55 protein-coding genes and 3 tRNA genes (2 of these 58 running past the window's edge) are annotated in these 55,597 nt (G+C 74.1%); 28 read left to right on the forward strand and 30 right to left on the reverse strand.

Annotated elements, in window-relative coordinates:
- The 3 genes from ACZ6PY_RS00850 to purD all read left to right on the forward strand — a co-directional run.
- A protein-coding gene (locus tag ACZ6PY_RS00850; protein ID WP_466068060.1) for an adenylosuccinate synthase crosses the window boundary here: on the forward strand, positions 1-283 show its 3' end. It extends 1,007 nt beyond the left edge of the window; only the last 283 of its 1,290 coding nucleotides appear in the window; its start codon lies off the left edge, out of view; its stop codon occupies positions 281-283.
- A 213-nt stretch (positions 284-496) separates the two neighbouring features.
- Positions 497-1,417 carry a type IV toxin-antitoxin system AbiEi family antitoxin domain-containing protein gene (locus tag ACZ6PY_RS00855; protein WP_466068061.1) on the forward strand — a complete coding sequence of 307 codons (921 nt, stop codon included), beginning with the start codon at positions 497-499 and terminating at the stop codon, positions 1,415-1,417.
- Between the two features lie 85 nt (positions 1,418-1,502).
- Entirely contained in the window at positions 1,503-2,750 is a 1,248-nt protein-coding gene (gene purD / locus ACZ6PY_RS00860; RefSeq protein WP_466068063.1) for a phosphoribosylamine--glycine ligase, read from the forward strand.
- Between the two features lie 26 nt (positions 2,751-2,776).
- On the opposite strand, the gene ACZ6PY_RS00865 is transcribed toward purD, so the two are convergent.
- The 4 genes from ACZ6PY_RS00865 to ACZ6PY_RS00880 form a co-directional block, all read right to left on the reverse strand.
- A complete protein-coding gene (locus tag ACZ6PY_RS00865) occupies positions 2,777-4,345 on the reverse strand; it encodes a N,N-dimethylformamidase beta subunit family domain-containing protein (protein ID WP_466068065.1) in 1,569 nt (522 codons plus the stop codon).
- A 97-nt stretch (positions 4,346-4,442) separates the two neighbouring features.
- Positions 4,443-6,008 (reverse strand): AMP-binding protein, encoded by a 1,566-nt coding sequence (locus ACZ6PY_RS00870; protein WP_466068067.1) that lies wholly within the window; start codon positions 6,006-6,008, stop codon positions 4,443-4,445.
- Between the two features lie 182 nt (positions 6,009-6,190).
- Positions 6,191-7,405 carry an acyl-CoA dehydrogenase family protein gene (locus ACZ6PY_RS00875; protein ID WP_466068069.1) on the reverse strand — a complete coding sequence of 405 codons (1,215 nt, stop codon included), beginning with the start codon at positions 7,403-7,405 and terminating at the stop codon, positions 6,191-6,193.
- Position 7,406: 1 nt separating this feature from the next.
- The gene (locus ACZ6PY_RS00880; protein WP_355634584.1) at positions 7,407-7,859 is read right to left on the reverse strand and encodes an SCP2 sterol-binding domain-containing protein; all 453 of its coding nucleotides are present in this window, start codon (positions 7,857-7,859) and stop codon (positions 7,407-7,409) included.
- 78 nt (positions 7,860-7,937) lie between these two features.
- Between ACZ6PY_RS00880 and ACZ6PY_RS00885 the strand changes: the two genes are divergently transcribed.
- Entirely contained in the window at positions 7,938-8,576 is a 639-nt protein-coding gene (locus ACZ6PY_RS00885) for a TetR/AcrR family transcriptional regulator (RefSeq protein ID WP_466068072.1), read from the forward strand.
- On the opposite strand, the gene ACZ6PY_RS00890 is transcribed toward ACZ6PY_RS00885, so the two are convergent.
- Positions 8,551-9,219 carry a DedA family protein gene (locus ACZ6PY_RS00890; RefSeq protein WP_466068074.1) on the reverse strand — a complete coding sequence of 223 codons (669 nt, stop codon included), beginning with the start codon at positions 9,217-9,219 and terminating at the stop codon, positions 8,551-8,553. The genes ACZ6PY_RS00885 and ACZ6PY_RS00890 overlap by 26 nt on opposite strands.
- A gap of 160 nt (positions 9,220-9,379) precedes the next feature.
- Between ACZ6PY_RS00890 and ACZ6PY_RS00895 the strand changes: the two genes are divergently transcribed.
- From ACZ6PY_RS00895 to ACZ6PY_RS00905, 3 genes are read left to right on the forward strand one after another with little or no spacing between them, the layout of a single operon-like run.
- Positions 9,380-10,534, forward strand: a complete 1,155-nt coding sequence (locus ACZ6PY_RS00895; RefSeq protein ID WP_466068076.1) for a sensor histidine kinase — start codon at positions 9,380-9,382, stop codon at positions 10,532-10,534.
- Positions 10,531-11,178: a response regulator gene (locus ACZ6PY_RS00900; protein WP_466068078.1), complete on the forward strand. Its 648-nt coding sequence runs from the start codon at positions 10,531-10,533 to the stop codon at positions 11,176-11,178. The genes ACZ6PY_RS00895 and ACZ6PY_RS00900 overlap by 4 nt, the downstream gene beginning before the upstream one ends.
- Positions 11,179-11,209: 31 nt before the next feature.
- Positions 11,210-12,427 (forward strand): hypothetical protein, encoded by a 1,218-nt coding sequence (locus tag ACZ6PY_RS00905; protein WP_466068079.1) that lies wholly within the window; start codon positions 11,210-11,212, stop codon positions 12,425-12,427.
- Between the two features lie 24 nt (positions 12,428-12,451).
- Here the strand turns inward: ACZ6PY_RS00905 and ACZ6PY_RS00910 are convergent, their stop codons facing one another.
- The 7 genes from ACZ6PY_RS00910 to ACZ6PY_RS00940 all read right to left on the reverse strand — a co-directional run bounded on the left by ACZ6PY_RS00910 (position 12,452) and on the right by ACZ6PY_RS00940 (position 19,659).
- The gene (locus tag ACZ6PY_RS00910; RefSeq protein WP_466068080.1) at positions 12,452-13,069 is read right to left on the reverse strand and encodes a DedA family protein; all 618 of its coding nucleotides are present in this window, start codon (positions 13,067-13,069) and stop codon (positions 12,452-12,454) included.
- A gap of 24 nt (positions 13,070-13,093) precedes the next feature.
- On the reverse strand, positions 13,094-14,344 hold the full coding sequence (locus ACZ6PY_RS00915) for an adenylosuccinate synthetase (RefSeq protein WP_466068081.1): 1,251 nt from the start codon (positions 14,342-14,344) through the stop codon (positions 13,094-13,096).
- On the reverse strand, positions 14,341-15,297 hold the full coding sequence (locus tag ACZ6PY_RS00920; protein WP_466068082.1) for a hypothetical protein: 957 nt from the start codon (positions 15,295-15,297) through the stop codon (positions 14,341-14,343). The genes ACZ6PY_RS00915 and ACZ6PY_RS00920 overlap by 4 nt, the downstream gene beginning before the upstream one ends.
- A gap of 10 nt (positions 15,298-15,307) precedes the next feature.
- A complete protein-coding gene (locus ACZ6PY_RS00925) occupies positions 15,308-16,282 on the reverse strand; it encodes a BUD32 family EKC/KEOPS complex subunit (RefSeq protein WP_466068083.1) in 975 nt (324 codons plus the stop codon).
- Positions 16,279-17,031, reverse strand: coding sequence for an NUDIX hydrolase (locus ACZ6PY_RS00930; RefSeq protein WP_466068085.1), 753 nt, complete (start codon positions 17,029-17,031; stop codon positions 16,279-16,281). The genes ACZ6PY_RS00925 and ACZ6PY_RS00930 overlap by 4 nt, the downstream gene beginning before the upstream one ends.
- 85 nt (positions 17,032-17,116) lie before the next feature.
- On the reverse strand, positions 17,117-17,971 hold the full coding sequence (locus ACZ6PY_RS00935) for a MaoC/PaaZ C-terminal domain-containing protein (RefSeq protein WP_466069351.1): 855 nt from the start codon (positions 17,969-17,971) through the stop codon (positions 17,117-17,119).
- Between the two features lie 329 nt (positions 17,972-18,300).
- Entirely contained in the window at positions 18,301-19,659 is a 1,359-nt protein-coding gene (locus ACZ6PY_RS00940) for a 3-oxoacyl-ACP reductase (protein WP_466068087.1), read from the reverse strand.
- A gap of 54 nt (positions 19,660-19,713) precedes the next feature.
- Between ACZ6PY_RS00940 and ACZ6PY_RS00945 the strand changes: the two genes are divergently transcribed.
- Positions 19,714-21,006: an acetyl-CoA C-acetyltransferase gene (locus ACZ6PY_RS00945; protein WP_466068089.1), complete on the forward strand. Its 1,293-nt coding sequence runs from the start codon at positions 19,714-19,716 to the stop codon at positions 21,004-21,006.
- A gap of 54 nt (positions 21,007-21,060) precedes the next feature.
- Here ACZ6PY_RS00945 and ACZ6PY_RS00950 read toward each other — a convergent pair whose 3' ends face one another.
- Positions 21,061-23,385 (reverse strand): PKD domain-containing protein, encoded by a 2,325-nt coding sequence (locus ACZ6PY_RS00950; RefSeq protein ID WP_466068090.1) that lies wholly within the window; start codon positions 23,383-23,385, stop codon positions 21,061-21,063.
- A 264-nt stretch (positions 23,386-23,649) separates the two neighbouring features.
- Here ACZ6PY_RS00950 and ACZ6PY_RS00955 point away from each other — a divergent pair, with 264 nt between their 5' ends.
- Genes ACZ6PY_RS00955 through purB form a run of 3 tightly spaced genes read left to right on the forward strand, consistent with a single transcriptional unit; the run spans position 23,650 to position 26,407 of the window.
- Positions 23,650-24,168, forward strand: coding sequence for a SigE family RNA polymerase sigma factor (locus tag ACZ6PY_RS00955; RefSeq protein ID WP_466068092.1), 519 nt, complete (start codon positions 23,650-23,652; stop codon positions 24,166-24,168).
- Entirely contained in the window at positions 24,165-24,926 is a 762-nt protein-coding gene (locus tag ACZ6PY_RS00960) for a hypothetical protein (protein WP_466068093.1), read from the forward strand. The genes ACZ6PY_RS00955 and ACZ6PY_RS00960 overlap by 4 nt, the downstream gene beginning before the upstream one ends.
- A gap of 59 nt (positions 24,927-24,985) precedes the next feature.
- Positions 24,986-26,407, forward strand: a complete 1,422-nt coding sequence (gene purB / locus ACZ6PY_RS00965) for an adenylosuccinate lyase (RefSeq protein WP_466068094.1) — start codon at positions 24,986-24,988, stop codon at positions 26,405-26,407.
- Between the two features lie 5 nt (positions 26,408-26,412).
- Here the strand turns inward: purB and ACZ6PY_RS00970 are convergent, their stop codons facing one another.
- Both ACZ6PY_RS00970 and ACZ6PY_RS00975 read right to left on the reverse strand, forming a co-directional pair.
- Complete coding sequence (locus ACZ6PY_RS00970; protein WP_466069353.1) at positions 26,413-26,934, reverse strand: YbjQ family protein; 522 nt, start codon at positions 26,932-26,934, stop codon at positions 26,413-26,415.
- 69 nt (positions 26,935-27,003) lie between these two features.
- A complete protein-coding gene (locus ACZ6PY_RS00975) occupies positions 27,004-27,687 on the reverse strand; it encodes a S1 family peptidase (protein ID WP_466068096.1) in 684 nt (227 codons plus the stop codon).
- A gap of 471 nt (positions 27,688-28,158) precedes the next feature.
- On the opposite strand from ACZ6PY_RS00975, the gene purS reads away from it, so the two are divergent.
- The 4 genes from purS (at position 28,159) to ACZ6PY_RS00995 (ending at position 32,716) form a co-directional block, all read left to right on the forward strand.
- On the forward strand, positions 28,159-28,422 hold the full coding sequence (gene purS / locus ACZ6PY_RS00980) for a phosphoribosylformylglycinamidine synthase subunit PurS (RefSeq protein WP_466068097.1): 264 nt from the start codon (positions 28,159-28,161) through the stop codon (positions 28,420-28,422).
- Entirely contained in the window at positions 28,419-29,102 is a 684-nt protein-coding gene (gene purQ / locus ACZ6PY_RS00985; protein ID WP_466068098.1) for a phosphoribosylformylglycinamidine synthase subunit PurQ, read from the forward strand. The genes purS and purQ overlap by 4 nt, the downstream gene beginning before the upstream one ends.
- A 127-nt stretch (positions 29,103-29,229) precedes the next feature.
- Positions 29,230-31,956 carry a phosphoribosylformylglycinamidine synthase subunit PurL gene (gene purL / locus ACZ6PY_RS00990; protein ID WP_466068099.1) on the forward strand — a complete coding sequence of 909 codons (2,727 nt, stop codon included), beginning with the start codon at positions 29,230-29,232 and terminating at the stop codon, positions 31,954-31,956.
- A 10-nt stretch (positions 31,957-31,966) separates the two neighbouring features.
- Positions 31,967-32,716: a 2-phosphosulfolactate phosphatase gene (locus ACZ6PY_RS00995; protein WP_466069355.1), complete on the forward strand. Its 750-nt coding sequence runs from the start codon at positions 31,967-31,969 to the stop codon at positions 32,714-32,716.
- Between the two features lie 237 nt (positions 32,717-32,953).
- Here ACZ6PY_RS00995 and ACZ6PY_RS01000 read toward each other — a convergent pair whose 3' ends face one another.
- A complete protein-coding gene (locus tag ACZ6PY_RS01000; protein ID WP_466068101.1) occupies positions 32,954-35,026 on the reverse strand; it encodes a carboxypeptidase regulatory-like domain-containing protein in 2,073 nt (690 codons plus the stop codon).
- A 159-nt stretch (positions 35,027-35,185) separates the two neighbouring features.
- Here ACZ6PY_RS01000 and ACZ6PY_RS01005 point away from each other — a divergent pair, with 159 nt between their 5' ends.
- The 5 genes from ACZ6PY_RS01005 (at position 35,186) to amcA (ending at position 39,936) form a co-directional block, all read left to right on the forward strand.
- Entirely contained in the window at positions 35,186-35,539 is a 354-nt protein-coding gene (locus ACZ6PY_RS01005; RefSeq protein WP_262283487.1) for a sterol carrier family protein, read from the forward strand.
- Between the two features lie 170 nt (positions 35,540-35,709).
- Positions 35,710-37,293, forward strand: a complete 1,584-nt coding sequence (gene purF / locus ACZ6PY_RS01010; RefSeq protein ID WP_466068103.1) for an amidophosphoribosyltransferase — start codon at positions 35,710-35,712, stop codon at positions 37,291-37,293.
- Between the two features lie 55 nt (positions 37,294-37,348).
- Positions 37,349-38,503: a phosphoribosylformylglycinamidine cyclo-ligase gene (gene purM, locus ACZ6PY_RS01015; RefSeq protein WP_262283485.1), complete on the forward strand. Its 1,155-nt coding sequence runs from the start codon at positions 37,349-37,351 to the stop codon at positions 38,501-38,503.
- A 124-nt stretch (positions 38,504-38,627) separates the two neighbouring features.
- Entirely contained in the window at positions 38,628-39,731 is a 1,104-nt protein-coding gene (amcB, locus tag ACZ6PY_RS01020) for a cyclophane-forming radical SAM peptide maturase AmcB (protein WP_466069356.1), read from the forward strand.
- Positions 39,700-39,936, forward strand: coding sequence for a multiple cyclophane-containing RiPP AmcA (gene amcA, locus ACZ6PY_RS01025; RefSeq protein ID WP_466068104.1), 237 nt, complete (start codon positions 39,700-39,702; stop codon positions 39,934-39,936). The genes amcB and amcA overlap by 32 nt, the downstream gene beginning before the upstream one ends.
- Positions 39,937-40,077: 141 nt before the next feature.
- On the opposite strand, the gene ACZ6PY_RS01030 is transcribed toward amcA, so the two are convergent.
- Entirely contained in the window at positions 40,078-40,296 is a 219-nt protein-coding gene (locus ACZ6PY_RS01030) for a DUF3073 domain-containing protein (RefSeq protein ID WP_091315761.1), read from the reverse strand.
- A gap of 303 nt (positions 40,297-40,599) precedes the next feature.
- Positions 40,600-41,682, reverse strand: coding sequence for a Glu/Leu/Phe/Val family dehydrogenase (locus ACZ6PY_RS01035; RefSeq protein ID WP_262283484.1), 1,083 nt, complete (start codon positions 41,680-41,682; stop codon positions 40,600-40,602).
- Positions 41,683-41,856: 174 nt separating this feature from the next.
- Here ACZ6PY_RS01035 and ACZ6PY_RS01040 point away from each other — a divergent pair, with 174 nt between their 5' ends.
- Together ACZ6PY_RS01040 and ACZ6PY_RS01045 are read left to right on the forward strand one after the other, a co-directional pair.
- The gene (locus ACZ6PY_RS01040; RefSeq protein ID WP_466068106.1) at positions 41,857-42,696 is read left to right on the forward strand and encodes a DUF8083 family protein; all 840 of its coding nucleotides are present in this window, start codon (positions 41,857-41,859) and stop codon (positions 42,694-42,696) included.
- Positions 42,697-42,951: 255 nt separating this feature from the next.
- Entirely contained in the window at positions 42,952-43,161 is a 210-nt protein-coding gene (locus tag ACZ6PY_RS01045) for a BldC family transcriptional regulator (RefSeq protein WP_007073996.1), read from the forward strand.
- A 91-nt stretch (positions 43,162-43,252) separates the two neighbouring features.
- On the opposite strand, the gene ACZ6PY_RS01050 is transcribed toward ACZ6PY_RS01045, so the two are convergent.
- On the reverse strand, positions 43,253-43,630 hold the full coding sequence (locus ACZ6PY_RS01050) for a PPOX class F420-dependent oxidoreductase (RefSeq protein ID WP_466068108.1): 378 nt from the start codon (positions 43,628-43,630) through the stop codon (positions 43,253-43,255).
- Positions 43,631-43,743: 113 nt separating this feature from the next.
- On the opposite strand from ACZ6PY_RS01050, the gene ACZ6PY_RS01055 reads away from it, so the two are divergent.
- Positions 43,744-44,520: a class I SAM-dependent methyltransferase gene (locus ACZ6PY_RS01055; protein ID WP_466068109.1), complete on the forward strand. Its 777-nt coding sequence runs from the start codon at positions 43,744-43,746 to the stop codon at positions 44,518-44,520.
- Positions 44,521-44,559: 39 nt separating this feature from the next.
- On the opposite strand, the gene ACZ6PY_RS01060 is transcribed toward ACZ6PY_RS01055, so the two are convergent.
- Positions 44,560-44,847 (reverse strand): hypothetical protein, encoded by a 288-nt coding sequence (locus ACZ6PY_RS01060; RefSeq protein WP_091041421.1) that lies wholly within the window; start codon positions 44,845-44,847, stop codon positions 44,560-44,562.
- A gap of 167 nt (positions 44,848-45,014) precedes the next feature.
- Here ACZ6PY_RS01060 and ACZ6PY_RS01065 point away from each other — a divergent pair, with 167 nt between their 5' ends.
- Both ACZ6PY_RS01065 and ACZ6PY_RS01070 read left to right on the forward strand, forming a co-directional pair.
- Positions 45,015-45,872: a 3-hydroxyacyl-CoA dehydrogenase family protein gene (locus ACZ6PY_RS01065; RefSeq protein ID WP_466068111.1), complete on the forward strand. Its 858-nt coding sequence runs from the start codon at positions 45,015-45,017 to the stop codon at positions 45,870-45,872.
- A gap of 108 nt (positions 45,873-45,980) precedes the next feature.
- Complete coding sequence (locus ACZ6PY_RS01070) at positions 45,981-46,724, forward strand: enoyl-CoA hydratase/isomerase family protein (protein ID WP_466068113.1); 744 nt, start codon at positions 45,981-45,983, stop codon at positions 46,722-46,724.
- A 55-nt stretch (positions 46,725-46,779) separates the two neighbouring features.
- Here the strand turns inward: ACZ6PY_RS01070 and ACZ6PY_RS01075 are convergent, their stop codons facing one another.
- Positions 46,780-48,129, reverse strand: coding sequence for an ABC transporter substrate-binding protein (locus ACZ6PY_RS01075; RefSeq protein WP_466068115.1), 1,350 nt, complete (start codon positions 48,127-48,129; stop codon positions 46,780-46,782).
- Between the two features lie 166 nt (positions 48,130-48,295).
- Here ACZ6PY_RS01075 and ACZ6PY_RS01080 point away from each other — a divergent pair, with 166 nt between their 5' ends.
- Positions 48,296-48,685 (forward strand): hypothetical protein, encoded by a 390-nt coding sequence (locus tag ACZ6PY_RS01080; protein ID WP_313723638.1) that lies wholly within the window; start codon positions 48,296-48,298, stop codon positions 48,683-48,685.
- Between the two features lie 38 nt (positions 48,686-48,723).
- Positions 48,724-49,431 carry a DUF2786 domain-containing protein gene (locus ACZ6PY_RS01085; protein ID WP_466068117.1) on the forward strand — a complete coding sequence of 236 codons (708 nt, stop codon included), beginning with the start codon at positions 48,724-48,726 and terminating at the stop codon, positions 49,429-49,431.
- Positions 49,432-49,440: 9 nt separating this feature from the next.
- Here the strand turns inward: ACZ6PY_RS01085 and ACZ6PY_RS01090 are convergent, their stop codons facing one another.
- Positions 49,441-49,956 carry an SRPBCC family protein gene (locus ACZ6PY_RS01090; RefSeq protein WP_466068119.1) on the reverse strand — a complete coding sequence of 172 codons (516 nt, stop codon included), beginning with the start codon at positions 49,954-49,956 and terminating at the stop codon, positions 49,441-49,443.
- A 207-nt stretch (positions 49,957-50,163) separates the two neighbouring features.
- On the opposite strand from ACZ6PY_RS01090, the gene ACZ6PY_RS01095 reads away from it, so the two are divergent.
- Complete coding sequence (locus ACZ6PY_RS01095; RefSeq protein ID WP_466068121.1) at positions 50,164-51,456, forward strand: hypothetical protein; 1,293 nt, start codon at positions 50,164-50,166, stop codon at positions 51,454-51,456.
- Positions 51,457-51,466: 10 nt separating this feature from the next.
- On the opposite strand, the gene ACZ6PY_RS01100 is transcribed toward ACZ6PY_RS01095, so the two are convergent.
- The 8 genes from ACZ6PY_RS01100 to crtI form a co-directional block, all read right to left on the reverse strand.
- Positions 51,467-52,282: a hypothetical protein gene (locus tag ACZ6PY_RS01100; protein ID WP_466068122.1), complete on the reverse strand. Its 816-nt coding sequence runs from the start codon at positions 52,280-52,282 to the stop codon at positions 51,467-51,469.
- 174 nt (positions 52,283-52,456) lie between these two features.
- Positions 52,457-52,530, reverse strand: a tRNA-Phe gene (locus ACZ6PY_RS01105).
- Between the two features lie 74 nt (positions 52,531-52,604).
- Positions 52,605-52,678, reverse strand: a tRNA-Asp gene (locus ACZ6PY_RS01110).
- 33 nt (positions 52,679-52,711) lie between these two features.
- Positions 52,712-52,784, reverse strand: a tRNA-Glu gene (locus ACZ6PY_RS01115).
- A 155-nt stretch (positions 52,785-52,939) separates the two neighbouring features.
- Positions 52,940-53,734 carry a polysaccharide deacetylase family protein gene (locus tag ACZ6PY_RS01120; protein WP_466068123.1) on the reverse strand — a complete coding sequence of 265 codons (795 nt, stop codon included), beginning with the start codon at positions 53,732-53,734 and terminating at the stop codon, positions 52,940-52,942.
- A gap of 78 nt (positions 53,735-53,812) precedes the next feature.
- Positions 53,813-54,760 (reverse strand): MerR family transcriptional regulator, encoded by a 948-nt coding sequence (locus tag ACZ6PY_RS01125; protein WP_466068125.1) that lies wholly within the window; start codon positions 54,758-54,760, stop codon positions 53,813-53,815.
- A complete protein-coding gene (gene idi, locus ACZ6PY_RS01130) occupies positions 54,750-55,355 on the reverse strand; it encodes an isopentenyl-diphosphate Delta-isomerase (protein ID WP_466068127.1) in 606 nt (201 codons plus the stop codon). The genes ACZ6PY_RS01125 and idi overlap by 11 nt, the downstream gene beginning before the upstream one ends.
- Positions 55,352-55,597: the final stretch of a phytoene desaturase family protein gene (gene crtI / locus ACZ6PY_RS01135; RefSeq protein ID WP_466068128.1), read on the reverse strand. 1,236 nt of this gene lie beyond the right edge of the window; only the last 246 of its 1,482 coding nucleotides appear in the window; its start codon lies off the right edge, out of view; its stop codon occupies positions 55,352-55,354. Before crtI ends, idi begins: the two co-directional genes overlap by 4 nt.

Consider the following 55,597-nt stretch of genomic DNA (forward strand, 5'->3'; position numbering starts at 1 on the left):
CGGCATGCCCAAGGTGCCGATCTGCGTCGGCTACGAGATCAACGGCAAGCGCTTCGACGACATGCCGATGACGCAGACCGAGTTCCACCACGCCACCCCGGTCTACGAAGAGCTCGACGGCTGGTGGGAAGACATCACCAAGGCACGCACCGAGGAGGAACTCCCGGAGAACGCGCGCCGCTACATCGCCCGAATCGAAGAACTGTGCGGCACAAAGGTGAGCATCGTAGGCGTAGGCCCAGGCCGCGAAGAAAACGTACTCCGCCACCCCCTCCTCCCGTAACCACCCACCCAGGCCCACCCGCGCCGCCGGCCCCACCCCGCGCCGGCCCCGGTGATCATGAAGTTAGCGGCAGTTTTGTAGATCCAGATCGCCGCTAACCTCATGATCAACTCGCCGGGATGGGTGGTTTTCCACAGCAGGTCTGTGGGTTGTCCACAGGGGTCTCGGGGTTTCTGCGGGGCGGGGAGCCTTTGGGGTGTGGATCGTCGGCAGGTGATCGGGGGCGTTGCCGCCCGGCAGGGTGGCGTCGTGACCCGGCAGCAGGCGTTGGGGGCCGGGTTCAGCCGGCATGAGATCGACAACCTCGTGGCGTTCGGTCGGTGGCGGCGACTGTCCCGCGCGGCCTACCTGATCGATCCCGCCGCGACGGGTGGCGGTCAGCGGCTGAGCCGGATCCGGGCGGCGGTGCTCTCGCTGGGGCCGCACGCCCACGCCGTGCTCGCGACGGCGGCCGAGTTGCACGGGATCGGCGGATTCTCGCGCACGGGCGCGATTCATGTGGCCCTGCCCGGCCGCGCGGCCAGACCGGCCCGCGTCAAGGAGCCGGCCGTCGTGCTGCACCAACTCGAACACGCCGCCGAGGCGCTGACCGTGCTCGGCGGTGTCCCGGTGACCACCGCGGTCCGGACCGTCGCGGAGCTGATCCTGCGAGAGCGCCGTTATCCGGCAGTGGCGTTGCTCGACTCGGCGCTGAACCGTGGGGTGATCAGCGAGGGCGAGATGCTCTCCCTCCCGGCGCTGATCAGAGGGCGGCGAGGCGCCGTGGCCGCCCGGGGCTACGTCGCGGAGGCGGACGGTCGGGCGCAGTCCCCGCTCGAGACGCGTACCCGGCTGCGCTGCGTCGACGGCGGAGTCCGTCCGGATGCTCTCCAGATCGAGGTACGGGACTCCGACGGTTATCTGCTCGGCATCGGCGACCTGGGCTGGCGGGCCGGGCGGGTCATCGCCGAGGCAGACGGGAGAACCCCGCATGCGGCCCCGGATGCCCTCTTCAACGACCGCCGCCGCCAGAACCGCCTGACGAACGCCGGCTGGACGATCCTCCGCTTCACCTGGCCCGACACCCTGACCCCCGACTACATCCCGTCGGTCGTCCGGCGCGCCCTCACCACCCGAACCCTGCGTCGATCATGAGGTTGGCGGCGATCTCGATCTCATTTCCTGCCGCCAACCTCATGATCGACGGGGTGGGGTGGGGTGGTCAGTAGGATGCGGGGTCGTGCGGGTTCTTCTTGTGGGTGGTGGAGGGCGGGAGCATGCGCTCGCGCTCGGACTGGCCGGCGATGCCTCTGTCTCGGCGCTGGTCGCGGCTCCCGGTAATCCGGGGATCGCGGGCGTTGCGGAGCTGCGGGACGTGAACGCTGCCGATCCGGCGTCGGTGGCGGCGCTCGCCGTCGAGGTGGCGGCGGATCTGGTGGTGATCGGGCCGGAGGCGCCGCTGGTGGCCGGGGTTGCCGACGCGGTGCGGGCCAAGGGCATCGCGGCATTCGGTCCGTCCGCCGAGGCGGCCCGGCTGGAGGGCTCGAAGACCTTCGCCAAGGATGTGATGACCGCGGCCGGCGTGCCGACCGCCCGGGCGTACACGTGCGCCGACGCGGAGAGCGTCGGCCGGGCGCTCGACGAGTTCGGCGCCCCGTACGTGGTGAAGAACGACGGGCTGGCCGCCGGCAAGGGCGTCGTGGTGACCGATGACCGCGCCGCCGCCGAGCGGCACGCCGAGGAGTGCGGCCGGGTGGTGATCGAGGAGTACCTGGCCGGTCCGGAGGTCTCCCTTTTCGTGGTCACCGACGGCGAGGCCGCCGTGCCGCTGCTGCCCGCCCAGGATTTCAAGCGTGTCGGCGACGGCGACACCGGGCCGAACACGGGCGGCATGGGCGCGTACGCGCCGCTGCCCTGGGCCCCGCCCGGCCTGGTCGACGAGGTGATGCGCGACGTCGTGCACCCGACGCTGGCCGAGCTGCGCCGCCGGGGCACCCCGTTCGCCGGCCTGCTCTACGTGGGCCTGGCGATCACCGCCGCCGGCCCGCGCGTGATCGAGTTCAACGCCCGCTTCGGCGACCCGGAGACCCAGGTGGTGCTCGCCCTGCTGGAGACGCCCCTGGCCGGTCTGCTGCACGCCGCCGCCTCCGGCACGCTGGCCGCGCACCCGCCGCTGCGCTGGCGCGACGGCGCGGCGGTCACCGTCGTGGTGGCGGCCGAGGGCTATCCGGCGGCGCCGCGTACCGGCGATGTGATCACCGGCGCGGACCGCGCCGGGGTCATCCACGCCGGCACCCGCCGTGACCCCGACGGGAGCCTGCGCTCCGCCGGGGGCCGGGTCCTCTGCGGTACGGCCACCGGCCCGACCCTGGCCGCCGCACGGGACGCCGCCTACGAGCTGGTACGCGGCATCGAGCTGGCCGGCTCGCACCACCGCTCCGACATCGCCGCGGCCGCGGTGGAGGGCCGGATCGACCTTCCCGCCTGATCGGGGCCGGGCCGCTGGCCCGGTCGTCAGCGGTTCGTCGCGCCGGGCGCGACCGCCGGCTGGCCCGCCGTCTCCATGCCGGTTCCGCCCGGGGACGCCGGGCGGACGGGCGTGCGGCCGACCATCCGGTCGAGCACGTTGGCGGTGGCCCGTTCGATCCGCTCGTCGCGGTGCCCGCGCCGGTTCAGCGCCATCGTCCAGCCGAGCGTGCCGGTGGCGAAGACCACCGCGCCGTGGGGTGTCTCGTAGACGTGGGTGCTCTGCGTCCGCCGCCCGCCCTGCCGGGCCGGGTACGGCGATCCGCTGAGCAGGGTTTCGCCGAGCCCGAAGGGTCGGGCGGCGGCGGAGTTGACGCCGTCCGCCTCGCCCTGGACGACGCCGGGGATCCGGTCGCCGTCGGCCACGCCGGTGCCGGCCCACACCCAGTGCCCGGCGGACCGGACCACCAGCGGCTGCGGGGCGGCGACGATGCCGTTGTACTGGACGCCGAGCAGGGCCTGCTCGGGGATGTCGAGGTCACGCCAGGTCACGGTCGGCCCGGCGGCGTCCTCGCCGGGGTCGGGGGTGGTCTTGGCGCAGGCGACGATCCGCTCCGGGCGGCCGTCGGCCGAGGGGCGCACCCGGATGTGCCAGTAGACGCTGTTGGCGCCGAGGAAGGCGAGGCTGGTGCCGCCGGCCAGCCCGGCCTCGGCGGCCCGGCGCATCTCCGCCGACCAGTACTCGTCGTGCCCGCAGAACACCAGCCCGCGGTGCCGGGACGGGTCGAGCCGCCCCGAGTGCAGGTCGAAGCTGGTCGCGTAGCTGACGTCGTAGCCCTTGCGCTCCAGCCACTGGACGGCGTCCTGGTCCCGGCTGAACTGGGTCGGCTGGCCCGCGTCGGCGTACGGGCGGTCGAAGGAGACCTCCCGCGCGCGCAGGGCCGGGGTGCGCCGCCCGCCTGCCGAGTAGCCGTTGTAGAGGCTCTTGCCGGCCCGCCGGTCCAGCGGCCACTGGTTGTACGCCTGCCAGGTGGTCACCGGCAGCACGACGCACAGCGCGGCGGCCCGCCGGTCGTCGCGCACCACGAACGGGGTGCACGCGCGCCAGCCGTCGGCGGAGGTGAAGACCGCCTGGTAGAGGCCGGAGGTCCAGTCCTCGGGGATGCGCAGCGTCCAGGACACCGGCCAGCGGCAGGCGATCGCCCCGGTGGCCGGGTCGGCGGGCGGCACCGGCTGCGGCGTGCCGTCGAGTTCCGGGCTGGTCAGCATGGTCCGGGCGCCGGCGCCGGCGTACCAGCCGAGCCGGTGGACGGTGATCCGGAAGGGGCGGGCCGGGTTGACCGCGACGTGGAAGTCGACGGACTCGCCGGGGGCGAGGCTGGTGGTCGAGGCGTACCCCTGGATCTGCCGTTGCCGGTCGTCGGCGGACCGGATGTCGCCCCGCGGCCACCAGGGCTCGCCCGCCGCGCGGTTCTCCACCTGGACGGGTGGGGTCTGTCGGCGGGTGGGCGGGCCGGTGCGGCGCTGGCTCAGCACGGGCTCGCCGGCGCCGAGCGCGCTGGCGGAGACGCCACCGAGGAGGAGGCCGAGGGCCCAGCGCCGACGGAGTCGCACCATGCGCAGCTCCCGGAGGGGATGAGAGTCGCTGCCGGGGCAGCCGGCGCACGGAAAGTACCACCGGCGGGGTGGCCCCGTCTGTCCCCTGTCGGACCGCTCAGGCGTAGTAGCGGCGGAGTTCGCGGCCGAGCACCTTGCCGGTGGCGTTGCGCGGCAGGTACCTCACGAACACCACGTCCCTCGGCACGGAGAAGCGGGCCAGGTAGTGCCGGACGTACTCGCGGACCGCCTCGGGGTCGAGCGCCTCACCCGGGTGCAGGGCCAGGAAGGCGGCCAGCCGCTGGCCGTACTCCGGGTCCGGGACGCCGATCACGGCGACCTCGCGGACCTGCGGCAGCCGGGCGATCAGATCCTCCACCTCGGACGGGAAGACGTTCTCCCCACCGGAGACGATCATGTCGTCGGCCCGGCCGTCGACGAAGAGGAGCCCTTCCGGGTTCATCCGGCCCAGGTCGCCGGTGTCCAGCAGGCCGTCGCGGCGCTCCCGGCCGTCCCCCGAGGTGTAGCCCTCGAAGAGCATCTCGTTGCCCACGAAGATCCGGCCGACCTGTCCGTCCCGGACCGGTTCGCCGGCGTCGTCCACGATCTCCACGCGGGTGCCGTGCGGCGGGCGGCCCGCCGTGGTGGGGGCCGCGCGCAGTTCGGCCGGGCCGGCGATGGAGGCCCAGGAGACCTCGGTCGAGCCGTAGAGGTTGTGGAGGACGTCGCCGAAGCGGTCCATGAAGGCGGTGGCCAGGCCGCCCGGAAGGGCGGACCCGCTGACCGCCACCACCTTGAGCGGTGGCCGGCGCTCGGGGGGCGGCGCCTCCATGAGCCGTTGCAGCATCACCGGTACGGCGAAGAGCGCGTCGCAGGGCTGCCCGGCCAGGGCGGCGAGCGTGGCAACCGGGTCGAACCGCCGGTGCAGCACGATCGTGGCGCGGAGCGCGAACGACACCTGGAGGGCGGCGTACCCCCAGGTGTGGAAGATCGGCGCGGCGATCAGCACGGTGTCGTGCACGTGCAGCGGGATCCGGTCGATGATGGACACCAGCGGGCCGAAGCCGTGCGGTGTCGGCCGGCGGGCGCCCTTGGGCGCGCCCGTGGTGCCGGAGGTGAGCACGATCGTGCGGCCGTCCCGGTCCGGCGGTTTGAGCTGGTCTCCGGGCAGCGCGCCGGCGATCAGCTCCTCCTGGCGGCGCTCGTCGACCCGGTGCAGGTCGGCGGGAAGGCCGAGGACCCGCTCGGCGAACTCGGCGTCGTGCACCAGCACGCGCAGGCCCTGCTCCTCGGCCACGGTGGCCAGCTGTGCCGCGGAGAGGCCGGTGTTGACCAGTACGGCGTCGGCGCCGAGCAGCATGGCGGCGACGATCGCCTCGATGAGGCCGTGGTGGTTGCGGCAGAGCACGCCCACCCGGTCGCCGGACTGCACGCCGAGCCCGGCCCGCAGCGACCGGGCCAGCCGTTCCGACCGGTCCAGCAGCTCCTGGTACGTCAGCGAGGCGCCGTGCTCGTCGACGACGGCGGTCCGCCCGGGGTCGCGCGCGGCGGCCTGGCGCAGCTCACCGGCCAGGCTCCAGCCCCACCGGCGCAGGGCGTTGAGTTGGGAGGCCACCCGGATGGGGCGGCCCGGGTTGAGCAGTCCGCGTCGGGTCAGCGTGGCGACGATGAACGGCAGGTCCAAGTCGCAACCCTCCTTCGCGTTCGTGTTCTTCCGATCATGCACGCGCCGCGGCGCGGCGCCCAGCTCACGTGATCAGTTGCCCAGCCGACGGGATCCGGAACGTGGACCGGCGGCCCGACCCGCGACGGCGGTACGCCCGGCACGGCGGTGCCGTCGCGGGTCGGGTCGGGGTCCGCCGGGGATCAGCGGATCTGCATGCCGGAGATGGCCCGGGAGATGACCAGCCGCTGGATCTCGGAGGTGCCCTCGAAGATGGTGTAGATCTTGGCGTCCCGGTACCACCGCTCGACCGGGTGGTCGCGCAGGAAGCCGGCGCCGCCGAGGAGCTGGACCGCCCGGTCGGTGACGGACACGGCCACCTCGCCGGCCTTGAGCTTGGACATCGAGCCCTCGCCCGCCGTGAACGGCCGGTTGTTGCGGCCCATCCAGGAGGCCCGCCAGACCAGCAACCGGGCCGCGTCGATCTCCATCTTCATGTCGGCGAGCGCGAACGCGACCGCCTGGTTCTCGATGATCGGCCGTCCGAACTGGACCCGTTCCTTGGCGTAGTCGAGGGCGTACTCGTACGCGGCGCGGGCCACGCCGAGCGCCTGCGCGCCGACGGTCGGGCGGGACAGTTCGAACGTGCGCATCGCCGCCTGGCCGGAGGCCCGCTGGCCGGTGCGGGCGCGGGCCAGCCGCTCGTCGAGCGCCTCCTTGCCGCCGAGCAGGCAGCGCCCCGGGACCCGGACGTCGTCGAGGAAGACGTCGGCGGTGTGCGAGGCGCGCAGCCCGAGCTTGCGCAGCTTGCGGGTGGCGGTGAGCCCGGGCGTGCCGGGCGGCACGACGAACGCGGCCTGCCCCCGCGAGCCCAGGTCGGGCTCGATCGAGGCGGTGACCACGTGCACGCCGGCGATGCCGCCGTTGGTGGCGTACGCCTTCTGCCCGTTCAGCACCCACTCGTCGGTGGCCTCGTCGTAGACCGCGCGGGAGCGCATCGACCCGACGTCGGAGCCGGCCTCCGGCTCGGTGGTGCAGAACGCGGCGACCGCCGGCTGGTCGACGTCGCCGAAGCACTGCGGCACCCACTCGACGAGCTGGTCGGGGGTGCCGGCGCCGTAGATGGCGGCGACGGCCAGCGAGGTGCCGAAGATGCTCAGGCCGATGCCGGCGTCACCCCAGAACAGCTCCTCGCTGGCGATCGGCAGGGAGAGCCCGGTGGGGTCGGCCCAGCAGGTGGCGAGGAACTCGAAGCCGTACAGGCCGACCTTCGCCGCCTCCTGGATGATCGGCCAGGGCGTCTCCTCCCGGGCGTCCCACTCGGCCGCGGCCGGGCGCACGACCTCGGCGGCGAAGCCGTGCACCCAGTCGCGAAGGTCCCGCTGTTCCTCGTTCAGGTCGAGCGAGAACTCGGCCATGTCAGGCCTTGGGGATGTCGAACAGGTTGGCGATGTTGGCGGCGAGGCCCAGGTCGCCCTTGGCCTTCAGCTTGCCGGTCATGAACATCATGACCGGGTTGCCGCCACCGGAGACGATCTTCAGGAACTCGACCGGGCCCATGGTGAGGCTGAGCTTCGGGTCCCGGGTCGGGGTCTCCGAGACGGTGCAGGTGCCGTTCTCGATGACGATCTCGTAGGTGTCGGTGCCACCGTCGGGGCGGCCGGTGATGTTCCAGTGGATGACCGCGTTGGTGGAGCCGGCCCGGTCGGCCCGGAACAGCGTCGGCATCCGGTTGAAGACCTCGCTGAGGATCTTGCCGCGCAGGTCGCCGGACATGATCTCGGCGAGCTTGTCGTCGGGGGTGGACTTGACCAGCTGCGCGAACTCCTTCGGGCCGACGTTCGCGAAGTTGGCCGGGTCGAAGTCACTCATAGGGGGATGCACCTCTCGGGCGAGCCGACTTTGGTTACTCAGGCGTAACCCTACGCACGAGTAGGTATGCTCGCAAGAGTGTCCAGCACACCGACCTTCAAGCGCCTCCCCCGCGCCGTGCGCGAGCAGCAGATGCTCGACGCGGCGGTCAAGGTCTTCTCCCGCCGGGGCTTCCACGCGGCCAGCATGGACGAGATCGCCGACGACGCCGGCATCTCCAAGCCGATGGTCTACGCGTACCTGGGCACGAAGGAGGAGCTCTTCGTCGCCTGCCTGCACCGGGAGGGCACCCGGATGATGGAGGCCATCGCCGGGGCGGCCGCCCCCGACCTCCCCGCCGACGAGCGGCTCTGGCGCGGGCTGCGCGCCTTCTTCGGCTTCGTCGGCGCGCACCGGGACGGGTGGGCGGTGCTCTACCGGCAGGCCCGCGGCGAGCAGCCGTTCGCCGCCGAGCTGGCCACCATGCGCGGCCGGCTGGTCGAGGTGGTCGCCGGCATGCTCGACCACGCGCTGCGCGCCCAGGGCCGCGAGGTCGGCGCCACCGACCTCGAGGTCGTCGCGTACGCCCTGGTGGGCGCGACCGAGTCGTTGGCCGACTGGCTGGCCGACCACCCGGAGGCGGACCCGGAGAAGACCGCCACCCGGATGATGAACGTGGCCTGGCTCGGCGCCGACCAGCTGCTGCGCGGCGTCACCTGGCACCCGCCGGCCGGCTGACCCGGGCCCGCACCCGCCGGCCGCGCGCCCAGCGCACCGTCTCCACGACGGCGGTCAGGGTCAGCGCCAGCCCCAGTCCGAGCAGCAGCCCGCGGACCGGGTCCCGCTCGAAGGCGAGCCCACCCAGGTAGCCGACCAGCGCCGAGTAGATCGCCCAGGACACGGCGGCCAGCGCGTCGAAGAGCAGGAACCGCCGCCGGGGAAACCGGACCACCCCCATGGTCAGGGTGACCGCCGTCCGTCCACCCGGGACGTAGCGGGCCACGACGAGGATCAGCCCGCCGCGGGCCGCGATGCCCCGCCGGGCCCGCTCCAGCGCGGCCCGCCGCCGGCTGCCACGACCGCTCCGGCCCGCCACCTCGGGGGCGGGGACGGCCGCCGGGAGCCGGGCCAGCAGCCGGCCGCCGCCGTGGCGGCCGATCGCGTACGACACGTGGTCGCCGACGAGCGCGCCGAGCGCGGCCACCACGACCACCAGCGGCAGGTCGGGCTGGCCGGTCGCGGCGAACACCCCGGCCGTGATCACGGCGGTCTCGCTCGGCACCACCGGGAAGAAGCCGTCGACCACCGCGACGGCGAACAGCGCCAGGTAGACCCAGGGCGAGGACATGGTCTGGTGGAGCAGGTCGAGCACGGAATCCATGGCCCCGATGCTGGTCGCGCCGGCCCTTCCGGCCATCTGCCGTCGGTCGCCCGGCGACTGTCACTTTCGTCGCGTCGTACCCCGACGGGCCGTCGGGGTCGGCCCCCAACCCTCCCGGAGGTACGCCCCGTCGCGCGCCCGCCCGGCCTAGGCTCGCCGGGTGACCACCCTCGCCGCCCTGCTGCGGCGGGCCGAGCGGCACACGCCGCTCCTGCTCGCCGTGCTGGTGGCCGCCGGCACCTGGGCGTCGGCCACCGGCGCCCTGGGCGTCCGCTCGCCGCTGCCCCGCCTGCTGGTGCTGGTCGTGGCGCTGGCCTCGGGCGCCGCCGCCGTCGCGCCACGCCGCTGGCCGCTGGTCGCCGCGGCGGCGGTCGGCTGGCTCGTCCTGGCCGCCTCGCCGGCCGCCGTCCTGGCCTCCTGGCGGGCGGGGGTGGCGCTGCGCGGCCGGCGTCTCGCCGCGTACCTGCTCGGTGCGGGAGTGGTCGCCCTGCTCGGGGTGGCCGTCGGCGTCGCGGTCGGCGGTGAGCGCCGGCTCACCACCGCCACCGGCGCCAACGCCGTGGCGCTCTTCGCCTGGGTGGTGGTCTTCCCGCTGGTCGCCGGCCTGTGGATCGGCGCCCGGCGGGACACGCTGGCCGCCCTGCGGGACCGCGCCGAACGCCTGGAACGCGAGCAGGAGGCGCGCGCCGACCGGGTGCGCGCCGAGGAGCGGGCCCGGATCGCCCGCGAGATGCACGACGTGGTGGCGCACCGGGTCTCGCTCATGGTGGTGCACGCCGGGGCGCTGGAGGTGACCGCCGCCGAGCCGGCCACCGTCGAGGCGGCCGCCCTGATCCGCGCCACCGGCCGCGCGGCCCTCACCGACCTGCGCGAGGTGCTGGGCGTGCTGCGCCGGCGGGCCGGCGACGGCACGCCGCTCCCCGCCACCGGCCTGGACGCGGTCGACGAGCTGGTCCGGGAGTCGCGGGCGGCCGGCCTGCGGGTGGACCGGCGGGACGAGGGCACGCCCGGGCCGGTGCCCGGCGGGGTGGCCCGGACCGTGCACCGGGTCGTCCAGGAAGGGCTGACCAACGTCCGCAAGCACGCCCCGGCCGCGGCGGTCACCGTCCGCCTGCGGCACCTGCCCGACGGGATCGAGGCCGCCGTCCGCAACGGGCCGTCCGCCCGGCCCGGCACCCCCCTGCCCGGCGCGGGGCTCGGCCTGGTGGGGCTCCGCGAGCGGGTCGAACTGGCCGGCGGGCGGCTGTCGGCCGGCCCGACCGACGACGGCGGTTTCCTGCTGCGGGCGCTGGTGCCGATGGAGGACCCCACATGATCCGCACCGTGATCGCCGACGACGAGCAGTTGGTCCGGGCCGGCCTGCGGCTGATCTTGGAGGCCGCACCCGACATCGCGGTGGTGGGCGAGGCGGCCGACGGGGCCGAGGCGCTGGCCGCCGCCGTACGGCTGCGGCCCGACGTGGTGCTGCTGGACGTGCGGATGCCCGGCACCGACGGGCTGACCGCCGCGCCGCTGATCGTCGCCGCGGGCCCGAAGGTCGTCATGCTCACCACCTTCGACCAGGACGAGTACGTGCACGGCGCGCTGCGCGCCGGCGCGGTCGGTTTCCTGCTCAAGGACACCCCGCCCCGGGAACTCGCCGCCGCCGTGCGGACCGTCGCGGCCGGCAACGCCATGCTCGCCCCGACGGTGACCCGGCGGTTGATCAGCTCGTTCGCGGAGCGCGGCCCGGCCCGGCGGGAGGCCGCCCGGCAGCGGCTGGCCCGCCTCACCGACCGGGAGGCGGCGATCGTCCGGGAGGTGGCCCGCGGCGATGCGAACGCCGACGTGGCCCGCCGGCTCGGCACGAGCGAGGCCACGGTGAAGACCCACGTCAGCCGCGCGCTGGCCAAGCTCGACGTGGCCAACCGCGTCCAGCTCGCCATCCTGGTCCACGACGCCGACCTGCTGGACGAGTGAAACTGTCGGTGTGCACCATCATGATCGCGCCGTGCTGAACGGAATCGACGAGATCGACTGGTCGCGGCTGAGCCACGCGTACGGCCCGGCGGACGACGTGCCGGGGCAGCTGCGCGCTCTCGCCTCGGCCGACCCTGGCGAGCGGGCACGCGCCCGGTACGAGCTCTACGGCAACATTTTCCACCAGGGCAGCCGCTACGAGGCGACCGCGTACGCGGTGCCCTTCCTGCTGGAACTGCTCGCCGACCCGCGCACCGGGGAGCCGGCCGAGCTGCTGGAACTCCTTGTCGCGATCGCGATCGGCTACGACGAGAGCTGGCTCCCCGACGGCCTGCCCCTGGCCGACTGGCGCGGCCGGGCGGCGGGTGGGGAGGCGCTGTTGGCGGCGGGGCCCCGGCCCGGTGACGACGCCTACGACGAGGACGAGGGCGACTACGCCTACCTCGAGTCGCTCACCGAGGCCGACCAGGAGCGGCTGTACGCGTACGTCGAGCTGGCCGCCTACGACGCGGTGCGCGCGGGCGTACCCCTCTTCCGTGCGCTGCTCACCCGCCCGGAGCCGGCGCTGCGCGCCTGCGCGGCGTACGCGCTCGCCTGGTTCCCCGAGGAGGCGGCGGGCAGCGTCCCGGCGCTGGCGGCGGTCGTGGCGGCCGACCCGGACACCGAACTCCCTCCGGTGGTCGGCACCGCGCTCGCGGCGACCGGCCTGCTCGGCGTGGCGCCCGATGCCGCGCTGCTCACCGATCCGCGGCCGACGGTCCGCTGGGGTGCGGCGGTGGGCCGCGCACGGGTGCTCGGCGCGGCGGCGGACCAGACGGCCGTCGACGAGCTGATGGCCTGGGCCGCGGGTGCGCCCGAGGGGCCGACGGGTGTGCCCTTCCTCGACGGGGACCTCGCCGGTTACGCCGGCCTGGCACTGCGCCAGATCGGTCCCCGGCACGCGGACCAGGGTTTCGACGTCCTGGTGGCCCGGATTCCGGCCGTTTCCGGTATCCCGGCGCTGCCGGTGGTCGAGCAGGCGCTGCGGCTGGCGTTCCCGGACGGTCCGCTGCCCGCCGGCACGCCGGCGGCGGCGCTGACCGACCGGCAGCGGAGGCTCGCGGAGGCCCTCGCCGCCTCGCCCGGCACCTGGCTGATCGGGGGGCACCCGTTCGCCAACTTCGGTCTCCTGGTCGGCGGCTACGGCATGGCGCACGACGCCGGGAGTCTCGCCGCATACCTGGGCGAGGGCACCAGCGCGGCGCGCTGATCCGCCGGAACGCCAGGCGCCGGGTCAGTGGCGGGCGGCGGCCCGGGCGCGGGCGCGGCGGCGGGCCCAGCGGGCGGCCTCGAACAGGCCGGTGACGGCCACCGAGATGCCGACCCCGGCGAGCAGGCCCTGGGCCGGGTTGTGCGCGAAGGCCAGCCCGCCGAAGTAGCCGAGCAGGCCGCAGTAGGTGCCCCAGGTGCCGCAGGCCAGCGCGTCGTACATGAGGAAGGAGCGGAACGGGTAGCGGACCGCGCCCATGGTCAGGGTGACCGCGGTCCGGCCGCCCGGGACGTACCGGGAGGTGGTCAGGATGACGCCGCCGCGCCGGTCGACCGCCCGGCGGGCCCACTCGGAGGTCGCCCGACGCCGGCTGTCGACGGGCAGCCGGGCCAGCCGGCGCGCACCCCCGCCGCGACCGATGGCGTAGGAGATGTTGTCGCCGAGCAGTGCGCCGACGGCGGCGGCCACGATGACGCCGACCACGTTCGGCTCCCCGCCGGCCGCGAAGACCCCGGCGGTGATCGCCACGGTCTCGCCCGGCACCGCCGGGAAGAACGCGTCGACCGCGGTGACCACGATGATCACCAGGTACGCCCACGGCGAGGTCACCGTCTGGTGCAGCAGGTCGAGCACGTCCCCCATGCACCCATGCTCGGTGGTGGGGTGTCAGCGGGGTGCGGAAACGGCTCCGGCGAGGGCGGGCAGCTTGTCCTCGGCGGTCGGCCCGTGCGAGGTGAGCAGCACCGGCGCGCCCAGCTCGGCCGCCACCGCCGCCGGCCAGTCGACGGGCGCCTCGTCGAGCACCGGGCGGGCCCGGAGCAGCCGGGCCGTGAGCGCGGCCTGGCGGTCCAGGTCGCCGGCCGGGCCCGGGACGAGCCGGTCGGCGGTGTCGTAGCGGCGGCAGATCCGCAGGCCCGGACCGGCCAGGTCGAGGTGGGTGAGGGCCAGCCCGTCGACCCCGCCCGCCACCTCCTGCGCGTAGCGGTGGGCGACCGCGTCGAAGTGGCCGAACCGGAACCGGCCCTGCCACGGGTTGGTCGGGTTGCGGGGGTCGGTGAACGGCAGCGCCGGGTCCTCGGTGACCAGCGGCCCGGGGCCGTGCCGGGTGGTGGTCACCCGCAGCACGCCGAGCCGCTGCGCGCTCCCGGCCAGCCCGGCCTCGGCGAGCAGTGCCTCCGCGTTGGCGAAGGTGGTGGTGCTCCACGTGGTGTACGGGTGGAAGCCGTGCCACTCGTCCAGCAGCACGCCCTGCGCCCCCTCGAAGACGCAGGTCCCCGCCCGGAGGGCCCCGGACAGCCACGTCCGGTCGACGATCGCCACCCGGCCGGCGAATCCGGCGTACCCGGGCAGGCAGTCCTCGACGGGCGGGGCGTCGAGCGGGCCGAGTTCGGCGGTGAGCCGGTCTCGCAGCGCCGTGAGCCGCCGGCGCAGCACCCCCGGACGGCGGCAGTCCGCCACCCGGGGCGCCTCGTCGGGGTGGGCGAGGCCGCACGCGACCGCCTCGCCCACCCCCAGCCCGCAGGAGCCGTGCCGGTCGGCTCCCCGGGCGATCTCCCGCGCCCGGTTGGCGGCCCGGTGGTACGGGGTGGCCAGCAGCGCCTCCCCGTCCACGGTCAGCCGGTCGAGCGCGTCGGGCACCCCGACCGCGGTGAGGTGGTCGGCCTCGGCGGCCAGCGCCAGCGGGTCCACCACCACGTGCCGCGACAGGTGCGTCCCGACGCCGGGGCGGAACGTCCCGGAGCCGAACTGCGCGAACGTGTGGTGCCGCCCGTCGCGCAGCACGACGTTGTGTGCCGCCTGCGCGCCCCCGTTGAACCGGACGACCGTGTGCACCGGCCGGCTCGCGCAGAGCCAGTCGACGACGGTGCCCTTGCCGGCGTCGCCGTAGCCGAGGTCGACCACCATCACGTGCCTCACAGCCGGGTGACCCCGCTGCCGTCGGTCGGGGCGAACGGCAGCGTGGCCACCGTGCGCCGGTCGCCGCCGAGGCGGGCGAGCGCCCGGGAGACGGTCGCGCCTGCCGTCGACCCGGCCCGGTCCAGGTCGCGCAGCCCGGTGTCCAGGTCGACGGCCTGCTCGCCGAGGCCGACGGTGAGTGCGATGGTCTCGCAGACCGCGTCGAGGTCGTCCAGCTCGACGGCGTGCTGCCCGAGCAGGTCGCGCCAGAAGTCGAGCACCCTGCGGCTGCCCGCGTACGCGCTGCCGGCGGGCAGCAGGTAGTAGGTGTCCCAGTGCCGGGTCACCTCGTCGACGATCTGCCGCAGCGGCACGTCCTCGCGCAGGTCGTCGCCGATCAGCCGGGCCACCTGCCGCCGGTCGACCCGGGGGTACGCCAGCTCGTCGCCGATGATGAACAGGTAGCCGCGCCGCCCCCGCTTCGCCCAGCTGTCGGTGACCGTGTGCCGGGCCATGAAGTACAGCGCCAGCTCGTACGACTCGGTCATCTGGCCGCCACCGCCGCCCTCCAGCACGATCCGGCCGAGGTCGTCGTCCATCCGGTTGTCGGACTCGAACTGGCCGATCTGCAACGGCACCCGGTCGCAGGTGGCGTCGCCGATGGCGCCGAACAGGATCTGCGGGTCGGGGGCGTACCCCTGGCGGAGCAGCAGGCCGAGCAGCTGCGGCAGCTTGCTTTGGAGCACGCGGGGCACGTGCCCCATCGAGCCGGTCACGTCGAAGAGCACCGCGATGGGCGTCGACCGCGGGTGCTCGGCCGAGTCGCGGCTCTCCCGGACCGCGCCGCGCGGGTCGAGCGCGGGGTGCACCGTGCGGGCCCCGCTGTCGCTGTAGGAGAAGGCGCTCGCGCCGGTGGCCCGCCGGTAGCGGTCGGCGGCGTCGTACACGTCGGTGGACCAGATTCCGCTGCCCATGGCAGCCTCCCTAGGGATTGAGGGTGAAGGGGCGGAAGGTGCGGGGGCCGAAGAGGCACTCCAGCACCTCGTCGAGTTCGCCGAGCAGCCGCCAGGCGTCGTCGGGGCGCGCGGCGAGCTTCGGGCGTCGGCAGCCGGCCGCGAAGGCGCGCAGGTCGCGCGGGGCCCCGTCGGCCATCAGCCAGGTCATGCAGTGGGCGGCCATGGCCAGGTCGGTGCCCGGGCCGGCGGGCCGCCGCGCGGTCACCTCGGCCGGGTACCACTCCTCGTGGCCGGGGGCCAGCGCCGGGACGGTCGCGCCGGGCTCGGCGGAGAAGCACCAGTCGACCAGGACCAGGCCGTGCGCGTCCGGCTCGATCAGCACGTGCCGGGGGAGCACCGCGCCGTGCACCACCCCGGCCCGGTGGGCCAGGCCGAGGGCGACCAGCAGCCGCCGCCACATCCAGGCCGCGTCGCGGGGGTCCACCCCGTCCGGGTACGCCCGGCGCACCTCGTCGAGGCTGTGCAGCCCCGGTGCCGCGGCCACCACGTTGACCAGCCGTTCCGCGCCGGTCACCGGGTCCCGGACGGGCAGGTGCTCGACGAGCCGGGGTACGTAGGGCAGGTGCCTCGGGTCGCCCCGCTCGGCGATCCGCCGCAGGGCGCGCGCCTCGCGGGCCATCAGGTCGTTGTCGGCCGGGTCGCGGGGCAGCTTGAGCAGCCGGTCCCGCCCGACGTCGTAGAGGTCGGCCAGATCCCCGGCGTACGCGATCCGGCGCAGCGCGTAGTCACCGAGTCGGGCGCCGCGGTCGCCCCGCCAGCGGGCGGTCACCGTCATCAGCGCTTCGGTGGCGGCGGCGCGTACCCCCGGGTCGAGCGCGCCGAGCCGGTCGGGGTGCAGGGCCGTGACCAGCTCGCGGTAGCGGCGGGCCGGCGCGTCGGTGCCGAACAGGTCGGCGTCGCCGCGCGCGGCGGTGACCAGCCGGATGGCCTCCTCGGTCCTCACCGCACCGTCTCCTCCCGGGCGGGGCGCAGGAGCGCCGGGTGGAGGAGCCGGGCGTCGCCGGCCCGGTAGAGCTTGGCCCGGGGCCCGCCGCGCGCGCCGCCGCGTTCGGTGCTGGCGCCGGTGCTCTCCACGAAGCCGGGCACGGACAGCACCTTGCGGTGGAAGTTCCCGGCGTGCAGCGGGTGCCCCCAGACCGTCTCGTAGACGGCCCGCAGCTCGGTGATGGTGAACTCGGGTTCGAGGAAGCGGGTGGCCAGTGGCGTGTACTCCAGCTTGGACCGGGCCCGCTCCAGCCCGTCGTCGATGATCCGGCCGTGGTCGAAGGCGAGCTGCCGGCTCGTCAGGGCGGTCACCGGCAGCCAGACGGCGTCGTCGGCGTCGGTGTCGGCGACCGGGTCGGGCAGGTCGGGGGCGAAGGCCAGGTGGGCGACCGAGACCACCCGCATCCGGGGGTCCCGGTCGGGCCCACCGTAGGTGGCGAGCTGCTCCAGGTGGACGCGGCGCAGGCGCTCGCCGCCGAGCCCGGTCTCCTCGGCCAGCTCGCGCCGGGCGCCGGTGGCCAGGTCCTCGTCGGGGCGGACGAAGCCGCCGGGCAGCGCCCAGTGACCCGCGTAGGGCGGGGCGGCGCGGCGGATCAGCAGCACGTGCAGCGCGCCCTCGCGGATGGTCAGCGCCACCACGTCGACGGTGACGGCGACCGCCGGGTAGTCCCGGGGCTCGTACGCGGCCAGGAAGTCCTGCTCGTTCACGGCGTCCCGTCTCTCTCATCTTGAGAACAACTCAATCTGAGAACAACTTAGCGCACGAAAGAGGGGACCTCAAGCCCCTCTCTCCTCAGCGGACGGTGCCCACCAGATGCGGCCGGCCCCGCCGCGCGTCGTGCAGCGCGAAGTCCCAGGTTCCGCCCGTGGCCGTGGCGCTGAAGGCCACCGTGGACGGCAGTGCCACCGGCAGCTTGAACGCCACCTCCACCGTGTAGGACTCCGGCAGCCGGCTCTCCAGCGCGGCCAGGCAGCGCGCCTTGCTCCACATGCCGTGCGCGATGGGGCGCGGGAAGCCGAACAACCGCGCGCCCAGCCGGGACGTGTGGATCGGGTTGTGGTCGCCGGAGACCCGCGCGTAGTCGGTGCCCACCCGGGGGGTCACCCGCCAGTGCGCCGAGGCGGCCGGCGGGGTCGGGGGGTCACCCCGGTCGGGCCGCGGGCCGCCGCCGGGGGTTCGCTGCTTCCCGAGGTACGTCGAGACGCCCCGCCAGACCTCCTCCCCGTCGACCGAGCCGACCAGCACCACGTCGAGCTGCCGGCCCCGATCGTGCGGGCGCAGGTTCTCGGCGTACGTGCGGAAGTCCACCGTCTCGCCGACCTCGACCGGCCGGTGCACGGTGATCCGGTTCGCCACGTGCACCACCCCGGTCAGCGGGATGGGGAACTCCGGCGCGGTCATCAGCCGCAGCGACAACGGGAAGCCCAGCACGTGCAGGTACGTCGCCGGCAGCCGGTCGGCCAGCCGGAACCCGCAGACCCGGTCGTAGTCCGCCAGGTGGGCCGGGTCGACCGGCACACCGGAGACAGCCAGCTGCACGGCGGGCACGTCCGGCCGGCGCCGGCCACCCATGCCGGGCAGCGCCCCGAGCAGGGCCCGCCGGTAGAGCGCCCCCGGTGCCGGCAGCCGCGGCAGGTCGAGGCGCAGGCGGCCGTCCGGCCCGGTGCGCTCCGGAGCGACAAGGGTGGCCGCGCCGCCCGACGTGACCGCCGCGGCCGCGCCGGACAGGTCGCGGGTGCGGTCGTCGGCCAGCGCGGACAGGTCCTGGGTGCGGTCGTCGGCCAGTGCGGACAGGTCCTGGGTGCGGTCCTGGGCGAGTGCGGACAGGTCCTGGGTCGCCTCGACCGGCGGCTCCGGGGCGTCCCGGGCGGCGAGCGCCGCGCGGGCCGAGGTGAGGTCCTGGGTAGGCCCCTCGATCAGCTCGTGCACCGACAGCTCCTCGGCCGGCTCCTCCGGCCGCTGCTTCCGCCGCGCCATCACGCCCCCAGCAGGCTCTGGCCGCAGACCCGGACCACGTTGCCGCTGACCGCGCCGCTCGCCGGCCAGGACAGCCAGCCGATCGTCTCGGCCACGTCCACCGGCAGGCCGCCCTGGGCCATGCTGTTCATCCGCCGGCCCGCCTCACGGATCATCAGCGGGATCCGGGCGGTCAGCCGGGTCTCGATGAAGCCGGGTGCGACCGCGTTGAGGCTGATGCCCCGCTCGCGCAGCACCGGGGAGAGGGAGTCGACCAGGCCGATCACCCCGGCCTTGCTTGTCGCGTAGTTGGTCTGGCCCCGGTTGCCCGCGATGCCGGCGATCGAGGAGACCGAGACGATCCGGCCGCCGGCCGGGATCAGGGCCCGCTCCAGCAGCACGTCGTTGATCCGCTCCTGGCTGGAGAGGTTCACGTCGATCACCGAGTCCCAGCGGTCGGCGTCCATCCGGCCGAGCGTCTTGTCCCGGGTGATGCCGGCGTTGTGCACCACCACGTCGACCCGGCCGTGCCGGCTCGCCAGGTGCTCGGCCAGCCGGGTCGGTGCGTCCGGGGCGGTCAGGTCGAGCTGCACGGCGCTGCCGCCGATCTCGTTGGCCACCGCGGCCAGCTCGTCACCCGCGGCCGGGATGTCCAGCGCCACCACCGAGGCGCCGTCCCGCGCGAGCACCCGGGCCAGCGCCGCGCCGATGCCCCGGGCCGCCCCGGTGACCAGGACCACCTGGCCGTCCAGCGGCCGGTCCCAGTCGGCCGGCGCGGCGGCGGTCCCGGCGCCGACCCGGATCACCTGCCCGGAGACGTACGCGGACCGGCCGCTGAGCAGGAAGCGCAGGGTGGACTCCAGGCTGACCGGGGTGCCGGCGTCGCCGTCCTTCGTGACGTACACGAGCTGGGCCGTCACGCCCCGGCCGAACTCCTTGCCGATGCTGCGGGTCAGCCCCTCCAGCGCGCGCTGGGCGGTCGCCTCCCGGGGCGAGCCGCACTCGGCCGGCGGGGTGCCCAGCACGATCACCCGGCCGCTGGGCAGCAGCGCCCGGGCCTGCGGGTGGAAGAAGTCGTAGAGCTGGCGCAGGCCGGTGGAGTCGGTGATGCCGCTGGCGTCGTACACCAGGGCCGCGAAGCGGGCGGTGGCGTCGGTGGCGGCGGCCGGGTCGACCAGCTCGACCCCGGCGGCGGTCAGCACCTTGCCCACCGGTTCGGCGAGCCGGCCACCGGTCGACGAGCCGAGCAGGACCGGCCCGGGGACGAGCGGGTCGCCCGGCGTGTGCCGGCGCAGGCGAGGCGGGTCGGGCAGCCCGAGGCGCTTGACCAGCGCGCGGCCGGCCCCCGATTGGACGAAGCTCGCGTACCTGTCGGTCATAGGCGTAGCCTACTGGCGAGTAGGGTTCGGGCAACAGCTTCGAGGAGGCCGATCGTGCAGAGTGTCCGGCGGGTCGCGGTGATCGGCGGCAACCGCATCCCCTTCGCCCGCTCCAACTCGCGCTACGCGCACGCGTCCAACGCGGACATGCTCGGCGCGGCGCTGGACGGGCTGGTCGCCCGGTTCGGGCTGGCCGGGCAGCGGGTCGGCGAGGTGGTGGCGGGCGCCGTGCTCAAGCACTCCCGGGACTTCAACCTCACCCGCGAGGTGGTGCTCGGCTCCCGGCTCGACCCGCACACCCCGGCGTACGACATCCAGCAGGCCTGCGGCACCGGGCTGGAGGCCGCCATCCTGGTCGCCAACAAGATCGCCCTCGGGCAGATCGACGTCGGCATCGCCGGCGGCGTCGACACCACCTCCGACGCTCCCCTCGCGGTCAACGAGGACCTCCGCCGGACCCTGATCCAGCTCAACTCCGCCCGGACCCTCGGCGAGCGGCTCAAGCTCGCGGCCAAGCTCCGCCCGCTCCAGCCGTTCAAGCCGGAGATCCCGCGCAACGCCGAGCCGCGCACCGGGCTGTCGATGGGCGACCACGCCGCGAAGACGGCGCTGCGCTGGAACATCGACCGGCAGGCCCAGGACGAGTTGGCGCTCCGCTCGCACCAGCGGCTCGCCGCCGCGTACGAGAAGGGGTTCTTCGACGACCTGATGACCCCCTACCTGGGGCTCACCCGCGACCAGAACCTCCGCGCGGACACCAGCCTGGAGAAGCTCGGCTCGCTCAAGCCGGTCTTCGGCGCCACGGGGCCGGACGCCGAGGCGGCCACCATGACCGCAGGCAACTCCTCGCCGCTCACCGACGGGGCGTCCACTGTGCTGCTGGCGTCCGAGGAGTGGGCGCGGGAGCACCACCTGCCGGTGCTGGCCTGGTTCTCCTGGTCCGAGACGGCGGCCGTGGACTTCGTGCACGGCGACGAGGGCCTGCTGATGGCCCCCGCGTACGCGGTGCCCCGGATGCTGGCCCGGGCCGGGCTGACGCTTCAGGACTTCGACTACTACGAGATCCACGAGGCGTTCGCCTCGCAGGTGCTGGCCACCCTGGCCGCCTGGGAGTCGCCCGAGTTCTGCAAGGAGCGGCTCGGCCTGGACGCGCCGCTCGGCGCGATCGACCGGGACCGGCTCAACGTCAACGGCTCCTCGCTGGCCGCCGGGCACCCGTTCGCGGCCACCGGCGGCCGGATCGTGGCGACCCTGGCCAAGCTCCTCGACCAGAAGGGCAGCGGGCGTGGCCTGATCTCCATCTGCGCGGCCGGCGGGCAGGGCGTGACCGCGATCCTGGAGCGCTGACTGCGACGCCCGCCCGGGTGGGAACCCGGGCGGGCGTCGATTGTCGTGCGGTGTTCAGCCGCCCAGGGTGAACTTCTCCCACGGGCCGATCGCGGTGCGGTTGGCGATCAGCGGCTTGGCACCAGCGCTGTCGGCGGTGACGTAACGGCTGTTGACCGCCGCCTTGAGGCTCACCGTGCCGTCGGCGTTGCGGACCAGGGTGAACGTCTCCCACGCGCCGGCGCTGGTCCGGTTGGCGATCAGCGGCTTGGTGCCGGTGCCGTCGGCGCTGACGATCAGCCGGTTGGCCCAGGCCAGGAGCCCCACCTTGCCGCCGCCGAGGTCGAGCACGTCGAACCGCTGCGCGGTGCCGGCGCTGGTGGCGCTGGCGATGAGCGGCTTGACGCTGCCGCTGTCGGCGGTGACGAAGCGGCCGTTGGCCCCCGCCTTCAGGGTGCGTCCCGCGTTTGCGACGTCAACCCGGTAGAACTTCTGCTCGGTGCCGATGGTCTTGCCGTTGGCGATCAGCGGCGTGGTCGCGTTCGCCGTCGCGGTCACGTACCTGCCGGCGGCGACGGACCGCAGGCTGACCGTTCCGTCCGCGTTGCGGACCAGGGTGAACCGCTCGGTGTCGCCGACCACCACCGTCTGGTAGGTCAGCGCCGTCAGCCCGGCCGTGTCCGCGGTGAGGTAGCGGCGGGCCGAACGCAGGAACAGGGCCACCTTGCCGTCGCCGGCATCGACCAGGTCGAGCTGGGCGGCCGGGCCGAGGTCCGACCGCCCCGCGCCGAGCGACGGCCACGGCACGGTGGCCATCGGGGCGACGTACCGGAGGGCGGACGTGGCGAGGAGGCCGACGGTGCCGGTGCGGGGCAGAACGCTCACCGGGTACGTGGTGTCGTCCTTGCGGCCGTCCGTGCCGGTGGCCCGGACGGAGACGCTGTACGTGTTCCGGGTGGCGTACCGGTGGGTGGCCACCGGCGTGTCCTGGGTGACGACGGTGCCGTCGCCGAAGTCGAACCGGTAGGTGGCGATCGGCGCGACCCCCGGCACGGTGGCCGAGGCGTCGACGGTGACCGAGCCCGTGTCGAGATCCGGCGTGAGAGCGAACCGGGTGTCCGGGCCGCGGACCGTCTCGACCGCTCCCCGGTCGGCGTAGGGCTGGGGTCCGGCCCCGGTGTTCGGCACCGCCGGATCGTCCACCCGGGCGGTGCCGTTGCGGTCGGTCGCCGGGAAGCCCGGGGCGGCCGAGTTGGCCGAGTCGTAGCCGCCCGTCGGGCCGGGGGTGTCCAGGTCGTGGGCGGCCTGGCCGGAGGCGGCGCGGAACGCCGCCAGGCCCATCGGGGTGCCGTTCCAGGCGTAGATCGCCGACGAACCGGGCCAGTAGAGGTCGGCGAGGTTGTAGTCGACCACCGTGTCGGCGGTGGCGTCGCCCTCGACCGCGATCTGCGTGCCGGGTCCCGGGGGCGACGGGCAGCTGTGGTTGGGGCTCCTGACGAGCCGGTTGTTCTGCACCGAGACGCCGGTGGAGCCGGCTTCGACGCGGACGCCGCCGAGGCAGCGGTCCTGGATCGTGTTGTTGGTGATCGCCGTGCCGGTGGCGCCGGCGTTGTGGACGCCGTACCCGAGGCCTTCGCTGATCAGGTTGTTCGCCACCGTTGTTCCGCGCGCGCTCGGCGCGACACTGACGGCGGCTCCGGTGAAGCGATCGACGGAGCCGCCGACGATCGTGTTGTCGGCGCCCTCGACCCGGATTCCGACGCTCTGCTGGACGGGGTCGTTCGGATTGCCGATGACGCCGATCGACGACAGGCGTACGCCGGACGTGGCGTCGTCCAGCAACACGCCCGTGGTCAGCGACGTGCCGGAGACGAAGAAGTTGCTCAGGACCGAGTCGGTGACACCGGTGAGGCGCACGGCGGTCCCGGTGACACCCATCGTCAGGGAGTAGCCGCCGCCCTCGACCGTGACGCGGGCGGCGTTGCGGATGTCGAGTGCGGGGCCGTCGGCCGCGCCGGGGACCTGGATCCGTTCGATCCTGATGTCGTGCTGGCCGTCGATGGTGAACCCGCCCGCCGGGCCGATCAGCTGCGAGCTGGAGGGACTGCCCCGGAAGACGATGGGTGCTTCCGGCGTGCCGGACCGGGTGACGGTGACGTGTTCCCGGTAGACGCCTCCGCCGATCTCGACGGTCTGCCCGGGCGAGGCCACCGACGCGGCGGCGCCGATCGAGCAGAACGGCTGGTCGTAGGTGCCGGATCCGGTGTCGGAGCAGGTGGTGACCGTCGGCCGGACGTAGAGGGTGGTGCCGTCCGCGGCCTGTGCGGGGCCGGCGGGGGTCAGGAGTGAGCCAGTGGTCAGCGCGGCTGCGGCGAGCCCGGCGAGAAGGGGTTTGCGCATGTCGATCCTCGGTTCGAGGAGGAAGGGGGGACCCGGGACGGGTCAGGCGATGATCTTCGTCGGTCGGACCGGCGTCCGCTGCCCCGGCTGGCATAAGGGGCGGCGGTCTTCGAGGCCGACGACATCACCCGATCCGGAGGGTGGACGGACAAAGCGCACGTACCGCCCCGGCAGCCTTGCCTCCCAGCCGTCTCGCGCCCTGAGCAACCCGACGGCGGGAGGCTTACGTCCCATGGGCATGAGGCGAGCAACAGGTTCCGCGGCGTGAACCGGCGTGACGAGGACGAGTTCCGCGAGTTCGTGTCCGCCCGGCTGGACCCGCTGCGGCGGACGGCGTACCTGCTCTGCCGGGACTGGCACCTGGCCGACGATCTGGTGTCGATCACCGTCGGCCGGGTCTACCGACACTGGCGGCGGGTCCGGGCGGCGGGCAACGCCGACGCGTACGTCCGTGGGGTGCTGACCCATGCCTGGCTGGACGAGCGGCGGCGGCCATGGCGGCGGGAACGGAGCAGCGACGAGCTGCCCGATCAGCCGGACCCGGGTGCCGGGGAGTCGCCGTTGGCGGACCGGGAGCTGCTGTGGGACCTGCTCGGGCGGCTCGCGCCACGGCGCCGTGCGGTGGTGGTGCTGCGGTTCTACTGCGACCTGTCCGTCGAACAGACCGCGGAGATCCTCGGCGTCAGCACCGGAACGGTGAAGAGCCAGGCTGCCCGGGCGCTGGAGCACCTGCGCCTGCTCGCCGGAAACGAGATGGCCACGGAGTACGGGAGGCGGACATGACATACCGGCAGATCCTCGACGAGGCGGTCGGCACGCCACCGCCCCCGTCCGTCGACCTCGACCGGATCATCGGGCGGGAGACGCGACGGGCCGGGCGCCGCCGGGCGGGGGCGTACGGGCTGGCCGCCGTGGCCGTACTCGCGGTCGCGACCGGCGCATCCGCGCTGGTCACCGAGGGCGTGCCGAGCACCGGCCGGGTGATCGCGTCCCCCGGGGCGAGCGCTGACGGGCAGACGGCCGAGGCGCGGCTCCGGAGTGGGATGCTGGCCGCGCTCGACCGGGCCGCGCCCGACCTGCGCTGGCTGCCCGGCGCCGAGCGGGAGACCGACATGGCCAGGTGGTCGGGGCCGGCCGTGCCCGAGCCGAGCTGGCCGGTCAACCAGTTCTCGCACCTGTCCGCGTCCGGCTGGATCGGCGTCGGGGTGGCGGTCCGGGGTGACGTCCGGGCCCGCCTGTCCATCGAGATCAGCAGGCCGAAGGCCGGCCAGCCGGCGGAGCGCGCGGACTGCCGGGGGCCCGAGCGGGCCTGCGAGACGTCGACGGGGCCGAACGGCGAGCGGATCAGGGTCATGGAGCTGGAAGGCCGCTACAGCCCGCCTGGCCAGCCGACCATCCGCCCGGGGCAGCGGACAGTCGAGGTCTTCCGGCCGGACGGGACGCAGGTGTCCGTCGAGGCCTTCAGCCGCTCGGCGGAGTTTCTGCTCACCGCGGCCGAGATGACCGCCATCGCGCTGGACCCGGCCCTCACCCTGCCCTGATCCGCCGGCCGGCTCAGGGCGAGCGGAGCGCTGGCCGGGGCGTACGGGAGAATGGGCCCGTGACGATCCCGAACGTGCTCGCCAACCGCTACGCCTCGCCCGAGCTGGTCGCCCTGTGGTCGCCCGAGGAGAAGGTACGCATGGAGCGGCGGCTCTGGCTCGCCGTGCTCAAGGCCCAGCGGGACCTCGGCGTGCCGGTGCCGGACGGGGTGGTCGAGGCGTACGAGCGGGTGGTCGACGACGTGGACCTGGCCTCGATCGCGGAGCGGGAACGGGTCACCCGGCACGACGTGAAGGCCCGGATCGAGGAGTTCAGCGCTCTCGCCGGCCACGAACACGTGCACAAGGGGATGACCTCCCGGGACCTCACCGAGAACGTCGAGCAGCTCCAGGTCCGGGCCTCGCTGGAGCTGGTCCGGGACCGGGTGGTCGCCACCCTGGTCCGGCTGGGCTGGCACGCCTACGAGTACTCGGGCCTCGTGATGACCGGCCGGTCGCACAACGTCGCCGCGCAGGCAACCACGCTGGGCAAGCGCTTCGCGTCGGCCGCCGAGGAGCTGCTGATCGCGTACGAGCGGCTGACGGACCTGATCGAGCGCTACCCGCTGCGCGGCATCAAGGGGCCGGTGGGCACCGCCGCCGACCAGCTCGACCTCTTCGACGGTGACGCCGGCAAGGTGGCCGAGCTGGAGCGCCGGGTCGCCGAGCACCTGGGCTTCGCGCGGGTGCTGGACAGCGTCGGCCAGGTCTACCCGCGTTCGCTGGACTTCGACGTGCTCTCCGCGCTGGCCCAGGTCGCCGCCGCGCCGTCGTCGCTGGCCACCACGATCCGGCTCATGGTGGGCCAGGAGCTGGTCACCGAGGGCTTCAAGCCGGGCCAGGTGGGCTCCAGCGCCATGCCGCACAAGATGAACACCCGCTCGTCGGAGCGGGTGAACGGCTTCGCGGTGATCATCCGGGGTTACCTGTCGATGGTCGGCGAGCTGGCCGGAGACCAGTGGAACGAGGGGGACGTCTCCTGCTCGGTGGTCCGCCGGGTGGCCCTGCCGGACGCCTTCTTCGCCGCGGACGGGCTGTTCCAGACGTTCCTCACGGTGCTCGACGAGTTCGGGCCGTACCCGGCGGTGATCAACCGGGAGCTGGAGCGGTTCCTGCCGTTCCTGGCGACCACGAAGATCCTGGTCGCGGCGGTCCGCCGGGGGGTCGGCCGGGAGGTCGCGCACGAGGTGATCAAGGAACACGCGGTCGCCGTGGCGCTGGCCATGCGGGAGAAGGGCGCCGCCGAGAACGACCTGTTCGACCGGCTCGCGGCCGACAGGCGGCTGGGCCTGAGCCGGGCCGAGATCGACGCCCTGGTCGCCGACCGCAACGCCTTCGTCGGCGCCGCCGGCGCCCAGGTCGACCGGGTGACCGCCCGGATCGCCACGATCGTGGAAGCGCACCCCGAAGCCGCCGCCTACTCCCCGCCCCCCATTCTCTGAGCGGGTCAGGACCCGGGGGTGGGGGTCTCGCCGGCGGTCCGGAGGTTGGGGGCGCTGGCGGGTTCCGCGATGCCACCGGGCGCGGAGGCGATCTCCGGCTCGTGGGCGGTCTCGGCCGCGATCATCGGTTGGTCCGGCGGCATGACGTCGGGCGTCTTGGGTACGACGATCACCGCCGTCCCGTACGCGCAGATCTCCATCCACATCTCGCCGCAGTCCCGGCTGTCGAAGCGCATGCCGATCACCGCGTTCGCGCCGAGCCGCATGGCCTCCTCGCCGAGCCGGGCCACCGAGTCGGTACGCCAGCGGGTGAGGTTGTCGGGCGCCATCGGGTCGTAGGCACCACCGCGCAGGTTCTTGACCCCCTCGCGGTACGGGTTGCGGGTCCGCGCCATCGAGGAGACCACCTCGCCGAGGATCTGGCGGATCTCGTAGCCGGGCAGTTGATCCGTCGTCACGACCAGCACGGTTCCGATGCTGTCAGCCGCCGGGCGGCCCGTTCGTGAGCCGTGTTCACCTGATCGGATGCTGCAAAACGGCGCGGCGCGGACGGCCGGGGTGCCACCGACCCATCCGCGCCGCACCGGCGCTAACCGTCAGACACCGGCCGTCGAGGTGATCCAGGCCCGGTTGTACGCGACACTGCCGTAGTTCTGGATGCTGGAGCCGTCGGCGGTGGAGGCCACGCCGACCTGCCGGCCGTTGTAGAACTGGGGGCCGCCCGAGTCGCCCCGCCAGGCGTTGCCGTTGATCCGGGTGCTGCGGATCGCCTGGCCGCCGTAGGCGTCGGTGGCGTTGGTGCTGGTCACCTGCACGCTGGCGGTCTTGAGCTGGGGAGACGCGCCGCAGCCGCTGTAGCAGGTCATGCCCCAGCCGTAGATCGAGTTGGTCGAGCCGACCGGCGGGTTGCTGCTGGCCAGCGTCACGGTGGAGGTGCTGACCGCGCTGGACAGGCGGAGCAGGGCCAGGTCGTTGCGGGTGTAGGAGGCGCTCACCGTGCGGGTGACCCCGCCGGAGGCGTAGTAGACGCTGCCGACCCGCACCGACATCGTGCCGCTGACGCAGTGCCGGGCGGTGAGCACCCACTGGGACGCGATCACGCTGCCGGAGCAGGTGAACGAGCCGTTGCTGAACACGGCGGCGGCCCACGGGGCGGACGAGACGGTGCTGCCACCGATGATCGGCTGCGGGCCGGCCGGCGCGGCGGCGGCGCCGGAGGCGGTGGCGAGCACCCCGGCGAGGGTGGTGGTCAGCACGGCGAGCAGGGGACGGAGACGCATTTCGGGGGACTCCTTCTGCGGAGGGGCTGCCCGGGGTCGCCGGGCAGGTGGCGACCACCGGGCGGGGTGAACCCGGCGGTCGGAGCCGATTAACTCATCGACGTCTGACGATGCATGCTAAGGGCGGGCCGATGTCCGTCACAAGAGTTAAATCGAAAACCGGCGATGTTACGGCGGGTCGGGGCCGATCCGCCCTGCCGCCTGTCGGAAACCGGTCGGACCGGCGGGCATCCACGGGGAAAATGCCTGGTGAGAGCCGTGGCGCCCGATGTCGTCCACGACGGCCGGCAACGAATTCATATCGACGCCGCAACGAACGCGTATCGGCCCTCCGTCCGGGCGGCCGGTTACGCCGATCACTGCCTGAGCGGGCACCGGCCGGTGCGGGCGGGACGGTATCTGCCAGGTAGGCTGGCTGCGCTCGCCCGTAGTGGGCCGGCACCCAACTGCGTACACAGTCAGGAGTGCCCCGTGCCTCGCGTCGTCGTCGACGTCATGCTCAAGCCCGAGATCCTCGATCCTCAGGGCCAGGCCGTCGCAAACGCGCTGCCCCGGCTCGGCGTCAGCGACGTCGCCTCGGTCCGGATCGGCAGGCGGATCGAGATCGAGTTCAGCGGTGAACCGGACCTGGACCGGGCCCGGGAGATCGCCGACAAGCTGCTCGCCAACCCCGTCATCGAGGACTTCACCGTCCGCCTGGCCGAGGCCGACGAGACCGCGGACGCCCGCTCGTGAGCGCGCGGGTCGGTGTGGTGACGTTCCCCGGCTCGCTCGACGACGGCGACGCGGCCCGGGCCGTCCGGATCGCCGGCGCCGAACCGGTCCGGCTCTGGCACGGCGACCCGGACCTGCACGGCGTCGACGCCGTGGTCCTGCCCGGTGGCTTCTCCTACGGTGACTACCTGCGCTGCGGCGCGATCGCCCGGTTCGCCCCGGTGATGGGCTCGATCGTCGACGCCGCCCGCGGCGGCCTGCCGGTGCTCGGCATCTGCAACGGCTTCCAGATCCTCTGCGAGGCCCACCTGCTGCCCGGCGCGCTCACCCGCAACCAGCACCTGCACTTCCGCAACCGGGACCAGGTCCTCCGGATCGAGGCCACCGGCACCGCCTGGACCAACGCGTTCCAGCCCGGCCAGGAGGTGCTCATCCCGGTCAAGAACGGCGAGGGCTGCTACGTCGCCGACCCGGCGACGCTGGACCGGCTGGAGGCCGAGGGCCGGGTGGTCGCCCGCTACGTCGGCGGCAACCCCAACGGATCGCAGCGGGACATCGCCGCGATCACCAACGAGGCCGGCAACGTGGTCGGCATCATGCCGCATCCCGAGCACGCGGTGGAGGCGCTCACCGGCCCCTCCCTGGACGGCCTGGGCTTCTTCACCTCGGTGCTCAAGCACCTGGTCGGGGCCCCGGCGTGAGCGTGCGGAGTGAGCCGGGTCTGCGAGCCCCGCAGTCGCGAACGAAGGTTGGCTCGGAGACCGTGCGCGGCGGGAACATCGGTCGGCTCACCCGCCGCCACGGCGGCGAGCGCAGCGAGGAGAGGTCATGACCACCCATCCGGACCCGGCCCTGCGCGAGACGCCGGGCGTGGTGCCGCAGGCCGGCCCGGCCGACGACTGGGCCCTGGGCGTGGACACCGTGCCCCGCGCCACCGGCACCCCCGAGGAGCTCCAGCCGTACGCCGAGCTGGGTCTGCGCGATGACGAGTACGACCGCATCCGGCACATCCTCGGCCGCCGGCCCACCCAGTCCGAGCTGGCCATGTACTCGATCATGTGGAGCGAGCACTGCTCCTACAAGTCGAGCAAGGTGCACCTGCGCCAGTTCGGTGAGAAGGCCCCGCCGAGCGACCGGCTGCTGGCCGGCATCGGCGAGAACGCCGGCGTGGTCCAGGTCTCCGACGAGCTGGCGGTGACCTTCAAGGTCGAGTCGCACAACCACCCGAGCTTCGTCGAGCCGTACCAGGGCGCGGCGACCGGCGTCGGCGGCATCGTCCGGGACATCCTCGCCATGGGCGCGCGCCCGGTCGCCGTCATGGACCCGCTGCGCTTCGGCGCGGCGGACCACCCGGACACCGCCCGGGTGCTTCCCGGCGTGGTGGCCGGCGTCGGCGGCTACGGCAACTGCCTGGGCCTGCCCAACATCGGCGGTGAACTCGTCTTCGACCCCAGCTACCAGGGCAACCCGCTGCTCAACGCGCTCTGCCTCGGCGTGCTGCCGGTGTCCCGGCTGCAGAACAAGGCCGCAGCCGGGCCGGGCAACGTGGTGGTGCTGATGGGCGCCAAGACCGGCCGCGACGGCATCGGCGGCGTGTCGGTGCTGGCCAGCGCCACCTTCGACGAGGGCAGCGAGCAGCGCCGCCCGTCCGTGCAGGTGGGCGACCCGTTCACCGAGAAGCTGCTCATCGAGGCCTGCCTCGAGCTGTACGACGCCGAGCTGGTCGTCGGCATCCAGGACCTCGGCGGGGCCGGCCTGACCTGCGCGCTCACCGAGACGGCCGCCGCGGCCGGCACCGGCATGCGGGTCTGGCTGGAGCGGGTGCCGCTGCGCGAGCCGTCGATGGAGCCGCACGAGATCCTCGCCAGCGAGTCCCAGGAGCGGATGCTGCTGGTGGTTACGCCGGACAAGCTGGAGGCGGTGCTCAAGACCGCCGAGAAGTGGGGCGTGCTCGCCACCGCCATCGGTGAGGTCACCGCGCCGTCGCCGGACGGCCAGCCGGGCCGCCTGCTCATCACCTGGCGTGACCAGATGGTGGTGGACGTGCCGCCGGGCTCGCTGGTCGACGACGGCCCCGTCTACGCCCGCCCCATGCGCGAGCCGGCCGACCTGATCCTGCTCCAGGCCGACCGGGCCGAGACGCTGCCCCGGCCGAGCGACCCGGACGCGCTGCGGGAGACCGTGCTGCGCATGATCGCGTCGCCGAACCTGGCCGACAAGACCTGGGTCACCGAGCAGTACGACAGGTACGTGCTGGGCAACACCGTCCTCGCCCAGCCGGAGGACTCCGGCGTGATCCGGATCGACGAGCGGACCGGCCTGGGCGTCGCGCTCTCCGTCGACGGCAACGGCCGGTACGCCCGCCTCGACCCGTACCACGGGACGAAGCTCGCGCTGGCCGAGGCGTACCGGAACGTGGCGGTGACCGGCGCGAAGCCGATCGCCGTGACCAACTGCCTCAACTTCGGCTCCCCGGAGGACCCGGGCGTCATGTGGCAGTTCGCCGAGGCCGTGCGCGGCCTGGCGGACGGCTGCCTGGAGCTGGGCATCCCGGTGACCGGCGGCAACGTCAGCTTCTACAACCAGACCGGCGCGGCGGCCATCCACCCGACCCCGGTGGTCGGCGTGCTGGGCGTGCTGGACAACGTCGCGGACCGGGTGCCGATGGGCTTCGTGCCGCGGCCGGCCGGCGACCACGACCAGCTCTTCCTGCTGGGCGAGACGCACGTGGAGCTCTCCGGCTCGGAGTGGGCCTGGGTGACCCACGAGCACCTGGGCGGCATCCCGCCGCAGGTCGACCTGGCCCGTGAGCGGCAGCTCGCCGAGCTGCTCGCCGAGGCGGCCCGGGTCGGGCACCTCAGCTCGGCGCACGACCTCTCCGACGGTGGCCTCGCCCAGAGCCTGGTCGAGTCCAGCCTGCGGCGCGGCGTCGGCGCCCGGGTCGTGCTGCCGGAGCACTTCGCCGGCGGCTCGATGCCGTTCGTCTTCCTGTTCAGCGAGTCCGCCGGCCGCGTGCTGGTGTCGGTGCCGCGCGGGCACGAGAAGGCGTTCACGGCCCTCTGCGCCGAGCGCGGGGTGCCGTGGGAGTTCATCGGGATCACCGACCCGGCCGGCGGCGCCCTGGAGGTGCAGGGCCAGTTCCGAATCGGCCTCGACGAGCTGCGCGAGGCGCACACCGCCACCCTGCCGCGCCTCTTCGGCGGCGCGGAGGCGGCCCGGGTGGAGGTGGAGGCCACCCGCACCGGGACCACCACCGTGCTGCCGGCCACCGCCGAGCAGCCGGTCGGCGTCGACCCGGCCGAGGTCGCCGCCGAGCCGATCGCGCAGGCCGGCACCGCTGCGGCGGAGGCCGGGACCGGGGTCGGAGCGACAGTGCCGGCGGACGTCGCGGACGCTTCCGCAGCGGACGAGGCTCCGGCGGACGAGGCTCCGGCGGATGCGGGCGACACCACGACCGACGCCTCCGCCGACTCTCCGGAGGCGACGTCCGGCCCGGACGGCTCCGCTACGGCTGCCGGTGACCCGGACCAGGGCACCGCGCCGGATCAGCGCTGAGGCCCTGGCCTTGGCCGTCTTCGCCCAGCCCGGCGCCGGCGCCCGGTTCGACTGGGGGCTGAGCGGCGCCGCGGAACTCGGCCGGGTCTGCGCCGCCCTGGTGGTGGTGGACGTGCTCTCGTTCACCACCGCCGTGGAGGTGGCGGTGAGCCGCGGCATGCGGGTGCACCCGTTCCCGTGGGGCGAGCAGGCCGCCGACTACGCCCGGCGGGTCGGCGCCGTCGCGGCGGTGGGCCGCCGGAAGACGACCCCGGAACACCCGTGGTCGCTCTCCCCGGCGGCGCTGCGGACCGCGCCGGTCGTCGCCGACCTGGTGCTGCCGTCGCCCAACGGTTCGGCGATCAGCGCCGCCGCGAGCGCCACCGGCGTGCCGGTGGTCGTCGCCTGCCTGCGCAACGCGCCCGCCGTCGGGCGCTGGCTCCGGGCACAGGGGTACGGCTCGGTCGACGCCCCCGTGGGGGTAGTGGCCGCCGGTGAACGCTGGCCGGACGGGTCGCTGCGCCCCGGGGTGGAGGACCAGCTCGGGGCGGCCAGCGTGCTGGACGCCCTCTCCGGGGTCCCCGGCGGGCTCTCGGTGGAGGCCGCCATGGCCCTGGCCGCCCTGGCCAGCACCCCCGACGTGCCGGCCGCGGTGCGGGGCTGCGTCTCCGGTCGGGAACTCGTCGAGGGTGGCTTCGCCGAGGACGTGGCCGTCGCCGTCGAGGTCGGCGTCTCCGACGTGGTGCCGGTGCTCCGCCGGGGCTACTTCGCCGCCGCCTGAGTCGTCCCCGGTCGATCCCCCGGCGGCCGAGCCCGGGAGTTGTCCTGCGCGACTACCGGGCTGATGACGTCGACGACTCAACGCCGGCCGGGTGGCCCAGTGGCTCCGTGGCGCGCTGATGACCGAGCGGCCTGCTGATCGTGGGGCAGCGGGTGTCGTCGCCCGTGCGAAGTGGCCGCCCGGCTCGGCCGGGCGGCCACTGTCGTCGTGTGCCGTGGGGCGCTCGCGCCCCGGGCGTCAGTCGTCCAGCCAGTCCAGGCGGCGACCGCCGCGGTCCTTCGGGGCGTCCGGTCGGGCCCGACCGGCCTCGGCCGGGTCGGCGTAGTAGCCGCCGCCCTGGTCGTAGCCCTGGTTGTCGTAGCCACCGCCGCGCTGCTGCGGCGGCTGCTCCTGGCCGTAGGCGCCCTGCTGGCCGTAGCCACCCTGCGGCGGCTGGCCGTAACCGTCGCCGCCGCCGTAGCCGCCGCGCTGGTCGTAGCCGTCGTAGCCGCCCGGCTGGCCGGCGTCGTACGCGCCACCCGGCTGGCCGGCGTCGTATCCGGGCTGCTGCCGGCCGTCGTAGCCGCCCTGGCGGTTGTCGTAGCCACCGGTCTGGCCACTGTCGTAGGCACCGTTCGGGCCGCCGTCGTAGGCTCCCGCCGCGCCGTTGTCGTAGCCGCCCGCGGGACCGCTGTCGTAGCCGCCGGCCGGGGCGCCGTAGCCGCCACCGGCGCCATAGCCACCCTGCTCCGCGCCGCGGCCGTACTGGCCCGGGGCGGGCTGATCGTAGCCGCGGCCCTGTTCCGGCTGGTAGGTGCTGGTCGGGTACGGGTCGGCCGGCGGCGCGTACTGGGTGCTGTCACCGGTGTAGCGGCCGGTGGGCTCGTCGTAGCGCTCGTTGCCGTAGCCGCCGGCCTGCGCGGGCGGGTAGCCGGCGGCGCCGGCGCCGTACTCGGGGGCGCCGTAGCCGCCACCGGAGGACGGGGCCGTGCCGTAGCCGCCACCCGAGGACGGGGTGTTGCCGTAGCCGCCGCCCGAGGAGGGGGCGTTGCCGTAGCCGTTGGCGGCACCGTAGCCACCCGGAGCGGCCGGCTCGTCGCCGTAGCCGCCGTAGCCGGGCTGCCCCGCCCCGACGCCGTACGAGGGGCCGGGAGGCGCGCCGTACGGGTCCGGCGGGACGTCGTCCACGACCGGGCGGTGCATCATGGTCGGCGCCTCGCTGAGCGAGGGGCCGCCGGCCATGGTCGGGGCCGGTCCGGCGCCCATGCCGTTCACCACCCGGGTCTGGTCGTCCGCGCCCCGGTAGGCGCCCCGGGCGCCCGGCACGGCGGCGGCTCCACCAGGGCCGCCGGGGCCGGTCGGCCCGTTCGGGCCGTCCCCGTCACCGTCGCCGTCCTCGTTCTTGCGCCGCATGTAGAGCAGCACGATGGTGCCCACGCCGACGGCGACGAAGAGGCCGCCGAGCAGGATCAGCAGCCAGGAGCCGAAGCCGCCCGAATCCTCGTTGGCGGCCGGCTGCTGGGCGGCGGGCGCGTCGCTGGCCGGCTCGTCGGTCGCCTCGTCGGTGGCTTCCTCGCTCGGCAGGGCCTCTTCGCTGGCGGAGGCGCTGGGGCTCGGCGAGGCCGACGCCTTGATCGGCACGCTGATCCGCACACCGGTCACCGACTGGCCGGCCGACGCGTTGATCGACTTGGTGCCGGGGTTGGCGTCACCCTTCGTGGCGCCCAGGTCGATCCGGCCGGGCGCGATCGGGTCCGAGGTCGAACCGGTGAAGCGGAAGTTGCCGCTGCCGTCCGTGTTGGTCTGGCGCTGCTTGCCCTTGCTGTCCCGGAGCATGACGAGGGCGTTCTCGACGGGATCGCCGTTGTCCGCGACGACGACCTTGCCGGAGATGGTCTTGACCGTCTGCGGCTGATCGGGGCTCGGCGGCGCGGCGGGCCGGACCGTGACGCGGAGCGTGCGCGGGTTGTCCCCGGTGACCGTGATCCTCGCCTGGGTCCCGTTGGCCGCGGGCGCGGTGGCCGAGGCCGACAGGGTCAGGGTCACCGGCTTCGGGGCCGGGACGCCGCCGAAGTCGATCGGCCCACATCCACCGCAGGTGACCCCGTCGGGCAGGCCGGTCACGTCGATGTCCGCGGACGTCTCGCCGGCGTCCGGCCGCACGACGACGTTGACGGTGCTGCTCCGGCCGGCATCGATCGTGACCGAGTTGTCGGCGGTGCTGATCTTGGCGGCCGAGGCCGATGTGGCGGGGACGGCGAGCAGGGTGCCGAAGACCAGCGCCACGACCACACCGGCCCGCTGCTTCCAGGCACGTCGGTGTGTTGACACGTCCACCGCCTTCCGGGTCTGATCTCCCCCGCCGGCCGGTCCGGCCGGGTGATCACTCACGGTACGAATACGCCGTCGGCAACTATGCCTTGTCTGGCCGGGCTATCTCTACCCAGGGCCAGCGTCGAGCGCGTTGCGGTCGGGTCGTATCGTCCCGTCGTGTCCTCTCCGCACACTTATTCCGCCGCGGTAGCGGCGACGTTGACGGCGCTGGATGAGGGGCGTACGCCCGATCGGCCGGTGTACCGGGAGGCGGTCCGTACCCTTTTGGCCGCCCTTGCGGAGCGCGCCCCCGGCCGATCGGTGGAGGTGCGGGTCCCACCCTACGGCGCGGTGCAGTGCGTGGCGGGGCCGCGACACACCCGTGGAACGCCCCCGAATGTGGTGGAAATGGACCCGGCTACCTGGCTGGCGCTGGCCACCGGCCGCCTCGGGTGGGCCGAGGCCGTCACCGAGGGTCGCGTTCGGGTGTCGGGCATCCGGGCGGATCTCTCCGAGCACCTCCCGCTCTAGCTGCGTCGACAGGGTGGCTCACGATCACGCTCAGCGGGCAGCTCGTGACTGTCGGTATCGACCGCTGTTCGCGTACACTGTGAGGCGACGACGGTCCCCGGCCCACGGTGCGGAGCTTGCCCCCGACCTCCGCCAGGCCAGTCCCAGACCCCAGCAAGAGGGAGCGGCAGGTGCCCCGAGGCGATGGCCGGCTGAGCCACGACCTTGACCCCCAGCGACCCGGCCCCCAGGACGCGTGTGGCGTCTTCGGCGTCTGGGCGCCGGGGGAAGAGGTCGCGAACCTGACCTACTTCGGGCTCTACGCCCTCCAGCACCGCGGCCAGGAGGCCGCGGGCATCGCGGTGAGCGACGGGTCGGGCGTGGTGGTCTACAAGGACCTCGGCCTGGTCGCCCAGGTCTTCGACGAGCCCACCCTGGCCAGCCTGCGCGGTCACCTGGCGATCGGGCACGCGCGCTACTCGACCACCGGCGGGTCGACCTGGGAGAACGCCCAGCCGACCATCCGGGCCACCACCTCCGGCACCACGATCGCGCTGGCCCACAACGGCAACCTGGTCAACACGGCCGAGTTGAAGCGCGAAGTGGCCGAACGGGGCGTGGACTCCGACGGCTCGACCAACGACACGTCGCTGGTCACCATGCTGCTGGCCAGCCGCCCCGACCTCTCCGTGGAGGCGGCCGCCCTGGAGGTGCTGCCCCAGCTGCGCGGCGCGTTCAGCTTCGTCTTCATGGACGAGTCGACGCTCTACGCGGCGCGTGATCCGCACGGCGTCCGCCCGCTGGTGCTCGGCCGGCTGGAGCGGGGCTGGGTGGTGGCGAGCGAGACCGCGGCGCTGGACATCGTCGGCGCGAGCGTGGTCCGCGAGGTGGAGCCCGGCGAGCTGATCGCCATCGACGAGGACGGGCTGCGGTCCAGCCGCTTCGCCGCGCCGGAGCCCAAGGGCTGCCTCTTCGAGTACGTGTACATCGCCCGGCCGGACGCCACGATCGCCGGTCGGAACGTGCACTCCGCCCGGGTGCAGATCGGCCGCCAGCTCGCCAGGGAGCACCCGGTCGAGGCCGACCTGGTCATCCCGGTGCCGGAGTCCGGCACGCCGGCGGCGATCGGCTACGCCGAGGAGTCCGGCATCACCTACGGCCAGGGCCTGATGAAGAACCCGTACGTCGGGCGCACCTTCATCCAGCCGTCGCAGACCCTGCGCCAGCTCGGCATCCGGCTCAAGCTCAACCCGCTGCGGGAGAACGTGCGCGGCAAGCGCCTGGTGGTGGTGGACGACTCGATCGTCCGGGGCAACACCCAGCGGGCGATCGTGCGGATGCTGCGCGAGGCGGGGGCGCTGGAGGTCCACGTCCGGATCTCGTCCCCACCGGTGAGGTGGCCCTGCTTCTACGGGATCGACTTCGCCACCCGGGCCGAGCTGCTGGCCAACGGGCTGGACAACGAGGGCATCCGGCGGTCGATCGGGGCCGACACGCTGGGATACGTATCGCTTCCCGGTCTCATCGCCGCGACCGAGCAGCCGAAGACCCGGCTCTGCCGGGCGTGCTTCGACGGGGAATACCCGATCGAGCTGCCCGCCGGGAACCTGATCGGCAAGCACGTGCTCGAAGGGGTGGGCCGCCGGGTCGCCGCCGAGGCGTCCGAGCCCACCGTCCCACTCAACGACAACCTCAGCTCGGCGCGTCTGACGCCGCGTCCCGACCTGAAGCCGTCGGCCGCCACTCCGGGCGGCGCAGCCACCCACCGCCCGTAGCACCACGACGCGGGGGCCCTCCGGTCGGCCCGCGGGAACCACAAAGGGGAGAACCGTGACCCACGTGTCCGAGCGCAGCGGCGCAGGATCCAGCCCGACGGGCGCCGGCGGCGACCGCCAGCCCTGGTCGGCGGGGACCGGCCGTACGCAGCGCAAACGCTCGGTCTCGTACGCCGACGCCGGAGTGTCGATCGAGGCGGGCGACCGCGCGGTCGAGCTGCTGAAGTCCAAGGTGCGGCAGACCCGGCGCCCGGAGGTCATGGGCGACCTGGGCGGCTTCGCCGGCCTGTTCCGCCTGGACACGAAGAAGTACAAGAACCCCATCCTGGCCTCCTCCACCGACGGCGTGGGCACCAAGCTGGTGATCGCCCAGCAGCTCGACATCCACGACACGGTCGGCATCGACCTGGTCGCCATGGTGGTCGACGACCTGGTGGCCTGCGGCGCCGAGCCGCTGTTCCTGCTCGACTACATCGCCACCGGCGAGGTCGTCCCGGACAAGGTCGCCGAGATCGGCGCGGGCATCGCCGACGGCTGCCGCTACGCGGGCTGCGCCCTGCTCGGCGGCGAGACCGCCGAGCACCCGGGCGTGCTGCGTCCCGACGAGTACGACATCTCCGCCACCGGCGTCGGTGTGGTGGAGGAGAGCGACATCCTCAGCCCGGACCGCGTCGAGGTGGGCGACGTGGTCATCGCGATGCGCTCCTCCGGCCTGCACTCCAACGGCTACTCGCTGGTCCGGCACGTGCTGCTGGGGGCCGGCCGGATGCGGCTGGACGTGGTGATCGACGACTTCGGCCGGCAGCGGACCCTCGGCGAGGAGCTGCTCACCCCGACCAAGATCTACGCGCAGGACTGCCTCAAGCTGATCGCCGAGGCCGAGGTGCGGTCGCTGGCCCACGTCACCGGCGGCGGCATCCCGGGCAACCTGGTCCGGATCCTGCCCGAGCACGTCGACGCGGTGGTCAACCGCTCCACCTGGAAGCCGCAGCCGATCTTCGACCTGATCCAGTCCAAGGGCCGGATCGAGGACCCGGAGATGGAGGCGACGTTCAACATGGGCGTCGGCATGTTCGCCATCGTCTCCGCCGAGGACGCCGACCGCGCGCTGGCCACCCTGACCGGCCGCGGCGTCGACGCCTGGCAGGCCGGCGAGATCATCGAGGGTTCCGGCAACGTGCAGATGATCGGCCAGCACACCCGCGGGTGATCACTCTCCGGTGATCATCCGGGCACCTGATCGGGGGTTCACCCGAGTAGCCACCGCCGCCTAGCCTGAAGGGCAGTTCAGGGCCAGCGGGGGAGGGGTGATGGCTGCGCGTACGCACACCGGAATGCGGGGCATCGCCGCCGTCCCCTCGTACGTGGTGATGCAGCCGACCACGCTCTGCAATCTCGACTGCGTCTACTGCTACCTGCCGCTGCGTGCGGTGGACCGCCGGATGCCCGTGGCGGTCGCCGAGGCGGTGGCGGCCTCGGTGAACCCCTGGGCGGCCGCCGGGCGCTTCTCGGTGGTCTGGCACGGCGGGGAGCCGCTCGCGGCCGGCCGGGAGCATCTGGCCGCCCTGCTGGCCCCGTTCGGGCCGGAGGTGGAGCACCACGTCCAGACCAACGCCACGTTGATCGACGACGCCTGGTGCGCGTTCTTCGCCGAGCACGGGATCCGGGTCAGCGTGAGCGTGGACGGCCCCCGGGACCGCAACGGCGAGCGGGTCACGCGGGGCGGCCGGCCGGCGTACGACCGGATCCTGGCCGGGGTGGCGGCGCTGCGCCGGCACGGGCTGCCGTTCTCGGCGCTGGCCGTGGTCTCCCGGCCGGAGCCGGGACTGGCCACCGAGCTCTACGACTACTTCCTCGACCTCGGCTGTGACGTGCTGGGGATCAACATCGAGGAGACCGAGGGTGTCAACACCCGCACGAACGCGCGCGACGCGGGCGCGGTGACGGGGTTCTGGGCGGAGCTGGTGGGCGCCTGGCGTCGGGATCCCCGGATCCACCTGCGCGAGATCGAGTGGTCGCTGCGCTATGCCGGCGCCGTCCTGGCCGGCACGGCGGACGACCTGCTGCCCCGCCGGCTCGACCCGATCCCCACGGTCGCTCAGGACGGCTCGGTGGTGGTGCTCTCCCCGGAGCTGGCCGGCTTCACCGACCCGCACTACGGCGACTTCAGCAGCGGCAACGTGCTGAGCACCCCGCTGGCCGAGATCCTGGCCGGGGCCGGGCGGACGCCCTGGGTGGGCGAGTTCCTCACCGGTGTGGAGGCGTGCCGGTCGTCCTGCCCCTACTTCAGCTTCTGCGGCGGTGGCCACGCGGCCAACCGCTACTTCGAGCTGGGCCGTTTCGACGGCACGGAGACCGAGCACTGCCGCAACAGCAAGATCCGCCTACTGGAGGGAGTGTTGGAGCATGCCCGAGACCACGAGTCACCGGCAGCCTGAGCGCGTCGGAGGAGCCGAGCCCGACCCGGTCGCCGACCGGGTGCGGGAGGCTGCCGACGGACTGACCGCACTTCTCCACGAGGCCGAGGCCGCGCGCCTGCTGCGGGCGGAGGTGTCGGGCGGCGACGGCGCCAGCGCGGTGTGCGCCTGGAACCACTTCGAGAACATCCCGACGTTCTACAACTGGAACAACCGGCCCCGCTGAGGTACGCGTACGCGATCAGGGGCCCGCCGGTCAGCCGGATGGCTCCGGGAGGGCGTGGCCCCTGATCGCCGGTGTGCCGCACTGGAAGGGCACATGCGTGAGCACGCGGGGAGTCACCGCGTGCTCAGATGCGACCGGAGGTCAGCGGGTCGGACGGACCCAGGTGTCCGGGTCGTCGTCCGCGTGATCCTCATCATCGTCGTCGACATACTCTTTGTAGTCGTCGTCGAAGTGCTGCTCAGACTTCCCACCAGCACCCGCCAACTCGCGCTGCAAGGCGGTGAGGTCGGTGTTCGGGGAGTGGTACTTCAACTCCCGGGCCACCTTCGTCTGCTTGGCCTTAGCACGGCCGCGCCCCATGGCTCGACCCCCTCGCACAGAATGCGGGGCAGCCCGAAGGCGGGCCCCGATGACGTCAGGCATCTCTCGTGGCTCTTACGGTACATGGGGATGCCACCGTTCGGCACCTCGGGTTACCGTCAACCGGCCCTGCGCGTCGCGGTGAGCCGGCCGTCACAAAGTGTACCCGGTAAGGAGTGGACGGCGGGAACGGCCGTGACAGCGGTCAAATCGGCACGAATCATCCCAACGCCCAGCTTAACGCCGGTGCCGCCGGCACGGCGCTCCGGGGGCGGGGCCGGCAGCCCCGCCCCCGGGTGACGCTCACCGCAGGTGGATCGTGCGCAGCCGGCCGACCTCGGCCATCCGGCGCTCGGCGAGCCGGTCCGCGGCCACCGCCGGCGGGACGCCCTCGTCGTCGGCGAGTCGCAGGATCTCGCGGGTCGTGTCGAAGATCCGGGTGGCCCGCAGCTTGGCGCGGTCGAAGTTGAAGCCCTCGATCTCGTCGGCGACCTGGATCACGCCGCCGGCGTTCACCACGTAGTCCGGGGCGTAGAGGATGCCCCGGTCGGCCAGGACCTTCTCGATGCCCGCGTGGGCGAGCTGGTTGTTGGCCGCCCCGGCGACCACCTTCGCGCGCAGCACCGGCACCGTGTCGTCGTTCAGGGCGCCGCCCAGCGCGCACGGGGCGTACACGTCGATGTCGGAGGCGACCAGGGCCGCGGTGTCGTCGACCAGCGTGACCTGCGGGTGGGTGGTGCGCACCCACTCCAGGGCCTTCGGGTTGACGTCGGTCGCCACCACCTCGGCCCCGTCCTCCAGGAGGTGACCGGTCAGGTACTTGCCGACCTTGCCCAGGCCGGCCACGCCGACCCGCTTGCCGGCCAGCGTCGGGCTGCCCCAGACGTGCTCGGCGGCGGCCCGCATGCCCTGGAAGACGCCCCAGGCGGTCAGGACCGAGGAGTCGCCGGCGCCGCCGTGCTCCACGCTGCGGCCGGTGACGTAGCTGGTCTCCCGGGCGATCACGTCCATGTCCGCGACGTAGGTGCCGACGTCGCAGGCGGTGTAGTAGCGGCCGGCCAGGGACTCCACGAACCGGCCGTAGGCCCGCAGCAGCGCCTCGCTCTTGATCTGCTCGGGGTCACCCCAGATGACCGCCTTGCCGCCGCCCAGGTCGAGGCCGGCCAGGGCGTTCTTGTACGCCATGCCGCGGGAGAGGTCGAGCACGTCGGCGAGGGCGTCCGCCTCGCTGGCGTACGGGTAGAACCGGGTGCCGCCGAGCGCGGGGCCCAGCGCGGTGGAGTAGATCCCGATGATCGCCTTCAGCCCGGACTGCTTGTCCTGGCAGAACACGACCTGTTCGTGACCTGTCGATCCCGGGTCGTCGGTGCTGGCGAATACGCCCATGGCTGACTCCTGTGTCGGTGTGCGCCCTTGTGGGGCGCGGACCCTGCTGGCACGCCGGCGGGATGGTGCCGGTGCTGCTGAGCCTAATATCGGCCCCAGCCGTACTGTCGCGCACGTCACGACGCCTCGTGACGGCGGCGGCGGGGAAGTCCCGTCTCGTGGGAGGATCGCGCCGTGCCGTCGCTCTTCGCTTCATACCTGCGCGTGTACGAGCCGCTGACCGCCTTCGATCGGGACCGCCAGTCGTTCTGGCGGCGCTACGTGAACGAGGGTCGGGCGATCGCCCCGCTGGAGGGGCCGGTCCGGCAGCGGACGGCGGTGATCGAGGCGCTGGGCGCGGGCTGGACCCGGCTGCCCGACCTGCCCGACGAGGCGTACGTGCTGGAGACCGACGACACGCTGCTGGTCTGTCCCTGGAACCTGCGGATCCGGGTCGCCGAGGCGGCGCTGAGCGCCCGCGACGGCGTGCCCTCGGTGCTGGCCGACGCGTTCGTCCCGCCGGTCCTGGCCGGCCAGGCGAAGGCGGTGGTGGAGGACTGGCGCAGCGGGGCGCGGGTGCTGGAGCACGGGGTGCCCCGGGTGCACGAGCAGATCGCCACCTGGGGGGTGCCGCTGCGCTGGTTCGTGCTCTTCGAGGCGCAGGAGCGGCACCTGGTCACCGAGCCGCAGCGGCGGGCGCTGCGCTACCGGACGGAGATCTCCAAGGCGCGCCGCAGGTCGTCCCGGGCGCTGTCGGTGCTCCGCAAGTCGGTCGGCGAGGCCCCGATCACCGAGGCGGTCGAGGAAGCCGCCCGCTGGCTGGAGGAGTTCCACCCGCGCTCGGTCGTGGAGCTCGACTACGGCGGCCTGGTGCAGTTGCTGCCCGACGAGACGCTCGCCGCCGACGACTCGACCGAGCTGGTCGCCACGGGGTTGGCCGGGCTCTCCCGGGGCGAGGCGGAGGAGGCCTCCGCGGCGTACGACAAGCTGGTCGCCCGGTGGCGCGCGGTGCAGCTGCTGGAGCGTTGCAACTAGGGCCGGGTTTGCCCGGGTTGAGGCCTTTCGATGCGAGAGTGTCTCGTAGTTGACGCATCACGAACCGTGATCATGAGTCCCATTAAGGTAGTTTCTGCGGCATAAAAGTCGTAAAAATCGGGCATGGTTCATCCGTCCGTCTAGGGACCTTCAGCCGTTCGGCCCATGTCGGACATCGGGGACTAGCCGGACCATGGGAGGCGCGTCGGCCGGCGGGACCCCGGCCGATGTCTATACATGTGGAGGAGTGACCCGATGGCATCGCGAACGCACGAACCAGAGCCGCTACTCACACCGGCCGAGGTGGCGTCGATGTTCCGTGTCGACCCGAAGACGGTGACCCGGTGGGCCAAGGCTGGCAAGCTCAGCGCCATCCGGACCCTGGGCGGCCACCGCCGTTACCGCGAGTCGGAGGTCCGGGCCCTGCTGCAGGGACAGATTCCCCAGCAGCGCCAGGGGGACTGACGACCCGGACGATTCTCAGGCGTTCCGATCAGGGGCGGTGGGACGTCGCGACAGCGACGATCCGCCGCCCTCAGTCGTTTCCGGGGGCGGCTCAGTCGAGCACGATGCGCAGGCCCACCGTGCCGCTCTCACCCCGCCGCAGCCGGCTGCCCAGCAGGCTCAACCGGCCGATCAGCCGGTACTTCTGCTTGAGCAGCCCCCGGATCCGCCGGGTCGACTCCGGGCCGCTGACCGTCGCGTGCCCCGGCACCGCCTCGCCGTGCGGCCGGCCGCGCACGTCGCACGGTGCCACCGTGACCCGGCCGTCGCGCCGGATCCGCTTCACCTTGCCGGAGTCCGACACGGTCCACACCGCCAGCGCATCGCCGTCCCGCACCGCCCACACCGGAGTCGGCACCGCCCGCCCGTCCTTACGGAAGGTCGTGAGCAGCACGTACTTCTCCGCCGCCAGGCGGTCCAGGTCTGTCACGCCGCTCAGGATACGGCCGTGACGCACCGGCTGAGCCCGGATAGCGTCAACGCCGTGAGCGCGAGGAGTGAGCCGGGTCTGCGAGCCCCGCAGTCGCGAACAGAGGTGGCGCCGTGAGCGGGGAACCCACGATCGGCGACGTGTTCGGCGAGATGATCCGCGACGCGTACGCGGTCAGCACCGGGATCGGGCCCCGGCCGCTTGTCGGCGGGCGGCTGCCCCGGCCGGTCATCGAGATCATCGAGCGCGACGACGGGCTGGTCAACGGCGCGCCCACGGAGCACTACCTGGACCCGCCGGAGCGGTGGCAGCCGTACGACCACCGGGCCGTCGACCGGGTGCACGGGCAGGTGCTGGACATCGGCGTGGGGGGCGGCCGCATCGCGCTGCACCTCCAGGAGCGCGGCGTGCCGGTCACCGGCCTGGACACCTCGGTCGGTGCGCTGCGGGTCAGCCGGCACCGGGGCGTACGCGACCTGGTGCTCGGCACCGTGGACGAGCACGTCGCCGACGGCCGGCGCTACGACACCTTCCTGCTGCTCGGCAACAACCTGGGGCTGTTCGAGGGGCGGGAGCGGGCCCCGGCGCTGCTGGCCGCGCTCGCCGCACTGGCCCGCCCCGGCGCCCAGGTCATCGCGCACGGCACCGACCCGTACGGCACCACCGATCCGGTGCACACCGGCTACCACGAGCGGAACCGGCGGCGGGGACGGCTGGGCGGGCAGCTCCGGCTGCGGCTGCGGTACCGGCTGCTCGGCACCGGGTGGTTCGACTATCTGGTGTGCTCGGTCGAGGAGTTCGCCGAGCTGGTCCAGGGCTCGCCGTGGCGCCTCGTCGACGTGGACGACCGGGACCACCCGTACTACCTGGCCACGCTGCGGCTGGCCTGACGCCGGCGGGCACCCGGGGGCGCCCGCCGGCATACCGCGTCAGACCTGCACGGTGGGCGTGGTCTGCTCCGGGGGGAGGCCGCCGTCGCCGTCGACCACCTCGTCCGGCGTGCCGTCCTCGTCGATGTCGACCATGGTGATGTCCACCTTGCCGTCGCCGTCGGTGTCGAACTGGAACAGGTCGGCCTTCCCGTCGCCGTCGGTGTCCACCACCCAGACGTCGGTCTTCCCGTCGTTGTTGGTGTCCGCGCGGAGCAGGTCCACCCGCTCGTCGCCGCGGGTCTCCACGGTCTCGGTGCTGTCGGCGCTCTCCGGTGCCTGGCTCATGTCGATCCTTCCTTCGGCGTTGACGGCCGTCTGTACCCGATCCGACGCGCCCCCACTCATGCCCGCGGGCCGGCCCTGCATAGGGTCGCACCCAGGATCGAGCGAGCGGGCCCACCCGGCGCGGCGGAGACCCCGCCCGTCACGGAGGCCGCGGCGGAGGGACATCGATGAGTGGTCGTTTTGTGGTCGTCGGGGCCGGCACCATGGGCCTCGGCATCGCGTACGTGGCGGCCGGCGCCGGGTACGCGGTCGAGCTGGTCGAGGTGGACCCGGCGCGCGGCGCCGAGGCGGTGCGGCGGCTCGGCGAGCTGTGGGAGCGCGGTGTGCAGCGCGGCAAGCTGACCGCCGAGGCGGCGACGGCGAACCGCGAGCGGGTCACCCTGCGGGCCGGCCTCGCCGAGGTGGCCGAGGGCCCCGACGTGATCGTGGAGGCGGTCCCCGAGCGGCTCGACCTCAAGCGGGCGGTGCTCGCCGACGCCGAGGGCCGCCGGCCCGCCCTGCTCGGCAGCAACACGTCCAGCATCCCCATCGCCGAGCTGGCCGAGGGGCTGGAGCGGCCAGCCGATTTCGTCGGCCTGCACTTCTTCAACCCGGTCTGGGCGATGGCGCTGCTCGAGGTCGTGGTCGGCCCGGCCACCGCCCCGGAGACCACCGAGGCGGCCGTCGCGCTCGCCGGCCGGCTGGGCAAGGACCCCGTCGTGGTACGCGACCTGCCCGGCTTCGCCACCTCGCGGCTCGGCGTGACCCTCGGCCTGGAGGCGATCCGGATGGTCGCCGACGGGGTGGCCAGCGCCGCCGACATCGACAAGGCCATGGTTCTCGGCTACCGGCACCCGGTCGGCCCGCTGGAGCTGACCGACCTGGTCGGCCTGGACGTCCGGCTCGACATCACCCGCACCCTCCAGGCTGCGTACGGGGACCGGTTCGCGCCGCCGCCGCTGCTCGAGGAGATGGTCGCCGCCGGCCGGCTGGGCAAGAAGTCGGGCCAGGGCTTCTACACCTGGCAGAACGGGGTGAAGCAGTGAGCGCGAGGAGTGAGCTTGCGAGCCCCGCAGTCGCGAACGGAAGGCGGGCACAGTGAGCGCGAGGAGTGAGCCCGCGAGCCGCGCGGTCGCGAACGGAAGGCGGGCACGGTGAGCGGGCTGCGGATCGAGGAACTGCCGGACCGGCTGGTCGTCACCCTGGACCGGCCGGAGAAGCGCAACGCGATCGACGCGGACCTGATCGGCGAGCTGCACGCCGTCTGCGCCGAGCTGGAGGCACGGCCCCGGTTGCTGCTGCTCACCGGTGGCACGGAGGGCATCTTCGCCGGCGGGGCGGACATCGCCCAGCTCCGCGAACGCGGCCGGCTGGACGCGCTGGCGGCCATCAACCAGGGCGCCTTCGCCCGGATCCGGGCGCTGCCGATGCCCACCGTGGCCGCCGTCGACGGCCCGGCGCTGGGCGGCGGCGCCGAATTGGCGTACGCCTGCGATCTGCGGGTGTGCACGGCGCGCGCGGTGTTCGGCCAGCCCGAGGTGCGGTTGGGCATCCTGGCCGGCGCCGGCGCGACCTACCGGCTGCCCGCCCTGGTCGGCGAGGCCCGCGCCAAGGAGCTGCTCTTCACCGGCCGGCGGGTGGACGCCGACGAGGCGCTGCGGATCGGGCTGGTCAACCGGGTGGTGGCCGAGCCGGCGGAGCTGCTGCCCACCGCGCACGGCCTGCTCGACGAGATGGCCAAGGGTTCGGCGCTGGCGCTGCGGCTGACCAAGCTGGCGGTGGACGCCCCGGCGGCCGCCCACCCGCAGCTCGACCTGCTCAGCCAGGCGGTGCTCTTCGAGGACGAGGAGAAGCACCGGCGGATGACCGAGTTCCTGGAGCGGCGCCGCTCCCGCTGACCGCGGACACGACGAGGGCCGCACCGGTTCGCCCGGTGCGGCCCTCGTCGTCGTCTCACTGCCGGATCTGCACCCCGGCGTCGGCCAGCGCGGTGATCACCCGCGCGGACTCACCGAAGCCGATCACCAGCACGGCGTCCGCCCCGTAGTCCTTGATCTCCTTGGCGCCGGCGGAGAAGTCCACCGGCGGCGGCGACGCGCCCTCCGGGGGCACGTAGGAGAGCAGCTTCACCTTGTCGGCGCCCATGCCCGCCCGCTCCAGCTCGGAGCGGACGTTCTCCTGGAGGCCCTCGCCGTAGGAGTCCTTCCGCGCGACGATCACGATCTTGTGCGGTCCGTCGCGCATTATCACGTCGGCCAGCGCCCGGCCCTGGAGGCCGTCCGGCGGGGCGGTGCGGAAGTAGAGGCCCTTGTCGTCCACGGTGCTCAGCCCCGCGTCGGTGTTCGACGGGGAGAAAAGAATCCGGCCGGCGGCCACCACGTCGGGCAGCACCGCCCGGGAGATGCCCGAGGCGCCGGCGCCGATGATGACGTGCGCGCCCTGCTGGACGTGCGAGGCCACCGTCGCCTTCGCGATCTTCGGGTCGGTGCCGTCGTCGCCGTCGATCCACACCACCGGCTCGCCGAGTGCGCCGCCCGCCGCGTTGATCTCGCGGATCGCCAGCGCCGCGCCGGCCGCCATCGGCGGGTACGCCAGGGCCAGGTCACCGGTCTTCGGCAGCAGCCCGCCGAGCACCAGCGGGGAGCCGTCCTCCTTGTAGGACTTGCCCGGACGCGACTTCTTGCCCCGCGGCGGCGTCTTGGTGCTCGCCCCCGACTCGTCACCGGCGCCGACGAACTCGGTCTTGCCGTCGTCCAGCTGGTGGTCACCGAAGTGCAGCGTCGCGTAGCTGGCGGCGGCCGGCTCACCGACGTCGGTGAACCCGGCGCGGGTCAGCGACACCCCGCGGTACTCGATGTCCTGGCCCGCCCGGGCCAGCTGGAGGCAGGTGGCGACCTCGTCGCAGCGCTGGCCGCCGGTGGTCGCGCCGACGATCTGCTGGGCGATCGCGGTCGGCTGGGTCGTGCCGGCGAGCTGGGCGGCCAGCACGCTGATCACGATCGCGTCGTAGGTCTCCGCCGAGTAGAGGTAGTCCTTCAGCTTCGGATCTACGGTGCGTAGCCGTTCCTTGAAGCTCTCGGGCAGCGGCGTGAGCGGGGTGGTGCCCTTCATGCCGTTGAGAAGGTCCGCGCGGTCCTTCAGGGCGTCGACGTACGAGTTCTGCATGTTGCCGTCGGTGCCGTAGAGGCGCACCTGGGTGGTGGCGGCCTCTTCGGGCTTGTCGCTCCCGCAGGCGCTGGTGGCGAGCAGGAGCGCCGCGCAGGCCGTGGACAGGGCCGTACGCGACGCGCGAGATCTGAGCATGGTCGTCCTTCCTCCGGCGAAGGTCCGCTGCGCACATTAGCGTGCCGGCGCGGAGAGCGGGACCGTGGAGGTCGGTCCGTCGGCACCCCGACTGCCGGTATCACTCTGCGTGAGGGAGGGGCCGTTCCGGGGTCACCGCTTGACCCTCCGAACTACTGTTCCGCAGGTGACCGACGAAGCACAGCAGACGCTGGACGATGCGACCGCCGTGCTCCGCTCGGCGCTGGCCGGTGACGGCGACGGCGTGGTGGGCACCTTCGACGCCGTCGTGGACCGCTCCGGGCTGGCCGGGGCGTACGGGGTGGCCTGGTGCCTGGCCGCCACCATGGTCGGCGACGAGGCCCCCGCGGGCGGCGCCGCGCTCGACTTCCCCGGGATCGACCAGGCCGACTACGACACCCGGTGGGTGGCCCGCTTCGTCAGCGCGTACGCCAACCACGACGCCGACACCGGCGAGGCGCTGTTCGGCGCCGCGGCGGCCGACGGGCTGCTGCCCGACTGCCTGCTCACCCTCGCCGGGTCGACGGTCGCGACGCTGCGCAGCCGGGCGGGCTGACCGACCGTCCCGGCCCCCGCCTGTGATAGCTCTGGTGCATGTCCGAGGCGATGCTCAGCAAGGTCCGCAAGCTGCTCGCCCAGGCCGAGGACGCGGCCTGCACGCCCGCCGAGTCGGCCGCCTTCATGGCCAAGGCCACCGAGCTGATCGCCCGCTACGGCGTGGACCGGGCGCTGCTCGCCGCCCGCGAGCCGGGCACCGACCCGGTGGGCGACCGGGTGGTCGAGGTGGTCGCCCCGTACGCCCGGGACAAGGCCGGCCTGCTCGCGGCGGTCGCCGACCCGCTGCGCTGCCGCTGCGTACGCCGCCGGCAGGGCAGCGGCTTCGACCTGCACCTGTTCGGCTTCGCCAGCGACCTGGAACGGGTCGAGCTGCTCTTCACCTCGCTGCTCGTGCAGGCCGCGCACGGGCTGGCCGGCACCGCCGTACCGGCCGGGGAGCATCCGGCCGCCTTCCGGCGTACCTGGCTGGCCGGCTTCGCGCAGGCGGTCGCCGAGCGGCTGCGGACGGCCGAGGCCGGCGCGGTCGCCGGGTCCGGGGCGCCCTCCGTGGCGCTGGTGCTCGCCGACCGCTCCGACCGGGTGCAGCGCCGGGTGGCCGAGGTGTATCCGCGGCTGCGTACCGCCCCGCGCCGTCGGCTGGCCGGCAGCGGGTTCGGTCCGGGCGCGGCCGCGGGTCGCCGGGCCGACCTCGGCGGCACCGGCGTGACCGGCGTCCGGTCGCCGGCGCGGGGCATCGACCGCTGACGCCGGGGGTCAGTCGGTGGTGCGGGCGACCGTCGCCAGGTAGCGGCAGAGGAGTTCGTGCCAGCCGGCGGTGAGCGCCTTGCGGTAGCCCTCGGCGGCCTCACCGTGGCGGTCGAAGTAGCGGTGCTCGACGTCGACCCGGGTCAGCTCCGGCGCCTCGGGCTGGAAAAGGACCTCGACCTCGCTGGCCCGCGCCGGATCCGGCACCGGCACCCGGTCCGGCCCGAGCTGCCAGGTGAAGACCAGCCGACGGGGCGGATCCCAGGTCAGCACCCGGCCCCAGTCGCCCCGGAAACCGTACGGGCCGATCTCGTAGAGCATGCCGCCGGCCCGCGGTTCGATGCCCAGCTCGGCCAGCGCCTCGGGCCCCGACCAGGTGTATTCGCGCACCCACCAGTCGGTCAGCGACCCGGTGAACACGGCGTACGCCCGGTCGGCGGAGGCGGGGACGAACAGTGTGCTGCGGAGGGAGAATCGGTCGAATTCCTGGCGGACCTCATCCGGATCGGCCATCCCCTGTCCCATAGGCCCGGACCATACCGGCTCATGCCCGGCTGTGCAGCTTTCATCTTCGCCCGCTTCCGGACAGCGGGAGCCCCCTTTCCCGACAGCGCCGGGCCGCCCTCAGCGCCGCTGTTCACGGGCGTACGGGACCACCAGGGATGCCCCGCCGGAAACCGGGTAACCGCCGCTGATTCGGCCCGGCCGACGGGCCAGCGGGGAGCGGGGAGCATGAGCGAGAACGGAGCGACCGAGCGGGAGCCGGACCAGACGGGCGGGCGGCCCGCCCGCCAGGACGGCGGGCAGTCCGAGCCGGACGTCCTGCTCGACATCCCGGAGGTGACGGTCGACCAGATCCGGCTCTCCGTCCGGGGGCTCGACGCCGACCTGTCCCTGCGCGCCCGGCTGGCCAACCTGCTGCAGCTCGACGCCGGGGTCCGGGTGCACCTGGACGACGTGGAACTGGACGTCACCGGCGTCAGCGCCGAGGTGCTGCTCAAGGTGCGCCTGGAGAAGCTCGTGCAGATCCTGGACCGCGCACTCACCAGCATCGACCGGAACCCGCACCTCATCGAGGCGCTGGCCCGCGCGGCCGTGACCGACGTCGACGAGGTCAACCGGGTGGCCCGGCAGCTCGCGGGCGCACCCGTCCGCGACGAGAGCGGGCAGCGGATCGGGACGGTCGGTGCGGTGGCCGACCGGCCACTGCGGGAGGGCGTCGGCCGGCCCGCACCGCCGTCCCCGGCGGCGCCCGGCGGGGCCCGTGCCCCCGAGCCGCCGATCGGCGCCCGGGAGCAGCCGGCACCATCCCCGGGCCAGGGGCGGCCGAAGCCGCCGGCGGGCGGTCAGAACGGCGGGACTGGCGCTCCGCCCGCCGGCGGTGGTGGCGAGCAGCCGTCCACCCGCGGGGGCGGCGGTGCCACCCGCGAGGGCGGCCCGGCGAGCCGCCAGGGCGGCGGCACGTCCCGCGAGGGGTGGCAGCCGGGCGTCGGAGGCGGCCAGACCAGCGCCGTCGGGCAACCCGGCGCCGGGGGCGGCCAGACCGGTGCAGGCGGGCAGCCCGGCGGCGGGGGCGGCCAGACCGGTGCAGGCGGCCTGGCCGGTGCAGGCGGGCAGGCCGGCGGCGGGGGCGGCCCGAGCGGCGCAGGCGGGCAGCCCGGCCGGGAGAGTGGGCAGCCCGGCGGCCCGTCCGGTGCGGGTGCTGGCCGGCCGCCGACCGGTCAGGCACCCACCGGACCCGGAGGGCCAGCCGCCGCCGGAAAGGCCGCCGAGCCAGGGAAGACCGCGGACCGGGGCGCCACCGGCGAGCAGGGGAAGACCGCGGACCGGGGCGCGACCAGCGAGCAGGGGAAGGCCGGTGCGCAGGGGAAGCCGCCCGCCGGCGGCAAGCCGGAGGAAGCAAAGAAGGAGCCGCCCGGACCGGCCCAGCTCGCCGGCCAGGCCGGGGAGACGCTGTTGCAGGCCGGCCGGAGCGTCTGGGAGGCCATCCAGAACGGCATGAGCCAGCACCGACCGAAGCGGTAGTTCCTCAGGCTCAGCGAAGCGGGGCCGGGGACCGCCACCAGGCCGTACGCCGGAGCAGCAGCAACGCCGCGACCGGCGTGAGCGTCACGGCGAGGGCGACACCGCTGGTCAGGTCGCGCGGCGTCCAGATCAGGTTGTCGCCGATCCCGTTGGCGTGCGCGATGAGCGAGCTGGCCACCAGCAGCCCCAGGGCCGCGAGCGTGGCCCCGACGCGACGCCCGCGCCCGCCGCGCTTCGCCGTGGCGCCCCGCCGCACGGGCCGGGTGACCACCGCGACGGGCAGCGGCGGTGCCGGCCGGGTGACCACCGCAACGGGCTGCGGCTGCCGGACGGCCGCCGGCTCGGCGACGGCGGGTCGGATGCCGACCTCGGGGGACGGCGCGACGGTCGGGCGCTGGCCGGTCAGCCGCGCTTGGAGGGCGGTGAGCCCTCGGACGGCCCAGACCGCCGGCGGTGCGACCAGCAACATGATCAGGGCCGCGTGGGTCGCCCATGCGCCGGCGAGCGTCGGCCCGCCCCAGGCGTGGGCGTACCAGGCGGTGCCGGTCTGCTCGCCGAGTCCGAGCCAGGGGCGGAACGGGTACGCCAGCACGTTGATCACCACCAGGTAGGCGAGCACCGCGGTCAGCGCGGTGGAGGCGACCGCGACCGGCAGGGCGAGCAGGGCGGCGCCCAGTCCCCGCAGCCGGCCCGGCCGCCGCACCGCCCCGCCCAGTGCGCCCAGCGCCCGGGGCACGGCGACCACCGACGAGGCGAGCCGTCGCCGGCTCTCGGCACCGTAGGTGAACCGCCAGGGCGCGAAGATGTCCCGCTTCTCTCTCGTCATGCGGCTCAGTCTTGGCCCGGCTGCGCCCGAGACACCATCGGGACCAACCCCGGCCCGACCCGGACCCACGCCCCTGACCAGGCTTCTCGACACCTGCCGGAGCGGGTGCCAACAGCAAGATCCCCACCGGCGTTTCCGCTGGTGGGGATCTCTGTAGCCCGGCGAAAGGCTATGTGGCCAGGGGCGGGGTCGAACCGCCGACCTTCCGATTTTCAGTCGGACGCTCGTACCAACTGAGCTACCTGGCCGTGCTGTCGGCTCATGCTACCGCACAGGCCGATACGCAGAACGCCGCGCATGAGAGGCGCGGCGTCAGCGCTTGCGGTCCTGACGGGACTTGAACCCGCGACCTCCGCCTTGACAGGGCGGCGAGCACTCCAACTGCTCCACAGGACCTAGCTGGTGTTGCATCCGGCCTGAGCCGGACCGTGCCCCCAACGGGATTCGAACCCGTGCTACCGCCTTGAAAGGGCGGCGTCCTGGGCCGCTAGACGATGAGGGCGGCCCCGCCATCATTGCACACTCGCAACTTCAAGCGGACTTGCTCCCATCCGGCCCCGCCGGAGGCATGAGAAGCATATGCCATGCCTCCTCGGCCGGCCAAACCGGTATGGCCACGGGCACAGAGCCGGGCGAAACCGCAGGTCAGAGGCGATGTCACCGCAGCCGGGCGATTCCGTACCGCCGCTTGAGGTCCGGAATCAGGTGCCGGCAGGCGGCCATCGTCTGGGTCCGGTCGCCGCCCGCGTCGTGCATCAGGACGATCGAGCCGTGGTGGGTCGCGGCCGTCACCCGCTTGACGATCGTCTTCGCCGGCGGGTGGTCCCAGTCCTGCGGGTCGACGCTCCAGTGCAGCGGGCGCAGCCCGAGCTGGCGGGCCACCGTCAGCTCCTCCGCCGTCCAGCGGCCGCCGGGCTGTCGGAACCAGGTGATCGGGGCGCGCGGCGCGGCCGCCCGGATGGCCTGGTTGGTGCGGACCAGGTCGGCCCGGATCTCGGCGAGCGGCCGGCGGCCGAGGTTGATGTCGTGCCGCCAGCTGTGGTTGCAGATCTGGTGCCCCTCGCGGGCGATCCGGGCCACCAGTTGCGGGTAGCGCTTGGCCTGCTTGCCTACCAGGCAGAAGGTCGCCGTGACGTGGGCCGCCCGGAGCTGGTCGAGGATCTGCGGCGTGTACCGGGGGTCCGGCCCGTCGTCGAAGGTGAGGGCGACACCCCGGCTGCCGCTGGAGCGGTGCAGCCCGGCGGGCAGGGTCTTCGGCACCGGCCGCAGTTTCGGCTTGGGCGGGGTGGTGCGGCTCGGGCTGGGCCGTGGGCTCGGCGTGGGCGACGGCGTCGGGGTGGTCGGGGCGGCCGGTGAGGCGGCGGCCTGGGACGGGGTCTTGCCGGGCTCGCCGCAGCCGGTCACGAGGAGGACCAGGCCGAGGGCGAACGCCAGCACGGCGCGTGGACGCATCGTCGCTCCGAGAGGGGTGGGGTCGGGCGGACTTTCCGACCGTAGTGGACGTCGCGCCGAATCGGGAGGGCCGGCCCCTCAGCCCGTCGTCGACTGGTCCAGGGAATCCCGCACGGCCACCGCCAGGGACACCGCCTCGGCCAGGTTCACCGGGCGGACAACCCCGGCGGGGAGCGTGTCGGCCCGCCAGCCCGGCCCGGCGGCGAGCACCAGCAGCGGGCGGCGCGGGGCGGCGAGCACCGCGGTGAGCTGGTCCGGACCGGCCGTGGCGCGGGTGTGCGACCAGAGCACCACGGCCGCCGGGCCGGTGCGGTTGACCGCCTCGACCAGGGCGGGCACCGGCACCCGGGCGCCCAGCATCCGGTAGCCCACCCCGACCTCGGCCAGGGCGGCCCCCAGCGCCTCCAGCGGCAGCGTGTGTTGTTCCTCGTCGGCGCAGGCGAGCAGGATCCGGGCCGGCCCGGTGGCCGGGTGTGCCCGGGCCACGGTGGCGAACGCCTCGGAGACGCAGCGGGACACCAGGTGCTCGACCTCGACCAGCCCGCCGGTGGCGGCGTGCCGTTCGCCGATGCCGGCGAGCACCGGCCGCAGCAGCCCGTCCCAGGTGGGGACCACGCCGTCGGTGGCGAGGGCCTGCGCGATGGCCTGGCCGATCGCCACCGAGTCCAGCCGCATGGCGGCGCGGGCCACGCCGCGGGCCGCCGGTCCGGCGCGGCCGACCGGGATGGTCGTCCCGCCGCCGTCCCGGACCGCCGTGACCCGCCGGTTCGGCCCGGGCTGTCCGGCGGGGAGGACGGCCGGTGCCTGCCGGGCCCAGCGGGCGGCCTCGGCGGGGGCGATCCCCTCCGCGGTGAGCCGGCGCATGATGTCCAGGCGCGCGAGATCCGCCGGCGTGTAGCGCCGGTGGTGTCCCGGCACGTGCTCGCTGGGGCCGAGGCCGTAGCGCTGGTGCCACGTGCGCAGCGTGGTGACGGCGACCCCCAGGCGGCGCGCGACGGCTCCCGCGCTCAGCGCCTCATCCGCCACCCGACCGCTCCGGTGCCTCGTCGGCCGGCGCGCCGGTCCGGGCCACGCCGGCGACGGGACGGGCCGGCCGCAGCAGCCGGTTCACCACCCCGCCGAGCCAGGGTGCGTACGCGCGGGGGTCGACGTCCAGCTCCGCCTCCAGCTCGCGGGGGTCGACCCAGCGCAGGGTGGCCACCTCGTCCGGGTCGGGCCGGATGGGCAGGTCGGCCGGTACGTCGGCGCGCAGCACGTGGTCGTACTCGAACTCGACCCGACCGGTGGCCGGGTCCTCGGCGTAGTAGACGTAGATCCCGACCTCGGTGAGGTCGACCGGGTCGACGCCGAGTTCCTCGGCGAGCCGGCGGTTGGCGGCCTCGACCAGCGACTCGCCGGGCAGGGGGTGGCCGCAGCAGGCGTTGGCCCAGCGCAGCGGGAACCGGGTCTTCACGGCGGCCCGCTGTTGCAGCAGGATCCGCCCCCGCGGGTCGACAAGCAGCACCGAGAAGGCCCGGTGCAGCCGGCCGGGTGGCTGGTGGGCGGCGGCCACGGTGGTCTCGCCGAGCACCCGCCCGCCGTCGTCGACCAGCTCGACGAGGTGCTTCTCCCGGGCCGTCACGACGTCCTCCCGGTGATCCGCGAGGCGGCGAGCTTGCCGCTGATGAGGACCATCGGCACGCCCACACCGGGCTGGGTGCCGGAGCCGACGAAGACCACGTTGCCGAGCGTCCGGTGCAGGTTCCGCGGGCGGAAGGGGCCGGTCTGGAAGAGGCTGTGCGCGGCGGCGAACGGGGTGCCGGCGGCCATGCCCTGCGCCGCCCAGTCGGCCGGGGTCACCGCCCGCAGCACCTCGATGCCGTC

It is taken from the genome of Micromonospora sp. NPDC048907 (assembly GCF_055586885.1).

Excerpts from the sequence above, each read along its gene's own strand:
- ACZ6PY_RS00865 (WP_466068065.1), bottom strand. The coding sequence starts at position 4,345 with ATGGTGCGACTCCGTCGGCGCTGGGCCCTCGGCCTCCTCCTCGGTGGC.
- ACZ6PY_RS01065 (WP_466068111.1), top strand. The coding sequence starts at position 45,015 with ATGAGTGGTCGTTTTGTGGTCGTCGGGGCCGGCACCATGGGCCTCGGC.
- ACZ6PY_RS00960 (WP_466068093.1), top strand. The coding sequence starts at position 24,165 with ATGACATACCGGCAGATCCTCGACGAGGCGGTCGGCACGCCACCGCCC.
- ACZ6PY_RS00940 (WP_466068087.1), bottom strand. The coding sequence starts at position 19,659 with ATGACCGACAGGTACGCGAGCTTCGTCCAATCGGGGGCCGGCCGCGCG.
- amcB (WP_466069356.1), top strand. The coding sequence starts at position 38,628 with ATGCGGGGCATCGCCGCCGTCCCCTCGTACGTGGTGATGCAGCCGACC.
- ACZ6PY_RS01090 (WP_466068119.1), bottom strand. The coding sequence starts at position 49,956 with ATGGGACAGGGGATGGCCGATCCGGATGAGGTCCGCCAGGAATTCGAC.
- ACZ6PY_RS00950 (WP_466068090.1), bottom strand. The coding sequence starts at position 23,385 with ATGCGCAAACCCCTTCTCGCCGGGCTCGCCGCAGCCGCGCTGACCACT.
- ACZ6PY_RS01060 (WP_091041421.1), bottom strand. The coding sequence starts at position 44,847 with ATGAGCCAGGCACCGGAGAGCGCCGACAGCACCGAGACCGTGGAGACC.
- ACZ6PY_RS01035 (WP_262283484.1), bottom strand. The coding sequence starts at position 41,682 with ATGGGCGTATTCGCCAGCACCGACGACCCGGGATCGACAGGTCACGAA.
- purL (WP_466068099.1), top strand. The coding sequence starts at position 29,230 with ATGACCACCCATCCGGACCCGGCCCTGCGCGAGACGCCGGGCGTGGTG.
- ACZ6PY_RS01085 (WP_466068117.1), top strand. The coding sequence starts at position 48,724 with ATGTCCGAGGCGATGCTCAGCAAGGTCCGCAAGCTGCTCGCCCAGGCC.
- amcA (WP_466068104.1), top strand. The coding sequence starts at position 39,700 with ATGCCCGAGACCACGAGTCACCGGCAGCCTGAGCGCGTCGGAGGAGCC.
- ACZ6PY_RS00910 (WP_466068080.1), bottom strand. The coding sequence starts at position 13,069 with ATGGGGGACGTGCTCGACCTGCTGCACCAGACGGTGACCTCGCCGTGG.
- ACZ6PY_RS01120 (WP_466068123.1), bottom strand. The coding sequence starts at position 53,734 with ATGCGTCCACGCGCCGTGCTGGCGTTCGCCCTCGGCCTGGTCCTCCTC.
- ACZ6PY_RS01095 (WP_466068121.1), top strand. The coding sequence starts at position 50,164 with ATGAGCGAGAACGGAGCGACCGAGCGGGAGCCGGACCAGACGGGCGGG.
- ACZ6PY_RS01045 (WP_007073996.1), top strand. The coding sequence starts at position 42,952 with ATGGCATCGCGAACGCACGAACCAGAGCCGCTACTCACACCGGCCGAG.
- ACZ6PY_RS01100 (WP_466068122.1), bottom strand. The coding sequence starts at position 52,282 with ATGACGAGAGAGAAGCGGGACATCTTCGCGCCCTGGCGGTTCACCTAC.
- ACZ6PY_RS00975 (WP_466068096.1), bottom strand. The coding sequence starts at position 27,687 with ATGCGTCTCCGTCCCCTGCTCGCCGTGCTGACCACCACCCTCGCCGGG.
- ACZ6PY_RS00890 (WP_466068074.1), bottom strand. The coding sequence starts at position 9,219 with ATGGATTCCGTGCTCGACCTGCTCCACCAGACCATGTCCTCGCCCTGG.
- ACZ6PY_RS00900 (WP_466068078.1), top strand. The coding sequence starts at position 10,531 with ATGATCCGCACCGTGATCGCCGACGACGAGCAGTTGGTCCGGGCCGGC.
- ACZ6PY_RS01075 (WP_466068115.1), bottom strand. The coding sequence starts at position 48,129 with ATGCTCAGATCTCGCGCGTCGCGTACGGCCCTGTCCACGGCCTGCGCG.
- ACZ6PY_RS00875 (WP_466068069.1), bottom strand. The coding sequence starts at position 7,405 with ATGGCCGAGTTCTCGCTCGACCTGAACGAGGAACAGCGGGACCTTCGC.
- ACZ6PY_RS00880 (WP_355634584.1), bottom strand. The coding sequence starts at position 7,859 with ATGAGTGACTTCGACCCGGCCAACTTCGCGAACGTCGGCCCGAAGGAG.
- ACZ6PY_RS00920 (WP_466068082.1), bottom strand. The coding sequence starts at position 15,297 with ATGGGCAGCGGAATCTGGTCCACCGACGTGTACGACGCCGCCGACCGC.
- ACZ6PY_RS01030 (WP_091315761.1), bottom strand. The coding sequence starts at position 40,296 with ATGGGGCGCGGCCGTGCTAAGGCCAAGCAGACGAAGGTGGCCCGGGAG.